Here is a 57,413-nt window from a genome sequence, read left to right as displayed (position 1 = left end):
TGTACCAGGACCACCCCGAGATCGAACTCAAGTACCTCCCCGTGGACCAGCGGGGCCGGGTCGAGGACACGATCGCGGTCGGCAGCCGGGACCAGGCGGTGCAGAAGGTCAAGGACCTCGGCACGCTGGCCAGCGCCTGCAAGAAGAAGGACGAGCAGCAGAAGGCCGAACGGCGGCAGCGCGAGAGCCAGAAGCCCGAGGCGCCGCAGCCGGACGGGCGGAAGCCCGAGAACGGCAAGCCCACCGGAGCCGCGACCGGCGGCACGTCGGTCACCCTCCAGTCCGTGCCGACCCCCGGCCCCACCCTCAGCGAGGAAGAGCAGAAAGTGGCTCAGCAGTGCAACGGCTCCCAGCAGTGAGGCTGTAGGGGGCCCGCGACATGTCAGCCATCTCACCCATGCCGAACACCACCGCCACCACCACCGTCAGCACGGCGGGCCAGCCGAGCCGGCGCAACACCGAGTTGCTGCTGCTCGCCTTCGCCGTCATCCTCCCCTGCTTCGCGTACGCCAACGTGGGCCTGGCCCTGGACGGCGAGATGCCCTCCGGCATGCTCGGCTACGGCATGGGCCTCGGCCTGCTGGCCGGCGTCGGCCACCTGGTGATGCGCAAGTTCGCCAAGTACGCCGACCCGCTGCTGCTGCCGCTGGCCACGGTCCTCAACGGACTGGGCCTGGTGATCATCTGGCGGCTGGACCAGTCGAAGCGCCTCCAGGCCAGCAAGGCGTTCGCCCCGGCGGCCACCAACCAGCTGCTCTTCTCGGCGCTGGGCATCGCCCTCTTCGTCGCGGTGCTGATCTTCCTCAAGGACCACCGGATCCTCCAGCGCTACACGTACATCTCGATGGCCGTGGCGCTGGTCCTGCTGATCTCGCCGATGTTCTTCCCGTCGGTCTACGGCGCCCGCATCTGGATCAAGATCCCGGGACTGGGCACCATCCAGCCCGGTGAGTTCGCCAAGATCGTGCTGGCGGTGTTCTTCGCCGGCTACCTCATGGTGAAACGGGACGCGCTGGCCCTGGCCAGCCGCCGCTTCATGGGGATGTACCTGCCGCGCGGCCGCGACCTCGGACCGATCCTGGCCGTCTGGGCGTTCAGCATCCTGATCCTGGTCTTCGAGACCGACCTGGGCACCTCGCTGCTGTTCTTCGGCATGTTCGTCGTGATGCTCTACGTCGCGACCGAGCGCACCAGCTGGATCGTCTTCGGCCTGCTGATGTCGGCGGCCGGCGCGGTGGGCGTGGCCTCCTTCGAGCACCACGTCCAGGCCCGCGTGGACGCCTGGCTGGACCCGTTCGCCGGCTGGGGCAAGTCCCAGGCCAGCGAGCAGATCGCCAAGGCGCTGATGACCTTCGGCTCGGGCGGCGTCGCGGGCACCGGCTGGGGCCAGGGCAACTCCGACCTCATCGGCTTCGCCGCCAACTCCGACTTCATCCTCGCCACCGTCGGCGAGGAGCTGGGCCTGGCCGGCGTGATGGCCATCCTGCTCATCTACGGGCTGATCGTGGAGCGCGGCGTCCGCACGGCGCTGGCCGCCCGCGACCCGTTCGGCAAGCTGCTCGCCATCGGCCTGTCCGGCGCCTTCGCCATCCAGGTCTTCGTGGTGGCCGGCGGTGTCATGGGCCTCATCCCGCTGACCGGTATGACCATGCCGTTCATAGCGCAGGGCGGTTCGTCCGTCATCGCCAACTGGGCGCTGGTGGCGATCCTGTTGAAGATCAGCGACGCGGCACGCCGTCCCGCGCCCGCCCCCGTCACCAACCCCGACGCCGAGATGACGCAGGTGGTCCGACCGTGAACAAGCCCGTGCGCCGGATCGCGATCTTCTGCGGAATCCTCATCCTCGCGCTGATGGCCCGCGACAACTGGCTGCAGTTCGTCCGCGCCGACGAGCTGAAGAACAACAAGCACAACATGCGGGTGCAGATCGCCCGTTACAGCCAGCCGCGCGGCAACATCATCGTCGACGGCAAGGCGGTCACGGACTCCAAAGAAGTCAACGGCATCAACTACAAGTACAAGCGCACCTACACCAACGGCCCGATGTGGGCCCCGGTGACGGGCCTGAGCTCGCAGGTCTACTCGCCCACCATGCTGGAGGGCGTCGAGGACAAGATCCTCACGGGCGACGACGACCGGCTGTTCTTCAACCGGACGATCGACATGATCACCGGCAAGGGCAAGAAGGGCGGTGACGTGATCACCACCCTCAACGCCAAGGCCCAGGAGGCCGCGTTCAAGGGCCTGGGCGACAAGAAGGGCGCCGTCGCCGCCCTCGACCCGCGCACCGGCAAGATCCTCGCGCTGGCCTCCACCCCGTCGTACGACCCGTCCACCATCGCCGGCGCCAACGACGGCGACGCGTGGAAGAAGCTCAACGACGACAAGAACAAGCCGATGCTCAACCGGGCGCTGCGCGAGACGTACCCGCCCGGCTCGACCTTCAAGGTCGTCACCGCCGCCGCGGCGATGGAGCACGGGCTCTACGGCAACGTCGACGAGAAGACCAACTCGCCGAAGAAGTGGACGCTTCCGGACACCCAGGGCGTCCCGCTGCCCAACGAGACGCCGATGCCGTGCGACAACGTCTCGATGCGGGCGGCCCTCCAGTGGTCGTGCAACAGCGTCTTCGGCAAGATCAGCGCCGATCTCGGCAACCAGAAGATGATCGAGACGGCCAACAAGTTCGGCTTCAACAGCGACGACCTGACCGTCCCGGTGGGGGTCACCAAGAGCGTCTACCCCAAGGACAACCGCCCGCAGAACGCCATGGCCGGCATCGGCCAGGCGTCCAACCGCGCCACCCCGCTCCAGATGGCCATGGTCGCCGCCGCCGTCGCCAACAACGGCAAGCTCATGGAGCCGTACATGGTGGACAAGCTGCGCGCGCCCAACCTCAACGTGATCGAGACGCACCAGCCGAAGGAGATGAGCCGTCCGCTCACTCCGGAGCACGCGCAGTCGCTGCAGAGCGCGATGGAGACGGTCGTCGAGGAGGGCACCGGAACCGCGGCCAAGATCAGCGGCGTCAAGGTGGGCGGGAAGACCGGTACCGCGCAGCACGGCGTGGACAACAGCGGGAACCCCTACGCGTGGTTCATCTCCTACGCGAAGTCGGGCGACGGCTCCCCGGTGGCCGTGGCCGTGGTCATCGAGGGCTCCGACACCATGCGCGACGACATCGCCGGCGGCAAGCTCGCCGCCCCGATCGCCAAGAACGTCATGGAGGCGGTGCTGAAGACGCAGAAGTGATCCGGCGGCGCGTACCAGTCGGATATCGGGTGACGGTCGCGCCCGGATGCGGTACGGCCCGCCGGGTACGGTAAGCGCGAACAGCACACCGCCGGACCCACGTCGGTGCGGTCAGGAAAACGGAAGGGCTGGAGCTATGGAAGAGCCGCGTCGCCTCGGCGGCCGGTACGAGCTGGGCTCGGTGCTCGGCCGCGGTGGCATGGCCGAGGTCTACCTCGCCCACGACACCCGGCTCGGCCGCACCGTCGCCGTGAAGACGCTGCGGGTGGACCTCGCCCGCGACCCGTCCTTCCAGGCCCGGTTCCGCCGTGAGGCCCAGTCGGCCGCCTCGCTCAACCACCCGTCCATCGTCGCCGTGTACGACACCGGCGAGGACTACGTGGACGGCGTCTCGATCCCGTACATCGTCATGGAGTACGTGGACGGCTCGACCCTGCGCGAGCTGCTGCACTCCGGCCGCAAGCTGCTGCCCGAGCGCTCCCTGGAGATGACGATCGGCGTGCTCCAGGCCCTGGAGTACTCGCACCGGGCCGGCATCGTCCACCGCGACATCAAGCCGGCGAACGTGATGCTGACCCGCACCGGCCAGGTGAAGGTCATGGACTTCGGCATCGCCCGCGCGATGGGCGACGCCGGCATGACCATGACCCAGACCGCGGCGGTGATCGGCACCGCGCAGTACCTCTCCCCCGAGCAGGCCAAGGGCGAGCAGGTCGACGCGCGCTCCGACCTGTACTCGACGGGCTGTCTGCTCTACGAACTGCTCACCGTCCGGCCGCCGTTCATCGGCGACTCCCCGGTGGCGGTCGCCTACCAGCACGTGCGGGAGGAGCCGAACCCGCCGAGCGCCTTCGACCCCGAGATCACGCCGGAGATGGACGCCATCGTCCTCAAGGCGCTGGTCAAGGACCCGGACTACCGCTACCAGACCGCCGACGAGATGCGCGCCGACATCGAGGCCGCGCTGGAGGGCCGCCCGGTGGCCGCCGCGGCCGCCTACAGCGCGATGGGCTCGGTCGGCTACGGCGGCGAGGACCAGCCGACGGCGATGCTGCGGCCGCACGGCCAGCAGCACGACCCCAACGCGCCGGGCCAGACCTCCATGCTGCCGCCGGTGCGCGACGGCGGGGGCTACGGCGGTTACGACGGCTACGGCGACGGCGGCGACTCCGGCGGGCACGGCGGCGGCCGCAAGAAGAGCGGCCTGTCGACCGTCCTGCTGGTGATCGCGGGCATCCTGGTGCTCGTCGGCGCGATCTTCATCGGCAAGTCGATCTTCACCGGCGGCGGGGGCGGCGGCGAGGTCACCGTGCCGAGCCTGCGGGGCACGACGCTCACCGAGGCCCAGAAGCAGGGCGAGAACGTCGAGCTCAAGGTCGTCGACAGCGGCAGGACCATGAACTGCGACGAGGACCCGGGCAAGGTCTGCGACCAGGACCCGAAGGCGGGGGCCAAGCTCAAGCGCCACGGCGAGATCAAGGTGACCCTCTCCAAGGGCCCGGCCAAGATCGACGTGCCGAACGTGATGACCCTGACCTACGACGAGGCCAAGAAGACCCTGGAGGACGCCGGCTTCACGGTCCGCCGCCACGACAAGGAGACCGACACGTCCGACCCCAACACGGTCATCGGCCAGAGCCCGAAGGTCGGCTCGAAGGCCAACAAGGGCGACGAGATCACCCTGACCGTGGCGGTGGCGCCGCAGACGAAGGCCGTGCCGCTGGTCGTGGGCCAGAAGTTCGAGGACGCGAAGAAGCAGCTCGAGGACACCGGTTTCACCGTGAAGCGCGAGGACGTCGACTCGGACGAGGAGGCGGGCAAGGTCGTCGCCCAGAGCCCCGAGGGCAACAGCAGCGCCGCGCCCAGGTCGCAGGTCGTCCTCAAGGTCTCCAAGGGCCCGCAGGAGGTCGCGGTGCCCGATGTGAAGGGCATGTCGATCAAGGACGCCCGGAAGGCCCTGACGGACGCCGGGTTCAAGGTCGGCAACATCGCCGGTCCGAAGGACGACAAGGCGACCGTGGTCATGACCAACCCGCTGGGCGGCAGCAAGGCCAAGAAGAACACCACCGTGGACCTGATCACCCAGGGCGGCGGGATCATCGGCGGCACCGACGGCGGCAACGGCAACCCCGGCAACAACAACAACGGCGGGAACACCGGCGGCGACGACAGCGGCTGGTTCGGCGGCACCGGCCTCATCGGCGGTCACCACTGAGGCGCCCGGGGGAGCCGCGGGCTCAGTCCCGCAGCTCCTTCGGCGGCGTCCGCCGCGCGTCCACCTTCTCAGTGCGCACCAGCTCGGCCCAGACGACGAAGCGGTAGTCCGAGGTGTAGACGGGCGTGCAGGTCGTCAGCGTCAGATAGCGGCCGGGCTTCGTCTTCCCGGACTCCCGCGGGACGGGGTCGAGCACCTTCACGTTGAACCGCGAGGTCTGCCGCAGCTCCTTGAAGACCTTGTAGACGTACCAGGTGTCGCGCGTCTCGAAGACGACCGCGTCCCCGTCCTTGATCTTGTGGATGTTGTGGAACCTGGCGCCGTGGCCGTCCCGGTGGGCGGCCAGGGTGACGTTGCCCTGCTTGTCCCAGGGCATCGCGGACTTCACGGGCCTGCGGTAGTAGCCCGCGACGCCCTCGTTGAGGACGTCCCCGCCGGTGCCGGGCTTCACCAGCACCTCGCCGCCGCCGAGCATCGCGGGGACGTGCAGGAAACCGATGCCGTCCTTGGTGTCCAGCGCGCCGGGGCCCGACGGGCCCCTGGCCCAGCTCTCGCGGACGTGGTCCGCCTGTTTCCGGGCCTCGCGGTCGGCCATCACGTTGGTCCACCACAGCGAGTAGACGACGAACAGGGCCAGCAGCACACCGGCCGTGATCAGCAGTTCGCCCACCACGCCGACGGCGGTGGCTATCCGCCCCCGGACCCGGCCCGCCGGCCGTGACGCGCTCTCGGTCTGCTCGTCGGTCACTGTCACAGCCGCCCGTACCCCGTTCCGCCGTCGTCGCCCATCCGGTCCGTCACTCGACGAGCGCGTCGGGCTTCCCCTCGCCGCGCGGGCGCTCGTCCACCATCTTGCCCCACACGATCATCCGGTACGTACTGGTGAACTCGGGGGTGCAGGTGGTCAGCGTGATGTAGCGGCCGGGCCGGGTGAAGCCCGAACCGCGCGGCACGGGGCGGATGACGTCGACGTTCGCGGGTGACGTCTGGTCAAGACGGCTCGTCATCTCATAGGTGTAGAAGGTGCTCCGCGTCTCCACCACGATCTTGTCACCGGGGCGCAGCCGGTTGACGTAGCGGAACGGTTCGCCATGGGTGTTGCGGTGGCCCGCGAGCGCGAAGTTGCCCCGCTTGTCCCAGGGCATCGCGGACTTGAGCGGGCCGCTGCCGTAGTGCCCGACCATGCCCCGGTCGAGGACCTGGTGCTTGCCCGTGCCCTCGGCGATGGGCGTGCGCACGTCGAGCGCGGGGATGTAGAGGATCGCGAAGCCCTCGCCCGGCGAGAAGGCGCCGGCGTCCCGGTCCGCGCCGCGGTTCTCCTCCCAGCTGTGCCGCAGGCTCCTCGCCGCCCCGCCCGCCTGCCGCTGGGCGATGACATTGGTCCACCACAGCTGGTAGGCGACGAAGAGCAGCATCAGCACGCCGATGGTGATGAACACCTCGCCCAGCAGCCGGCTGACGGCCACCCCCACTCCGGCGCGCGCCGCCCGGCGGGCGGCCTTCCGCCGGGCCGCCCGGCCGCCGGTGGCGCCCCGCGCCGGGGCGGGCACGACGGGCCGTTCGGGCGGGAGCGGCCGCGCGGCCGGCTCCTCGGGGGGCAGCGGCTGGTGGACGACGCGGGGGTGGGTCTCCTGGTACGGCCGGTACGGCTCGTACGCCCGGGGTTGCTGCGCCGTCGTCCGGGGATCCCCCTCGGGGCGCAGCCCGTTCACTCCCCGGCCTTGCCCACCACCGGGGCGAGCCCGGCCGACCGTTCCACCGCCCCGGTGTCGCCGCAGGAGACCAGCCAGTTGGCGAGCATCCGGTGGCCCCACTCGGTGAGCACCGACTCGGGGTGGAACTGCACGCCCTCGACCGGCAGATCGCGGTGGCGCAGGCCCATGGCGATGCGGCCGCGGCCGTCCGGGCGGTTGGTCCAGGCGGTCATCTCCAGCTCGTCCGGCCAGCCTTCGGGCTCGACGGCGAGCGAGTGGTAGCGGGTGGCGGTGAACGGCGAGGGCAGGCCGTGGAAGACGCCGCCGCCCTCGTGCGCCACGAGCGAGGTCTTGCCGTGCAGCAGTTCGGGGGCCCGGCCGACGACGCCGCCGTAGGCGACCGCCATCGACTGCATGCCCAGGCAGACGCCGAACACCGGGACGCCGGTGGCCGCGCAGTGCTTCACCATCTCGACGCAGACCCCGGCCTCCTCGGGGGTGCCGGGGCCGGGCGAGAGCAGCACGCCGTCGAAACCGTCCTGGGCGTGCGCCGGTTCGACCTCGTCGTTGCGGCGCACCTCGCACTCGGCGCCCAGCTGGTAGAGGTACTGGACGAGGTTGAAGACGAAGCTGTCGTAGTTGTCCACGACGAGGATGCGCGCGCTCACCGCGTCACCGCCATTCCGTTGCCGGCGTCGGCAGGCTGTCGTCCACGGTCACGTCGTTGAACGGCAGCAGCGGTTCGGCCCAGGGAAAGACGTACTGGAAGAGCACGTAGACGACGCCCAGCACGAGGGCCAGCGAGATCAGCGACTTCACCCATGCGTTGCCCGGCAGATGACGCCAGATCCAGACGTACATGCTGTCCCTACTTGCCGACGGGGATGGTCCTTGCGGCACCAGAGTAAGGGGCCCGCGCCGCCTCCGGGGGCCGGTCAGGCCATGGGGCGCGCGTAGTGCAGGTCGACCGCGCCCGTGTAGCCGGGGAGCGTGACCGAGCCGCGGTCCTCGACCTTCCATCCCAGGCCGTACGCCTGGACGTACTGGAGGTAGTTCCGGATGGCGGGCGCGGTGTCGAGGGCCTTGCGCAGGGCGCCGCGGTCGCCGACGGCGGTCACCTTGTACGGGGGCGAGTAGACGCGGCCCTGGAGGATGAGGGTGTTGCCCACGCAGCGGACGGCGCTGGTGGAGATCAGCCGCTGGTCCATCACCTCGATGCCCCGGGCGCCGCCCCGCCACAGGGCGTTGACCACGGCCTGGAGGTCCTGCTGGTGGATGACGAGGTCGTTGGGCTGGGGCGGGGGGACGCCGGGGATCTTGGCGGTGGCGTTGGGCGGGGCGTCGGTGAGGGTCACGGTCAGGCCCGTGCCGTCGAGCGGCCGCGTGCCGGCGGCGTCGCCCAGCGCGGCCAGCTTCCGGGCCTCGGCGGTGTCGCTCCCGCCGTCCCGCCCGGCCAGGGCGTCGACGCGGGAGCGCAGGGCGGCGGTGCCGCGCTCCAGGTCGCCGTTGCCCTTGCTGCGCTCCCGGATGAGGTCGGAGAGGCGGAGCATCGAGGCGTCGGTGCGGATGTTGGTGCCCTTGGCCGTGTTGAAGCTCGTCCAGAAGATGAGGCCGGCGAGGGCGAAGACGGCGGCCGTCAGCAGCCGGGCCGGGCGCAGGCGCCGGGGACGGCGGGCGGGGCCTGCGCCGCTGGTGGAGTCGGCGGAATTGCTCAACGTACCCTTGTCCTCTCCGACGCCGCGGAAGCACTACGCTAACGGACGCCCGCGGGGAAGGAAGCGCTCCCCGGCGCGGCCGACCAGCCCTTGTTCCCCAGCGCGGTTACGCAGCGCATCGACAGGAGAGTCCCTCGTGCCGAAGTCACGGATCCGCAAGAAAGACGACTTCACGCCGCCGCCGACGGCGAAGCAGCAGAGCATCAGGCTGAACACCGGGCGGCGCTGGGTGGCCCCGCTGATGCTGGCGCTGTTCCTCATCGGGCTGGCCTGGATCGTGATCTTCTATGTGACGGGCAGCGACATGCCCATCGAGTCGCTGCACAACTGGAACATCGTCGTCGGCTTCGGCTTCATCGCCGCGGGGTTCGTCGTCTCCACGCAGTGGAAGTAGCCGGCCGGGCCCTCGTCCCCCGGGTTATCCACACCCTCGTCCACAGTGGGGAAAACTCAGAAGATCTGTGGATAACTTCCTCGGCGTTGACGCCGGTGTGACTGGCCGCGCACCGCGGGAACTCTCCGTCACACCGGCGCTCCCCTTTGTTTGCGCTGGTCAGAGCGGGTGTGCTGGGCGAGCGTCCGGATGGGCGCGGGGTCGCACACATGATCCCGGCGCCGCTGTGGACAACTGTCCGCCCACCGGTGTGGGTGAGCGGACCGGGCGGCCGTCCCTCAGCCGAGCTGGGACGTCCGGACGATCACCGTCACCACGATCGCCAGCAGCGCGGCGCCGCAGGTGAGCCCCTGCACCAGCGCGCGCTTCCCGCGCGGGGCGTGCACCATCCCGAACGCCACCAGCGATCCGACCACCAGGCCGCCGATGTGCGCCTCCTTGGCGATGTCGGACCAGGTGAAGGTGAAGATCAGGTTGAGCACGAGGAGCGCGATCACCGGGCGCATGTCGTACTTCAGCCGCCGCATCAGCACGGCGGTGGCCCCCAGCAGCCCGAAGATCGCGCCGGAGGCGCCCAGCGACCCGGCGTACGGCGAGACCAGCAGATAGCTCAGCGCGCTGCCGCCGAGCCCGGACAGCAGGTAGAGCGCCAGATAGCGGGCCCGGCCGAAGGCCGCCTCCAGCGGCGGTCCCAGCCACCACAGCGAGAGCATGTTGAACGCCAGGTGCACCGGCGACTCGTGGAGGAACAGCGAGGTCAGCAGCCGGTACCACTGGCCGTCGGCGACGCCCTCGCCGTCGTGGAACGGCGAACGCCCCAGCATGCACAGGGTGTCGACGAGCTCCTTGTCGGTGGCCATCACCGCGATCCATATCGCGACGTTGATCCCCAGCAGGACCTTGGTCACCAGGAAGGGGTCCGTGGGGTGCGCGGCGCCGCCCGCGACCGTGCGCGGCGCGGTGTCCCGCCGCCCGGCCCCCTCGGCCCGGCCGGACGACGGGCCGCCGCCGGCGCACTCGGGGCAGTGGAAGCCGACCGAGGCGTTGACCATGCAGTCGGGGCAGATGGGCCGCTCGCAGCGGGTGCAGCGGATCCCCGTCTCGCGGTCCGGGTGCCGGTAACAGCAGACGGCCTGGTCGTTCATGCTCTCCCCTCGCCCTGGACGGACCGGGCGCCGCGGTCCGCCCGCGACGCCCGCCCGTCATACGGACGGGCGCCGCACGGGGTTCCCGGCACGCCCGCCGTTCCCCTATCGGGTCTCGATCACGACGGTCTCGATGACGACGTCCTCGACCGGGCGGTCGTTGCGGGTCGGGGTGCTCGCGATGGCGTCCACGACCTTCCTGCCCGCCTCGGTCGTGACCTCGCCGAAGATGGTGTGCTTGCCCGTCAGCCAGGTGGTCGGGGCGACGGTGATGAAGAACTGCGAACCGTTGGTGCCCGGCCCGGCGTTGGCCATGGCCAGCAGATAGGGCTTGGTGAAGGCCAGGTCCGGGTGGAACTCGTCCTTGAACTGGTAGCCCGGGCCGCCCGTGCCGTTGCCCAGCGGGTCACCGCCCTGGATCATGAACCCCTCGATGACGCGGTGGAACACCGTGCCGTCGTACAGCTTGTCCGTGGTCCGCTCGCCCGTCCCGGGGTTGACCCACTCGCGCTCGCCCCTCGCGAGTTCGACGAAGTTCTTGACCGTCTTCGGGGCGTGGTGCGGCAGGAGCCGGACCTCGATGTCCCCCTGGCTGGTCTTGAGGGTGGCGTAGAGCTGCTCGGCCACGGTCTACCTTCCCTAGGGCTGCGCTGACAGCACCCGATCCTCGCACGGACGGCGGCCGCACGAGTAATGCCCAAAGCCCCGCGCGCGGCGCCGAAAGGTGGCATTGTCGAGGCCGGGCCCCGTGACCCGGATGCCCGCTCGCACATGCCGGACCACCCCTGGGCAGGCATGATTTTCCCCTGGGTGGAAAGGCGGAAGACCATTACGCCACCGAGGAGGAGGTTCTCGTGACCCGCAAGGACAGCGTGCGCGCCGCGACCGGCACCGCCAAGGACAGCGTGCGCCACGCGGCGGAAGTGGTGGCGCCCTACGCCGGCACGGCCAAGGACGCCGCCGTGCACTACGCGCACGAAGCCCGCGTCCGGCTTGCTCCCAAGGTGGCCGAGGCCGCGCAGCAGGCCCGCTCCCAGTACGACGCCCGCGTGCACCCCCGCATCGAGCACGCCCGCGAGGTCCTGCCGCCCAAGGTCGGGCAGGCGGCGGCCCGCGCCCGGGCCGCCGCGGAGCCGGTGCGCGACGAGGCGCTCTCCCGGGGGACCGCGGCCCTGACGGTGCTGCGCGGCCAGGTGCCGGCACAGGAGGTCGAGAAGCTCGCCCGCAGGCGGTCCGCCCGCTGCCGGGCGGGCCGGCTGGCCAAGCGGCTGGCGGTGATCGGCCTGCTGGCCGGCGGGGCCGTCGCCGCGTGGAAGTGGTGGGACCGCCAGGCCAACCCCGACTGGCTGGTGGAGCCCCCCGCCCCCACCGAGGTCGCCGACCGCCCCCCGCTCTCCTCGGTGGACGGCAGCTCCGACGTCACGCCGCTCGACCCCGAGGTCCGGGCCAAGCAGGCCGAGACGGAGCAGTCCGGCGGCCGCGCGGAGGACGACGAGAACCGCTCCTGAGCGTCCGGAAACCGGCGTCGGCGGACGACGCGGAACGCGCCCCGGCCGGTGGCAACCGGACCGGGGCGCCGGCACGCCGCGGCGGTCACGGTCCGGCCATCGCGTCCGGGACGCAGACAGCGCCCGAGAACCCCGTGTAGCGTCCCGCCCGACCTTGTTTCCGACGCCGGGGGCGGGAATGTCCGACCTGACAGGGAAAACAGCGCTCGTTACCGGAGGAAGCCGCGGCATCGGGGCCGCCACCGCGGAACGGCTGGCCCGGGACGGCGCCGACGTCGCGTTGACCTACGCCCGCTCGGCCGGCAAGGCACAGGCCGTCGCGCGGAACGTCGAGGCGGCCGGGCGCCGCGCGCTGGCGGTCCACGCCGACGCCGCCGACCCGGCCGCGACCGCCGGGGCCGTGGAGCGGACGGTGGCGGAGCTCGGCCGGCTCGACATCCTCGTCAACAACGCGGGCATCCTCCTCGGCGGCCCGCTGGCGGACCTCGCCCTCCAGGACGTCGACCGGATCATCGCGGTGAACCAGCGGGCGGCCCTGCTGGGCGCCCAGGCGGCCGGCCCGCACCTGGGGAAGGGCGGACGGATCATCAACGTCGGCAGCATCGCCGCCCACTGGTTCCCGGGCCCGATGAGCGTGCTCTACGGGATGACCAAGTCGGCCCTGTCCGGCCTGACCAAGGGCCTGGCCCGGGAGTTCGGCCCCCGGGGCACCACGGTCAACCTGGTCGAACCCGGCCCGGTCGAGACCGACATGATGGACGTGGTCGGCCCGGACCACCTCCCGCCGCTGCCCACGCTGGCCCTCGGCCGCTACGGCACCCCGGGCGAGGTCGCCGCCCTGATCGCCTTCCTCGCCGGGGAGGAGGCCGCCTTCATCACCGGCGCCACGATCACCATCGACGGCGGCCTCACCCTCTGAGGGACGACGCCTCCCGGCGGCAGCGTGCAAAAACACCCCCTCCGGCCGCGTTCTCGCAGGTCGAAGGGGGTGGAAAGAAGTGGAGCCTAGGAGAGTCGAACTCCTGACATCTGCCATGCAAAGACAGCGCTCTACCAACTGAGCTAAGGCCCCGTCGCAGACCAGAGTACCCGGTGTCGGAGGTGTATCCGACCAGGTATCGCCGCGACCCACCACTCTCCGTAGGATGCACCGCAAGATTCGCGGCAGCGAAGCGAAGGGGAGAGCGAGATGGACGCAGCACAGCAGGAAGCCACCGCCCGCGCACGAGAGCTGCAGCGGAGCTGGTACGGGGAGCCGCTGGGGGCTCTCTTCCGCCGGCTGATCGACGATCTCGGTCTCAACCAGGCCCGTCTGGCATCGGTGTTGGGCCTCTCGGCGCCCATGCTCTCGCAGCTGATGAGCGGTCAGCGGGCGAAGATCGGCAACCCGGCGGTGGTGCAGCGCGTCCAGGCCCTCCAGGAGCTCTCCCACCAGGTCGCCGACGGCAGCGTGAGCGCCGCCGAGGCCGCCGAGCGGATGGAGGAGGTCAAGCGCAGTTCCGGCGGCTCGGTCCTCAACTCGACGCAGACCGCGGCCAGCAGCGGCGCGCCGACCGTCAAGCGCGTGGTGCGCGAGATCCAGTCGCTGCTGCGCTCGGTGGCCGCCGCCGGCGACATCATCGAGGCGGCGGGGACCCTCGCCCCCACCCATCCCGAACTGGCCGAGTTCCTGCGGGTCTACGGCGCCGGCCGGACCGCCGAGGCGGTCGCCCACTACGAGGCCCACCAGAGCTGACGCCCGCCATGGGTGAGGTGCTCGCCGGGCGTTACGAGCTGGTGGACCCCATCGGGCGCGGTGGGGTGGGGGAGGTCTGGCGGGTCTGGGACCGCGAGCGGCGGTGCTACGCCGCGGCGAAGCTGCTCAAGCAGAGCCACGCCCACAGCCTGCTGCTGCGCTTCGTGCGCGAGCAGGCGCTGCGCATCGACCACCCGCACGTGCTGGCGCCGGTGAGCTGGGCCGCCATCGACGACCGGGTGCTGTTCACCATGGAGGTGGTGCGCGGCGGCTCGGTGGCCCATCTCATCGGCGACTACGGTCCGTTGCCCGCCCGCTTCGCCTGCGACCTGCTCGACCAGCTCCTCGCGGCCCTCACGGCGGTGCACGCCGAGGGGGTGGTGCACCGGGACATCAAACCCGCCAATCTCCTTCTGGAGGCGACCGGAACGGGACGGCCGCATCTGCGCCTCTCCGATTTCGGCTGCGCGATGCGCAAGGGCGAGCCGCGGCTGACGGAAACCAACTACGTGATGGGTACGCCCGGTTACTTCGCACCCGAGCAAATGGCGGGCGAGGAACCGGACTTTCCCGCGGACCTCTTCGCCGTCGGGCTGGTGGCGCTCTATGTGCTGACGGGCCGGAAACCGGACGCCGAGGCGCTGGTGGGGCTCTTCCTGGAGCAGGGCCGGCCGCGGCCGCCGCGGGAGGTCCCCGCGCCGCTCTGGGACGTCCTGGCCGGCCTGCTGGCCCCCGATCCGGTGGACCGCTTCCGTACGGCCGCGGAGGCGCGCGAGGCGCTGGCCTCCGCGGCGGCGCTGCTGCCGGTGCCGGACGAGGAGGAGCGGATCGAGGTCTTCGACCAGATCGGGCCGCTGCCACCGGGGTTCGGGCCGCGCGGCCCCGAGAAGGCCCCTCCGCGGCCCGTTGCGCCGCCGCTGCCGGCCACCCCGCCGATGCCGGTGCCGTCGGCCGCGGAACCGGCCGTGGCGTCCGCCGGGACGCCTGCCGGAACACCCGTCCTGAAGCCCCGCGGCGGCCGTCCGGCGCCGCCGTCCCGGCGGACGGTCGCGGTGGTCCTGCTGGTGGCCCTGGTGTGCCTGGTGGCGGGGGCCTGCGCGCTCGCCGTCGCGTGAGCCCGCGCATTCACTTCTGCAATCATTTTATTCGCAGTAGCGAATAACCGGCGAGGGTCTCACCCTCCAGCGAAACGGGGCCCCGGCCGTCATGGCCGGGGCCCCGCTCGGAACTCTCAGGACTCTCGCAGTCTCACACGCCCGAACCTGCGGGCACGGAGTCGGTCGCCTCCGTCCACAGATCCTGCTCGGCGCGATCCGCCTGGATCTGGCGGTACACGAGGAGCCCGCCGATGGCGGCCAGTGCGACCAGGAGCAGCTTCTTCACCGCGCGACCTCGTCTTTCCTTGACGTAAGGGGACTCTGGTGGCCGATGATACACACCGGCCGATACCGATCGGTGACCTGCGTCCGCCCTTTCCCCGCGGCTTGACGCTGCGTGACGTACGTCATGACGCGCACCCGTATCACCGGACGGGTGCCGGTAAAAACCGATCGGCCCGGCCGGAGAATTCTCTCCGTCCGGGCCGATCGGGCCGGTGGGGCTAACAGGACTTGAACCTGTGGCCTCTTCCTTATCAGGGAAGCGCTCTAACCGTCTGAGCTATAGCCCCGCGCTGCACCGAAAGATTAGCGCACTTGGGGCCCAGTCCCAAAATCGGCTTCCCCGGCCCGGCTACTCGTCCTCGGCGAGCGTCAGCTCGACGCCGCCCACGAAGGAGGCGGAGAGGTTGTAGACGAAGGCGGCCAGGGTCGCCAGGGCGGTCGCGAGGACCACCTCGATCACCGCGATGACCGTGGTGAACATCAGGACCCGCGGGAGCGAGAGGAACGACTGGAGGTCGAACCCGCCGCCCTCGCCGGACGTCGCGTCACTGATGGTGCCGCCGACGGTGGAGAAGACGCCCATGGCGTCCAGAACCAGCCACAGCACCGTGATCGCCACGATCGTGCACACGGCCAGCGCCAGCGAGAGCAGGAAGCTGACCTTCATCACCGACCAGGGGTCGGCCTTGGCCACCCGCAGGCGCGCGGAGCGGGTGCGCGGTGCCGCGGCCGCCGCCGGTGCCGCATCGGCGGCCTTGGCGCTCCTGGTGCTCTTGGCACCGTCGGCGCCGGGGGCGGGCCTGGGCACCCGCCCCTTCGTCCCCCCCGCCGCCGCACGCTCCGCCGGCGGCTCGTAGGCCTTCGGCGGGTGGTACGGCTTCGGGCCCCGGGTGTCCGTCATGGTGTCCCCCCTGTTCGCGGTCGTGGCGGCAGCGCCACTGGGGGAGTCTGCCCCGTCCGCGGCGGGGCCACGGGCACCGTCCCCCTTCGCCGCGGCGCCCTTCGAAGCAGTGTCCTTCGAAGGACCGGCCCCGCGCCGTCCGGCGTCCGCACCGCTCGCCGCGGTGCCCGTGGCTCGACTCACGACCTACTCCTCGGTGTCCTCGACCGGGGGCTCCGTGCCCTCGGCCACCTCGGGCCCCCCGCCCACGGCTCCGGCCGACGCGCCGTCGGCGACGTCGTCGACCTCTTCGGCCTCACGGCCGGCCTCGGCGTTCCTCGCGATGCCCACGACGGCGTCGCGCTTGCCCAAATTGATCAGTTGGACGCCCATGGTGTCACGGCCGGTTTCCCTGACCTCGGCGACCCGGGTGCGGATGACCCCGCCGGAGAGGGTGATCGCGAGAATCTCGTCGCCCTCCTCGACCACCAGGGCGCCGACCAGCGAACCGCGGTCCTCCACGATCTTGGCGGCCTTGATGCCGAGACCGCCGCGGCCCTGGACGCGGTACTCGTCCACGGCCGTGCGCTTGGCGTAGCCGCCGTCGGTCGCGGTGAAGACGAACGTGCCCGGACGGACGACGTTCATCGACAGCAGCTCGTCACCCTCGCGGAAGCTCATGCCCTTGACGCCGGAGGTGGCCCGGCCCATCGGACGCAGCGACTCGTCGGTGGCGGTGAAGCGGATCGACTGCGCCTTCTTGCTGATGAGCAGCAGGTCGTCGTCGGCCGAGACCAGCTCGGCGCCGATCAGCTCGTCCTCGCGGCCGTCCTCCATCTCGCGGAGGTTGATCGCGATGACGCCGCCGGAGCGCGGGGAGTCGTAGTCCTTGAGCGGCGTCTTCTTCACCAGGCCCGACTTGGTGGCGAGCACCAGGTAGGGCGCCGCCTCGTAGTCGCGGATCGCGAGGATCTGCGCGATCTTCTCGTCCGGCTGGAAGGCCAGCAGGTTGGCCACGTGCTGACCGCGCGCGTCCCGCCCGGCGTCCGGGAGTTCGTACGCCTTGGCCCGGTACACCCGGCCCTTGTTGGTGAAGAAGAGCAGCCAGTGGTGCGTGGTGGAGACGAAGAAGTGGTCGACGATGTCGTCCTGCTTGAGCTTCGTGCCGCGCACGCCCTTGCCGCCGCGCTTCTGCGAGCGGTAGTCCTCGGTCTTGGTGCGCTTGACGTAGCCGCCGTTGGTGATGGTGACGACGATGTCCTCCTCGGCGATCAGGTCCTCGATGGACATGTCGCCCTCGAAGGGCACCAGCTTCGAGCGCCGGTCGTCGCCGAACTTCTCGACGATCGCGGTGAGTTCCTCGCTGATGATCCCGCGCTGCCGCTCGGGCGAGGCCAGGATCGCGTTGTACTCGTCGATCTTCGCCTGGAGTTCGTCGTGCTCCGCGACGATCTTCTGCCGCTCCAGGGCCGCCAGCCGGCGGAGCTGCATCTCCAGGATCGCGTTGGCCTGGATCTCGTCGATCGCCAGCAGCTCCATCAGGCCGCCGCGCGCGGTCTCGACGGTGTCACTGCGCCGGATCAGCGCGATGACCTCGTCGATGGCGTCCAGGGCCTTGAGCAGACCGCGCAGGATGTGGGCGCGCTCCTCGGCCTTGCGCAGCCGGAAGCGGGTGCGCCGGACGATGACCTCGATCTGGTGGGTGACCCAGTTGCGGATGAAGGCGTCCAGCGACAGGGTGCGCGGCACGCCGTCCACCAGCGCGAGCATGTTCGCGCCGAAGTTGGTCTGCAGATCGGTGTGCTTGTAGAGGTTGTTGAGGACGACCTTGGCGACCGCGTCCCGCTTGAGGACGATCACCAGGCGCTGGCCGGTCCGGGAGGACGTCTCGTCGCGGACGTCGGCGATGCCGCCGATCCTGCCGTCCTTCACCAGGTCGGCGATCTTCTGCGCGAGGTTGTCCGGGTTGACCTGGTAGGGCAGCTCGGTGACCACCAGGCACTGGCGGCCCTGGATCTCCTCGACCTCGACCACCGCGCGCATGGTGATCGAACCGCGGCCGGTGCGGTACGCCTCCTCGATGCCCTTGCGGCCCACGACGAGCGCGCCGGTCGGGAAGTCGGGGCCCTTGATGCGCTCGACCAGCGCGTCGAGCAGCTCCTCCGGGGTGGCACCGGGGTTGGCCAGGTACCACTGGGCGCCCTCGGCCACCTCGCGCAGGTTGTGCGGCGGGATGTTGGTCGCCATGCCGACCGCGATGCCGGCGGAACCGTTCACCAGGAGGTTGGGGATGCGCGACGGCAGGACCGTCGGCTCCTGGTTGCGGCCGTCGTAGTTGTCCTGGAAGTCGACGGTCTCCTCGTCGATGTCCCGGACCATCTCCATCGACAGCGGCGCCATCTTGCACTCGGTGTACCGCATGGCGGCCGCCGGGTCGTTGCCCGGGGAGCCGAAGTTGCCGTTGGAGTCCACCAGCGGCATCCGCATCGCCCAGGGCTGGGCGAGGCGGACGAGCGCGTCGTAGATCGAGGCGTCGCCGTGCGGGTGGTACGTACCCATGACGTCACCGACGACGCGGGCGCACTTGTAGAAGCCCTTCTCGGGCCGGTAGCCGCCGTCGTACATCGCGTACAGGACGCGGCGGTGCACCGGCTTGAGGCCGTCCCGCACGTCGGGCAGCGCACGCGAGACGATGACGCTCATCGCGTAGTCGAGGTAGGAGCGCTGCATCTCCGTCTCGAGCCCGACGGGCTCGACGCGCAGGCCCACACCCTCGATGGTGGCGGGCTGGCCCTCGGGCGTGACGGGCGTGGGCGTGGGAACGTCGGAAGTGGTCTCGTCGGCCATTGTCGTTCAAAGTCCTTTCGAGCCGCGGCTGGTGTGCAGGCCGACTCAGATGTCGAGGAAGCGGACGTCCTTGGCGTTGCGCTGGATGAAGGAGCGCCGCGCCTCGACGTCCTCGCCCATGAGCACCGAGAACAGGTCGTCCGCCTGGGCCGCGTCGTCCAGCGAGACCTGGCCGAGCACCCGGTGGTCGACGTCCATGGTGGTGACGCGCAGTTCCTCGGCGTTCATCTCGCCGAGACCCTTGAAGCGCTGGACCGAGTCGTCCTTGATGCGCTTGCCGTTCTCCCGGCCGAGCTGGATCAGGGCGTCGCGCTCGCGGTCCGAGTACGCGTACTCGAAGTCGTCCTTGCCCCACTTGATCTTGTAGAGCGGGGGGCGCGAGAGGTAGACGTGGCCGGCCTCGACCAGCGGGCGCATGAAGCGGAAGAGGAAGGTCAGCAGCAGGGTGTTGATGTGCTGGCCGTCGACGTCGGCGTCCGCCATCAGAATGATCTTGTGATAGCGGAGCTTCGAGATGTCGAAGTCCTCGTGCACACCCGTGCCGAACGCGGAGATCAGCGCCTGGATCTCCTGGTTCTGCAGGATCTTGTCGACCCGCGCCTTCTCGACGTTGAGGATCTTGCCGCGGATCGGGAGGATCGCCTGGTACTCCGGGTTCCGGCCGGACTTGGCCGAGCCGCCGGCGGAGTCGCCCTCGACGATGAAGATCTCGCACTTGGCCGGGTCGTTGGACTGGCAGTCCGACAGCTTGCCCGGCAGCGACGCCGTCTCCAGCAGGCCCTTGCGGCGGGTCAGGTCGCGCGCCTTGCGCGCCGCGACGCGCGCCGTGGCCGCCTGGATCGACTTGCGGATGATGTCCGCGGCCTCGTTGGGGTTGCGGTCCAGCCAGTCCGTGAGGTGCTCGTAGACCGCCTTCTGCACAAAGGTCTTGGCCTCGGTGTTGCCCAGCTTGGTCTTCGTCTGGCCCTCGAACTGCGGCTCGCTCAGCTTGACCGAGATGATCGCGGTCAGGCCCTCGCGGATGTCGTCGCCCGTGAGGTTGTCGTCCTTCTCGCGGAGCAGCTTCTTGTCGCGCGCGTACTTGTTGATCAGCGAGGTCAGCGCGGCGCGGAAGCCCTCCTCGTGGGTACCGCCCTCATGGGTGTGGATGATGTTGGCGAAGCTGTAGACACCCTCGCTGTACTGGGTGTTCCACTGCATCGCCACCTCGACCGAGAGCATCCGCTCCTTGTCCTCGGCGTCGAAGGCGATGACGGTCGGGTGGACCAGGTCGCCCTTGCGCGAGTTGAGGTAGCGGACGAAGTCCGAGATGCCGCCCTCGTAGTGGTAGCGGACGGAGAGCGGCTTGCCCTCCTCGTCCACGTGGTCCGGGCGCTCGTCGGTCAGGGCGATGGTCAGCCCCTTGTTGAGGAACGCCATCTCCTGGAAGCGCCGCGAGAGCGTCTCGAAGGAGTACTCGGTGGTCTCGAAGATGTCGCCGTCGGCCCAGAAGGTGACGGAGGTGCCGGTCTCGTCCGTCGCCTCGTTCTTCTGCAGCGGGGCGGTGGGGACGCCGAGCTTGTAGTCCTGCGTCCAGCGGAAGCCGTCCGTCTTGACCTCGACGGCGACGCGCGTCGACAGCGCGTTGACGACGGAGACGCCGACGCCGTGCAGACCGCCGGAGACCGCGTAGCCACCGCCGCCGAACTTGCCGCCCGCGTGCAGGACGGTCAGCACGACCTCCACGGCCGGCTTGCCCTCGGAGGGCACGATGCCGACGGGGATGCCACGGCCGTTGTCGACCACGCGGACGCCGCCGTCGGGCAGGATCGTCACGTCGATGGTGTCGGCGTGGCCGGCCAGGGCCTCGTCGACCGAGTTGTCGACGACCTCCTGCACCAGGTGGTGCAGGCCCCGCTCACCGGTGGAGCCGATGTACATGCCCGGCCGCTTGCGGACCGCGTCCAAGCCCTCCAGCACGGTGATCGCGCTGGCGTCGTACGACGTCTCACCGCCGGGAGCGGAAGGGGTGGTGTTCTCGTTGGGGTTGCCGGAATCGGCCACGAAGCGCCCTTTCTGGCACAGCACAGCCCTTCTCCTACCCGTGGCGGCGGTTCGCCCTCGGTCGGGGACCGGATGGCAGGCGGGAGCGACTGCGTCGTTCGACTTGTTTCCGCGATCGGCATTCCGCGAATCGGCGGGATTACCACCAGTCTACCGGTAGCGCCGACATGAATGGGGGTTTGGCGGTGTCTGAGTCCGCATGTGCCGCCCTGAACCGGCATCAGCCGACTCCCTATATGTGGCCCCGGGCTCCAAGAGGCTCACAGCGGCACTCAGCGCTTTGGGATGTCAACCGCCCGCTACCGTGAGCACCGCCTCGGCAACCACCCCCGGCCCGCGGGCACCAACAGCCCCCGGCTCAGCCGTAGGTGTCGCCCGGCCCCGTGCTCCCCGGGGCCCGCAGCGCCCCGTACCGCCGGCCCGGGCCGCCCGGCCCCAGCACCTTGATCATCCGGACGGTGCCCCGGCCGAGGTCGTCGTTGAGCCGGGCCACCAGCTGGGGGGCCAGCAGCCGCAGCTGGGTCGCCCACGTCGTCGAGTCGCACTGCACGGTCAGGACCCGCTCGTCCTCGTCGTAGCGCTGCGGCTCGCAGTGCAGCGCCACGTCCTGGCCGACGATCTGCGGCCAGCGGCCCATCACCCCGCCGACCGCCGCGGGCGTCTCCCAGCCGCGCTCAGTGATCAGCCGGCTGATGGCCGCCCCCAGCGGCAGTGGGTCGCGGCCGTCGGCCCGCGCGCCGGAGCGCAGGCCGCCGCGCCGCGCCTGCTTCTTCTGCTGCACCGCGTTGCCCCGCGCCCGCGCCTGCTCCTTGGCGGCGCGCAACGCCACCCGCGCCAGGTCGACCCCGGTGGGCTCCGGCGTCCGCCCGGTCATGCCCGCTCCACCGTCCCCCCGGAGACCGCGAACCGGGCGCCCGTCAGCGCACCGGGGACGTCGTCGTCCACCGCGGCCGTCACCAGCACCTGCTCACCGGTCGCCACCAGCTCCGCCAGCCGCTCCCGGCGGCGGGCGTCCAGCTCGGCGAAGACGTCGTCGAGCACCAGCACCGGCTCGTTGCCCTCGGCCCGCAGCAGCTCGTAGGAGGCCAGGCGCAGCGCCAGGGCGTACGACCAGGACTCGCCGTGGCTCGCGTACCCCTTCGCGGGCAGCTCGCCCAGGCGCAGCACCAGGTCGTCGCGGTGCGGGCCGGCCAGCGTCACCCCGCGCTCCAGCTCCTGCTTGCGGGCGTCGCCGAGGGCGGCGAGCAGCACCTCGTAGAGCTCCTCGCGGGTGCGGACGGTGTCGGCGCCGGCCGGGCCGCGGTAGTCGAAGGCCACCGGGCCGCCGCCGGGCGCCAGTTGCTCGTACGCCCGGTCGGCCAGCGGCCGCAGGGCGGCGATCAGGTCGAGCCGGTGGGCCAGCAGTTCGGCGCCGGCCCGGGCCAGGTGCTGGTCCCAGATGTCGAGCGTCGACATGTCCATCGAGCGCCCGCCGTGCCGGCGGGCCAGGGCGGCGGACTTCAGCAGGGTGTTGCGCTGCTTGAGGACGCGCTCGTAGTCGGAGCGCACGCCCGCCATCCGCGGGGAACGGGCGGTGACGAGCTCGTCGAGGAACCGGCGGCGCTCACCGGGGTCGCCCTTGACGAGGGCCAGGTCCTCGGGGGCGAACAGGACGGTGCGCACGATGCCCAGCACGTCACGGGGTCTGACCTGCGAGGACCGGTTGATCCTGGCCCGGTTGGCCTTGCCCGGGTTGAGCTCCAGCTCGATCAGCTGCTGCCGGTCGTCCTGGACGACGGCGGCCCGTATGACGGCCCGGTCCGCGCCGAGCCGCACCAGGGGGGCGTCGGAGGAGACCCGGTGGCTGCCGAGCGTCGCCAGATAGCCGACCGCCTCGACGAGGTTGGTCTTGCCCTGGCCGTTGGGGCCCACGAAGGCCGTGACGCCCGGGTCGAGCGGGACCTCGACCCGGGCGTACGAGCGGAAGTCGGCGAGCGAGAGATGCGAAACGTGCATGGGTGCGCGCCGAGCCTCCTGTCGGCCGTGGGCGTGGGTTACTTGCTCTCGACCGCGTGGCCGCCGAACTGGTTGCGCAGCGCGGCGATCATCTTCATCTGCGGCGAGTCGTCCTGGCGGGACGCGAAGCGGGCGAAGAGCGAGGCGGTGATCGCGGGCAGCGGCACCGCGTGGTCGATGGCGGCCTCGACCGTCCACCGGCCCTCGCCGGAGTCGGCGGCGTAGCCGCGCAGCTTGTCGAGGTGCTCGTCCTCGTCCAGGGCGTTGACGGCCAGGTCGAGCAGCCAGGAACGGATGACCGTGCCCTCCTGCCAGGAGCGGAAGACCTCGCGCACGTCGGTGACGGCGTCGGCCTTCTCCAGCAGCTCCCAGCCCTCGGCGTACGCCTGCATCATGGCGTACTCGATGCCGTTGTGGACCATCTTCGCGAAGTGGCCCGCGCCGACCTTGCCGGCGTGCACGGCGCCGAAGTCGCCCTCGGGCTTGAGGGCGTCGAAGATCGGCTGGACGCGCGCGACGTTGGCCGCGTCGCCGCCGTACATCAGGGCGTAGCCGTTCTCCAGGCCCCAGACGCCGCCGGAGACGCCGCAGTCCACGAAGCCGATGCCCTTGGCCGCCAGCTCCTCGGCGTGCTTCTGGTCGTCGGTCCAGCGGGAGTTGCCGCCGTCCACGACGATGTCGCCGGGCGACAGCAGCTCGGCGAGCTCGTCGATGGTCGACTGGGTCGCGGCGCCGGCCGGGACCATGACCCACACGACGCGCGGACCGGTGAGGGAATCCACAAGCTCCTTGAGGCTGTGGACGTCTCCGAGGTCCGGGTTGCGGTCGTATCCGATGACGGTGTGGCCTGCGCGGCGGATGCGCTCACGCATGTTGCCGCCCATCTTGCCGAGACCGACGAGACCGAGCTCCATCAGTGATCCTCTATGCCGTAGTCGTTGCGGTTTACCCGGAACCGAGCCTACGCCCGGGCCTCCGCGCACACCTGTCGGGAGAGCCCGCTCAAACGGTGGGGCGGACCGGTGGGGCGGCTGCCCGCCCCACCGGGGTCCATGGCCCGCGGGCCCGGGTCAGCCGGACAGGCGCACCGGCATGATCAGGTACTTGTACGCCTCGTCCGCCTCCGCGTCGATCGCCGGCTTGCCGCTGAGCAGCGCGGGCTTGGTGGAGGTGGTGAAGGAGAGCTGGGCGACCGGGGAGTCGATCGCGGAGAGGCCCTCCAGCAGGAAGCCGGGGTTGAAGGCGATGGAGATGTCGTCGCCGTCCAGCCGGGCGTCGACCCTTTCCACAGCCTGTGCGTCGTCGCTGGAGCCGGCCTCCAGGATCAGCACACCCTGCTCGAAGCTCAGCCGCACCGGGGTGTTGCGCTCGGCCACCAGGGCCACGCGCTTGACGGCCTCGACGAACGGCGCGGTCTCGATCACCGCGACCGAGTTGAACTCGGTGGGGAAGAGCGTGCGGTACTTCGGCAGGTCGCCCTCGAGCAGCCGGGTGGTCGTGCGGCGCCCGGCGCCCTCGAAGCCGATCAGGCCCTCGCCCTTGCCGGAGCCGGAGAGCGCCAGCGAGACCGACTCGCCGCCGCTGAGGGACTTGGCCGTGTCCAGCAGCGTCTTGGCCGGGACCAGGGCGACGGCCTGGACGTCGGGGGTCTCCGGCTTCCACATGAACTCGCGGACCGCGAAGCGGTAGCGGTCGGTGGAGGCCAGGGTGACGGTGTCGCCCTCGATCTCGATGCGCACACCGGTGAGCACCGGGAGGGTGTCGTCGCGGCCGGCGGCGATGGCGACCTGCGCGGCGGCGGCGGCGAAGACCTCGGCCGGGACGGTGCCCGTGGCGGTCGGCATCTGGGGCAGGGCCGGGTACTCCTCCACAGGCAGGGTGTGGAGGGTGAAGCGCGAGGAGCCGCAGACCACGGTGACCCGCACGCCGTCGGTGGAGATCTCCACAGGCCTGTTGGGAAGTGCGCGGCAGATGTCGGCGAGCAGCCGGCCGGAGACGAGGACGGTGCCGTCCTCCTCCACGTCCGCCTCCACCGAGACGCGGGCCGAGACCTCGTAGTCGAAGCCGGAGAGGCTGAGCGAGCCGTCCTCCGCCTTCAGCAGCAGACCTGCGAGGACCGGCACCGGAGGACGGGCCGGGAGGCTGCGGGCCGCCCAGGCCACTGCCTCCGCGAGTACATCGCGCTCCACCCGGATCTTCACCGGAACCGCCTCCTGCTTGTTGCTGGCTGGCCCTGCTGGGCTGTCTTCGTCGGCTACGTCGGCTACGAAGCCGGAGAACAGTCTGACGTACGCCGCTGACAGCCGGTGCTGCCCGCGGTCAAGTCGTGCGTCGCGTCGCGGGACGGCCCGGGCCGAGGTTGTGCACAGGACCCACTTCGAAGCGAGTTCCCCGGTTGATCTCTGTGGTCGTAGTAGTAGGCCCTGTGGAAACCGTGGATAACGACCTTTGCGCAGGTCAGCGCGGGATTTTTGTCCACCGGCCCTGTGGGCGCGGGCCGTGGAAAAGCAGGGGTCGCTGTGGAGAACGGAAAGTTCTGCACAGGCGGTGCACAGGGGGGCGGCACTTCTCCCCAGCGCCGTCCCCAGCTTTACCCACGTTCCCCACAGCCCAACCCGGCACCTCGGTGTGATGCCTTTCACTCGGCGCGGTGAGCCCGGGCGTTTCGTTGCCGAACAGTGGACATCCGTGTGGAAAGGCTGTGCACAACACCGATCTTCCTGTGGGCGGCCGGTGGACAGTCGTCGGCCGCTCCCTCGGGACCCCTGTCGTCCACAGGTTGTGGAAATCGGTTCCTCACACTTCCCCAGGCTGCTGACCTCCCCTGATGGGCTATCAACAGGGCCTGCTGTGGACATCATCTGGATAACTCCCCGGTCCCCAGGGTGTGGACGGGCCTCCGCTGTGGATTCTGTGGAGAACGGGGTGACGAGGACCCCTATTCGAACAAGGCGTCCCGGAGGTGACGCCCCGCGGAACGGCGAAGGGCGCCCCGGGAACCGTCCCGGAGCGCCCTCGGACGCGTCCGCCGCGCTCTCCGCGCGGTCCTGTCAGCCGTTCTTGATGCGGTTGGTCAGCTCCGTCACCTGGTTGTAGATGGACCGCCGTTCGGCCATCAGCGCGCGGATCTTGCGGTCGGCGTGCATGACCGTCGTGTGGTCGCGGCCGCCGAACTGCGCGCCGATCTTCGGCAGCGAGAGGTCGGTGAGCTCCCGGCACAGGTACATCGCGATCTGACGGGCCGTGACCAGCACCCGGCTGCGCGAGGCGCCGCACAGGTCCTCGACGGTGTGCCCGAAGTAGTCCGCCGTGGCCGCCATGATGGCCGGCGCCGTGATCTCCGGGGACGCGTCCTCCCCGCCCGGGATCAGGTCCTTGAGGACGATCTCGGTCAGCCCCAGGTCCACCGGCTGGCGGTTGAGGCTGGCGAAGGCCGTCACCCGGATGAGCGCGCCCTCCAGCTCGCGGATGTTCCGCGAGATGCGCGAGGCGATGAACTCCAGGACCTCCGGCGGGGCGTTGAGCTGCTCCTGGACGGCCTTCTTGCGGAGGATCGCGATCCGGGTCTCCAGCTCGGGCGGCTGGACGTCCGTGATCAGGCCCCACTCGAAGCGGTTGCGCAGCCGGTCCTCCAGGGTCACCAGCTGCTTGGGCGGCCGGTCCGAGGAGAGCACGATCTGCTTGTTGGCGTTGTGCAGCGTGTTGAAGGTGTGGAAGAACTCCTCCTGGGTCGACTCCTTGCTCGCGAGGAACTGGATGTCGTCGACCAGCAGGATGTCCATGTCGCGGTAGCGCTTGCGGAACGCGTCCGCCTTGCCGTCGCGGATGGAGTTGATGAACTCGTTGGTGAACTCCTCGGAGCTCACGTAGCGCACCCGCGTCCCGGGGTACAGGCTCCGCGCGTAGTGCCCGATCGCGTGCAGCAGGTGGGTCTTGCCGAGCCCCGACTCCCCGTAGATGAACAGGGGGTTGTACGCCTTGGCCGGCGCCTCGGCCACCGCCACCGCGGCCGCGTGCGCGAACCGGTTGGACGCGCCGATGACGAAGGTGTCGAAGAGGTACTTCGGGTTCAGCCGGGCGGTCGGCTCCGCCGGCCCCGACCCGGAGGAGGACTTGCCGCCCACCGGACCGCCCACCGGACCCCCGCCCGGGCCGCCGCCGGTGCCGGGCACGCCGCGCCCGTCCTGGCCGCCGCGGGCGTCGGGGAGCTCGCGCTGCTGCTCGTAGGGCCGCTCCGGGGCGGACGGGCGGTAGCCGCCGTTGTCCCGCTGCGGCGGCTCGTAGCCGCCCGGGGAGTGCTGGGGCGAGGCGTACGGGTCGCGCTCGGCCTCGCCGAAGCCGAGCCGGGGCTGCTGCCAGCCGTAGTCCCCGCGGTCCGCGGGCGGCGGGGCCGCGTGGCGCGGCCAGGCGCCCGGGTCCGTGCGGGGCTGCTGGTAGTCGGGGTAGGCGGGACGTACCGACGGCAGGTCGTCGCCGGCCGGCGGACGGCCGTAGCCGCCGCGGTCGTCGTAGCCGTCGTACGCCTCGCGGGCCGGTCCCCCGTGGGGGCGCTCGTCGGGCGCGGGCCGCTCGGGCGCGGCGGGCTCGCCGGCGGAGTTGTCCACCGTGATCGCGATCCGGATGGGCCGGCCGCACTCGCGGCTGAGCGCCTCGCTGACGACCGGGGCCAGCCGGCCCTCCAGCACGCCCTTGGCGAACTCGTTCGGAACGGCGAGCAGGGCCGTGTCGGCGACCAGGGCGAGCGGCTGGCACCGCTTGATCCAGTGCTCGTCCTTGCTCTCGACTCTGCCCTCGCCCAGGAGCTGCTCCAGCACGCGCGGCCAGACTGCGGCAAGATCGGCAGGCAGGTCAGCCACAGGGCACGCTCTCTCGGTCAGCGGGGGCGCCCTTTGAGTCCCACGAATGTGTGGTTCTCGGGACGGGCGGGAAGTATTCGGAGTTCAGCCACGGTAGTCAGGGCGCGGCGGGTGGTTCAAGTCGTTGTCCACAGGGTGTGTACAAATGTGTCATGCGGCGGGCGTGGCGTCGCACGCGGGCACGGTTGGCGGCTCCGGGGCCCGCGGGAGGCTACGGTGTATCCCTGGTGCGCTGCCGGTTTGACCGGATGGCGTAATGCCGCGTACCGTGACCAGGTCGAGTTGTCGATGGCTGCTGCCGCCTGCCTCCGATGGGCAAAGGTAACGCTCCCCAGCAGTGGAGCGGGACCGTGAAGCGGTGCCTTGCGTACTTGAGAGCTTCTCGTGGGCGCACGGTGACAGCCAGGCGATGTCCCGCCATCACACGATTCATGGAGTCCCCGAGTGAGCAAGCGCACCTTCCAGCCGAACAACCGCCGTCGTGCGAAGACCCACGGCTTCCGCCTGCGCATGCGCACCCGTGCCGGCCGCGCGATTCTCGCGTCCCGCCGCAGCAAGGGTCGCGCCCGCCTGTCGGCCTGATCAGCCAGACGTCAAGGTCCATGACGTGCTGCCTTCCGAGTCTCGGCTGAGGCGGCGCGAGGACTTCGCGACCGCGGTGCGCCGAGGACGCAGGGCCGGACGCCCGCTCCTCGTCGTCCACCTCCGCAGCGGTGAAACGGACCCGCACCCACCTGGGGAAACAGTCTCCCCGGTGCGTGCGGGTTTCGTCGTGAGCAAGGCCGTGGGCGGTGCCGTGGTCCGCAACCGCGTCAAGCGGAGGCTGCGCCATCTCATGCGTGACCGGCTGGATCTCCTGCCCGCCGGTAGCCTGGTGGTGGTGCGAGCCCTGCCGGGCGCGGGCGAGGCGGACCACGGTCAGCTGGCCCGCGATCTCGATACCGCGCTGCAGCGGCTGTTGGGAGGGGCGCCGCGAAGCTGCAATCCCCCGGGTACCGGATCTCCGGTCTCCCGGCAACCCGGCCATGACCCGGGAGGGAGTGCACGGTGAAGTACCCGCTGCTGTGGTTGATCAAGCTGTACCAGTGGACCGTCAGCCCGCTGCTGGGCCCGGTCTGCAAGTACTACCCCTCGTGCTCGCACTATGGCTACACGGCCATCCAGGTGCACGGCGCGATCAAAGGAACGGCGCTGACGGCCTGGCGCATCCTGCGCTGTAATCCGTGGTCGCTCGGTGGCGTCGACCACGTACCTCCCCGGAAGCGTCCGGTCTGGCACCAGCGGCTGAGGAGCCGACTGGGCGGACACCCCGTCGTGGGGTCCGCCGCACAGCCCGAGACTCAGCCCAACGCCCAAGGAGCCTGATTCGTGGACACGATCCTCGGTCCTCTCTATTACGCAGTTTCCTGGATCATCGTCCAGTTCCACTCGTTCTACAGCCTCATGTTCGACAAGAACAGCGGCTGGGCGTGGGGCCTGTCCATCGTCTCGCTGGTGGTGCTGATCCGCATCTGCCTGATCCCGCTCTTCGTGAAGCAGATCAAGGCGACGCGGAACATGCAGGCGCTCCAGCCGAAGATGAAGGCGATCCAGGAGCGCTACAAGAGCGACCGGCAGCGCCAGTCCGAAGAGATGATGAAGCTCTACAAGGAGACGGGCACCAACCCGCTCTCGAGCTGTCTCCCGATCCTGGCCCAGTCGCCCTTCTTCATCTCGCTGTACCAGGTCCTGAACCACATCGCGCAGGGCAAGACGGTCGGCGTCATCGACCAGTCGCTGCTGGACAGCGCGCGCAAGGCGCACATCTTCGGTGCCCCGCTGTCCGCGAAGTTCATGGACAACGCGAGCAAGGTCGAGCACCTCGGGGCCACGCTGACGGACGTCCGGGTCGTCACGGTCATCATGATCGTCCTGATGTCGCTGTCGCAGTTCTACACGCAGCGCCAGCTGATGACGAAGAACGTCGACCTCTCGGTGAAGACGCCGTTCATGCAGCAGCAGAAGATGCTGATGTACGTCTTCCCGATCATGTTCGCCGTCTTCGGCATCAACTTCCCGGTCGGTGTCCTCGTCTACTGGCTGACCACCAACGTGTGGACGATGGGGCAGCAGATGTACGTCATCCGCCGCAACCCCACCCCGGGCAGCCTCGCCTACACCCAGCGCCAGGAGCGCCTGAAGGCCAAGGGCAAGCTGAAGGAGGACCCGGCCGAGATCGCGGCGAAGGAGGCCGTCGAGGCCGCGCGCGCCGCCCGCCAGCAGCCGAAGCGCCAGCCGAAGTCGAAGCGCCAGGCCGCCGGCCAGGCGGGCAAGACCCCGGCCGGCCGCACCCGGGCCTCGTCCGGCAACGGTGCCAAGGAGTCCGAGGACGGCAAGCCGCAGCAGGGCGGCGGTTCGTCCCGCGGCGCCAAGTCCGGTCAGCGCAAGGGCGGCCCCCAGCGGCCCAAGCACCCCTCGTCCAAGAAGTAATGAAGGAGTCCACCGTGACGGACACCCAGCACCAGACCAGTGCGGCCGCCGCCGAGGGCACCGACACGCTGTCCCGCCTGGAGCAGGAGGGCGAGATCGCGGCCGACTACCTCGAGGGTCTGCTCGACATCGCCGACCTGGACGGCGACATCGACATGGACGTCGAGGCGGACCGGGCGTCGGTGTCGATCATCAGCGACTCGACCAGCCGCGATCTGCAGAAGCTGGTGGGCCGTGACGGTGAGGTGCTGGAGGCGCTCCAGGAGCTGACCCGGCTCGCGGTCAACCGGGAGACCGGTGACCGCAGCCGTCTCATGCTCGACATCGCGGGCTTCCGGGCGCGCAAGCGCGAGGAGCTCGCCAAGCTGGGCGCGCAGGCCGTGGCGGACGCCAGGAGCAGCGGCAAGCCGGTCAAGCTGGCCCCGATGACGCCCTTCGAGCGCAAGGTCGTCCACGACGCGGTGGCCTCGGCGGGTCTGCGCAGCGAGTCCGAGGGCGAGGAGCCGCAGCGTCGCGTCGTCGTCCTGCCGGCGTGACCCAACCCCACTTTCCGGTAGGTACGGCCCCGTCTGTTCGCAGGCGGGGCCGTACCTTGTCAGCCTGACGGTGCGGACCCCGCGGGACGGGGGACCGCACTGTCGTCGATCTCGTCGCTACAACGTGGTACGGAAGGACGGTTCACCGTGGAAGAGGCAGCGGAGCTCCCCCCGGCGCCCCCGGAGGCACGGGCGGTTTTCGGCGACCGCTTTCCGGACGCCGTTCGCTATGCCGAGCTGCTGGCCGACGCGGGCGTCCGGCGCGGTCTCATCGGGCCCCGCGAGGTTCCCCGGCTGTGGGAACGGCACCTGCTGAACTGCGCGGTGCTCTCCGAGGCCGTGCCCGAGGGCGTCTCGGTGTGCGACGTGGGCTCGGGGGCCGGACTGCCGGGCATCCCGCTGGCCCTGGTCCGTTCCGACCTCCAGATCACGCTCCTGGAGCCGCTGCTGCGGCGCACCACGTTCCTCTCCGAGGTCGTCGAGCTCCTCGGGCTGGACCATGTCACGGTCGTGCGCGGCCGGGCCGAGGAGGTGCTGGGCAAGCTCCAGCCGGTGCACGTGGTGACGGCGCGCGCGGTGGCCCCCCTGGACCGGCTCGCCGGCTGGGGCGTGCCGCTGCTGCGGCCGTACGGCGAGATGCTGGCCCTCAAGGGGGACACGGCCGAGGAGGAGCTCAAGGGCGCCCGGGCGGCGCTGAGCAAGCTGGGGGTGGAGCGGACGTCGGTGCTCCAGGTCGGCCAGGGGATCGTGGACCCGCCGTCGACCCTGGTGCGGGTCGAGGTCGGCGAGAGCCCCGGAGGCGTGCGCTTCGCGGCCAAGCGGGCCAAGGCCGCCCGCGTGAGCCGTTCCCGCCGCCGGCGCTGACGGGTGGAGCCGGGCGGGTCCTCCGGACCTGCCCCATGCTCCATACAAGCTGACTGACGTTTACATCACGGAGTGTCGCGGCGGGTGAGCGGTGCGTCACGTGCATCGTGTTTCACGTGAAACATCGCTCCTTGCTGCAGGGAATCATCGGCCGCGGCCGGGCGGCCGCGGCGCGTGATCGACGGACGGTCGACGTCGTGGAGCCGTCACGGCTATCCACAGGCACGGTGGATTCATCCACAGGGGAGCGGGCCTCACTGGTTCGCACCCCGGGAAACATGGCAGGCTCTCCACATCGCGAGCCTGATGTCGAGGAGAGTGAATCCTTGCGGTCCGACGCCAATATCGCGGGGCCGATGGCCGATCCGGTCCCCGGTCCCCGCCCCGCCGACTCCGAACCGGTCCCCGCCCCCGCGGGTGCCGCGGGGTCCGTTTCACGTGAAACCGCGCCGCACCCCGGGGCGGGACGGGAAACGCCGCCCCAGATGCCCCGGCCGGAGCAGACCCGGGTGATGGTGGTCGCCAACCAGAAGGGCGGGGTCGGCAAGACCACGACCACGGTCAACCTGGCGGCCTCGCTGGCGCTGCACGGCAACCGGGTGCTGGTGGTGGACCTCGACCCGCAGGGCAACGCCTCGACGGCGCTGGGCATCGACCACCACGCCGAGGTGCCGTCGATCTACGACGTTCTGGTGGACCAGCGGAAGCTGTCCGAAGTGGTGCAGCCCGTCCGGGACGTCGAGGGTCTCTTCTGCGCCCCCGCCACCATCGACCTGGCCGGTGCCGAGATCGAGCTCGTCTCCCTGGTGGCCCGCGAGAGCCGGCTGGACCGGGCCATCAAGGCCTATGAACAGCCGCTGGACTACATCCTGATCGACTGTCCTCCCTCGCTGGGCCTGCTGACGGTCAATGCCCTGGTCGCGGGCGCCGAGGTGCTGATCCCCATTCAGTGCGAGTACTACGCGCTGGAGGGCCTGGGACAGCTGCTGCGGAACGTCGAGCTCGTCCGGGGGCATCTCAACCCCAAGCTCCATGTGTCGACGATCCTGCTGACCATGTACGACGGCCGGACGCGGCTCGCCTCCCAGGTGGCCGACGAGGTGCGCAGCCACTTCGGCCAGGAGGTGCTGCGGACCAGCATTCCGCGCTCGGTCCGCATCTCCGAGGCGCCCAGCTACGGCCAGACGGTGCTCACATACGACCCGGGCTCCAGCGGTGCGCTGTCGTACATGGAGGCGGCCCGGGAGATCGCGCTCCGGGGAGTCGGCGTGCAGTACGACGGCGACAGGGCCCATATGGTGGGCCGTCAGCAACAGCATGACCAGCACAGCATGTCGGAGGGGCTGCAGTGAGTGAGCGACGTAGAGGACTGGGCCGGGGGCTCGGTGCACTGATCCCGGCGGCGCCCAAGGGAGCGGAGATCGGTACGCCCGCGATGGGGCCCGGTGCGACGTCCCCCACCGCGATGCCCTTGCTGACCGCGGACCGGATGGCGGCGACACGGATCGCGGAGAAGGAGGCGGCTGCCGCGGCGGCCGATGCCGCGGTGCCCGAGGTGCCGGCCGCGCAGCAGCCCGAGGCCGTGGAGACGGTGGCGGGAGCGCACTTCGCGGAGCTCCCCCTGGACTCCATCACGCCCAACCCGCGGCAGCCCCGTGAGGTGTTCGACGAGGACGCCCTGGCCGAGCTGGTCACCTCCATTCGCGAAGTGGGGCTCCTCCAGCCCGTCGTCGTCCGGCAGCTGGGCCCCGAGCGCTACGAGCTCATCATGGGCGAGCGGCGCTGGCGGGCCTGCCGTGAGGCCGGACTGGAGAAGATCCCCGCCATCGTCCGGGCCACGGAGGACGAGAAGCTCCTCCTGGATGCGCTGCTGGAGAACCTCCACCGGGCGCAGCTCAACCCCCTGGAGGAGGCGGCGGCCTACGACCAGTTGCTCAAGGACTTCGCCTGCACGCACGACGAGCTCGCGGACCGCATCGGCCGCTCGCGTTCGCAGGTCTCCAACACCCTCCGGCTGCTGAAGCTTTCGCCGGAGGTGCAGCTGCGGCTCGCCTCCGGAGTGCTCTCCGCCGGCCATGGCAGGGCGCTGCTCTCGATCGACGACGCACAGGAGCAGGAGAAGCTCGCCCGCCGCATCGTGGCGGAGGGGCTCTCCGTGCGCTCGGTGGAGGAGATCGTCCAGCTGATGGGCTCGCGGACGAAGAAGTCCACGAAGGCCAGGGGGCTCCGGGCCGGGGCCAGGGTCTCCCCCGCGCTGAGCGATCTGGCGTCGCGGCTCTCGGACCGCTTCGACACCCGGGTGAAGGTGGACCTCGGGCAGAAGAAGGGAAAGATCGTCGTCGAGTTCGCCTCGATCGACGACCTGGAGCGGATCCTGGGCACCCTCGCTCCCGGTGAAGGCGGGGTGCTGGACCAGAAGCTCTCGGAGGACGCGTCCGACGAGACCGCGTCCGGTGACGGCACCGGGGAGTAATTCCCTTCCGGTCTTTCGGGGCGGCTTGTGTTCCACGTGAAACACAGGCCGCCCCTTTGCCTTTGTCGACTGTCGGCCCAATCGCCCTGTGGCTACGATGCGTTGAGGTATGGCACAACCGCGTCGGACACGCTGTCGCAGTTCACGGAGGGGCGAGGCCATGCGAACGGTGAGCCGGAACGGCTGGGTGGCGACGGGGCTGGGCCTGGGGGCACTTGCCGGATTCGTCGGCGGCCTGCTCAGGGAGCGCAGTGTGCTGGGCGTCTCCCAGGGCGTGGCACGCGCAGGAAGTGAGGAACTGGCTCGATGGGGCGTCGGCTCGTACCGCTCACTCTGGACAATCTCCCGGACCTCCCGAAGCGCTGTCGCGCCTGTGTCTTCTGGGAGCTGGACCCCGTCAGCGGTGAGGCCGCGCTGAGAGCGGGACGTCCGGAGCTGGAGAAGGAGGCCTGGATCTCGGCGGTGCTGCTGGAGTGGGGCTCGTGCGGCCGGGTCGTCTATGTGGACGACGAGCCGGTCGGCTTCGTGCTCTACGCCCCTCCGGCCTATGTGCCCCGCTCCACGGCCTTCCCCACCAGCCCGGTGGCGGCGGACGCGGTGCAGCTGACCACCGCCTGGCTGATGCCGCGCTTCCAGGGGCAGGGGCTCGGCCGGGTGATGGTGCAGACGGTGGCCAAGGATGTGCTCCGACGGGGGTTCAAGGCCATCGAGGCCTTCGGTGACGCCCGTTGGAAGGAGCCGGCGTGCGTCCTGCCGGCGGATCATCTGCTGGCGGTCGGATTCAAGACCGTGCGGCAGCATCCGCGGTATCCGCGGCTGCGGTTGGAGCTGCGTTCGGCGCTCTCCTGGAAGGAGGACGTCGAGCTGGCGTTGGACCGGCTGCTCGGCGCGGTCCAGAAGGAGCCCGCCCTGCGGCCGTTGTGAGCGGGCCCGGCGTGAGCGTGCTGTCCGGCCATGCTGTTCGGGTGTGAAGGAGGGGCTGTCCCCGACGGGGACAGCCCCTCCTTCACACCCGCCGTTTCACGTGAAACGGCGCTCGCCTTCTCACTGGCCGATGAACTCGTCCAGGTCGCGCTCCAGCGCCGCCTTCGGCTTGGCACCGACGATCGTCTTGACGACCTCGCCGCCCCGGTAGACGTTGAGGGTCGGGATCGACATGACGCCGTACTTGGCGGCGGTGGTGGGGTTCTCGTCGATGTTGAGCTTGACGACCTCGAGCTTGTCGCCGTGCTCGGCGGCGATGGCCTCGAGCGAGGGGGCGATCTGGCGGCACGGACCGCACCACTCGGCCCAGAACTCCAGCAGGACGGGCTTGTCGCTCTTCAGGACGTCCTCGTCGAAGGACGCGTCGGTCACGGCCTTGAGAGCCATTGTGCGGTCTCCTTGGTTCTTTGTGCGGAGGGGGGTGATCAGGCGGTCTGCTCGGGCTCGCGGACGTTCACACCGTCGCCGAGGGCGGCCAGGAACCGCTCCGCGTCCAGGGCGGCGGAGCAGCCGGTGCCCGCGGCGGTGATCGCCTGACGGTAGGTGTGGTCCACGACGTCACCGGCGGCGAAGACGCCCGTGAGGTTGGTGCGGGTGGTGGGGGACTCGACCTTGAGGTAGCCCTCGTCGTCCAGGTCCAGCTGGCCCTTGAAGAGCTCGGTACGGGGGTCGTGGCCGATGGCGATGAAGAGGCCCTCGACCGCCAGCTCGGAGGTCTCGCCCGTCTTGACGTCGCGCAGGGTCAGCCCGGTGAGCTTGCTCTCGCCGTGGATCTCGGCGACCTCGCTGTTCCACACGAAGGAGATCTTCGGGTCGGCGAAGGCGCGGTCCTGCATGGCCTTGCTCGCGCGCAGGGCGTCGCGGCGGTGGACGACGGTGACGGTCCTGGCGAAGCGGGAGAGGAAGGTGGCCTCCTCCATCGCGGTGTCGCCGCCGCCGACCACGACGATGTCCTTGTCCTTGAAGAAGAACCCGTCGCAGGTGGCGCACCAGGAGACCCCGCGGCCGGAGAGCTCGTCCTCGCGGGGCAGGCCCAGCTTGCGGTGCTGCGAGCCGGTGGCGACGATGACGGCCTTGGCACGGTGGACGGTGCCGGCGGAGTCGGTGACCGTCTTGATGTCCTCGCTGAGGTCGACAGCGGTGATGTCGTCCGGGATCAGCTCGGCGCCGAACCGCTCGGCCTGGGCCCGCATGTTGTCCATGAGGTCGGGGCCCATGATGCCCTCGCGGAAGCCCGGGAAGTTCTCCACGTCGGTGGTGTTCATCAGGGCGCCACCGGCAGTCACCGAGCCCTCGAAGACCAGCGGCTTGAGGGAGGCGCGGGCGGTGTAGAGCGCCGCCGTGTAGCCCGCGGGCCCGGAGCCGATGATGATCACGTTGCGGACGTCGCTCACTGGTTTCTTCCTCGTCTCTGCCGACTTGCTGCCTGCTGTGCTGGGTCTCACCCCACCCAACGGATCCTACGGGGCGAGCATTCCCCCCAGGGCATCGCAGCGGCCGGGGAGACCGCTCAGGAACGGGCGATCGTCTGGTTCACCAGGACCTTTCCCGGAATGCCGGGCGATGAGGCGACACAGTCCGCCGCGACGACATAGACGTCAACGAGTGTGTCGTCGCCGGCGTGCGCGAAGACGACCAGATAGGTGTCCGTCCCGGTGAACCGCTCATGACGTGTGACGAGAGCCGTTTCGGGGCGGCCGATGGCCTGTTGCACACAGCTGGGCGCGGTGGTGCCCGAGTCCTGGAAGGGTACCGTCTCCCGGCTGTCCTGGGCTCGCATCCCCCCGCCGTCACTGCCCTTGAGGTCCTTGAGGGCGTCGTGGACCCGGGTCTTGATCTCGGTCACGGCGATCGCCGAGGAGGTGCGCTGTCCGGCCGTGGCCGGGGTGCCGTCCCCTCCACCGTCGCCGCCCTGGAGGAGGACGGTGCCGACACCGAGGGCCGCGGCGGCGCAGGCTCCGCCGATCAGCATCCCGGCCCAGCGGCGCCTCCGGGGCGAGGCCCCTCGGCCCGGGCCGGTGGCTGCGCGGGGACGGCCCGCGGGGCGGCCGGCCGTCACTGTTTCACGTGAAACGCGGTCCGTCGTTTCACGTGAAACACGCTCGTCCGACCGCGGTGCCGTTTCACGTGAAACACCGGGGCGTCCGGTGCCCGGGGAGGTCGCGTCGAGCAGTGCTTCGGCCGCGAGGGCCGCGTCGATCCTCCCGGCGACGTCCGCCGGCATCCGCACCGGGCCCGGCAGGGTGCCCAGCAGTCCCCTGATCTCGTCGAGGGAGACGCGTACGTCCTCACAGATCACGCAGTCCGCGAGGTGCTCCCGCAGATCCGCGGTGCGCGCGGGGGACAGGATCCCCTCGGTGAGCGCGGAGATTTCCGCGACCTCCGGATGCCCCTCCGTGCCGGTCGTCGAGGTCACGCTCGTCCACCTCCGCCCTTCACTGGATCCACGTCACTCTGTCCCGCCGGTGGTGGGACGGTCGTGCCCTGCGACCGGTTCCTTTCCCGCTCGCCGGAAGGGCTACCCCTGCCGTCCGGACGCAGATGGGTGAGGAGCGGCAGCAGCCTGGCCCGGGCTCTGGCGCAACGGCTCTTCACCGTCCCGACGGGGATGTTCAGCACGGCGGCCGCCTCCGCGACGGGATAGCCCTGCATGTCGACCAGGACGAGGACGGCCCTTTGGTCGGGCGGCAGCGTGGCCAGCGCGCCGAGCAACTCGCGGTGCAGATCCCCGCGTTCCGCCGGCTCGGCCGCGGACTCGTGCGGCTCCAGCAGGTGTTCCAGCTTCTCCGTCTCCACGAGGGGCGAGGTTCGTCGGGCGGCGGCCTTGCGGGCACGGTCCAGGCAGGCGTTCACGGTGATGCGGTGCAGCCAGGTGGTGACGGCGGACTGGCCGCGGAAGGTGTGGGCGGCGCGGTAGGCGGAGACGAGGGCGTCCTGGACGGCGTCCGCGGCCTCTTCCCGGTCGCCGAGGGTGCGCAGGGCCACGGCCCAGAGCCGGTCCCTGTGCCGCCGCACGATCTCGCCGAAGGCGTCGGGATCGCCGGCGACGTGCCGGGCGAGCAGCTCGCTGTCACTGCCGCCGGGCGGTGTGCCCCGCTGTCGTGCTTCTTCTCCGATTGCACTCACCCCGCCCCGAGAGCGCCGTACGCCGCGCGCGGCCCGCTGTTGAGAACAACTTAGAGAGGAGAGGGATCCACTGGGTAGGGGCAGCGGGTCCTCGGGTCAGTGGCCGAGGAACTGGACGTTGCTGATGGCCTGCTTGTGGCCGCTCCCACTGAAGTCCTTGGGACCGCTGTAGGGCAGAGCGGTGATCCACATCAGCACATAGCGCGTCTTGACCGTGCTCTTCACGGAGAACTTCGCCAGCGTGCCGTTCTCGGTGGTCCCGGCGAGCTTCTTCATCTTGTTCACCGGGGTGGACGTGTCCAGACCGTCCGCCGCATAGAGCGTGATCCTGGTTCCGCCGGCGTCACGCATCCGGATCTTGGCCTCGGAGAGCTGCTGCTCCTTGCCGAGGTCGTAGACGATGCCCACACCCTCCTTGTAGGAGTTGGGAGCCAGCTGGTCGGTGAAGGAGCGTGTGCGCCAGGCGGGGCCGTTGTCCTCGCCGTAGGTGAACTGCACCTTGTCGGGGTTCTGAGGACTGCCGTCGGGGGCGTATTCGTGGCTGTCCTTGATGGACAGTTTGTGGTTGGCGGGCTTGTTCGGGGAGCCGCCGTCCGACGACTGCGAGTGGTGGGTGTCGTCGTCCTTGTCCCCCTTCTTCAGCAGCGTGTCCGCGAGCTGCCAGCTGCCCAGGCCCAGCGCGGCGATGAGCAGCGAGGAGACGATCCACTTGATGGCCGTGCCCGTGCGGCTCTGCAGCGGGGGCGGCGGAGCGGCGGCGGCCGGGTGTGCCACGGGCGGTCCGTACCCTCCGGCCTGGGGCCGGTGGTAGGACGGACCCGCGGTGAAGGGCGTCTCCGGCGGCCGGATGCGCGGCATCGCCGCGACCGCCTTGGCGAGCTCCTCCGGGGTCGTGCAGGGCTCCTCCTGCCCCTTGGAGGTGAGCGCCCGCATCGCCAGCTGGGAGAGCCCGCGATGGACGCCCGCGCGCACCTGGTCGGGTGCGATCAGCCCGACGCCCTTGGGCAGCCCCGCCAGGCCGTGCGCGTTGCCCTCGTAGGGCCAGCGCTGGGTGAGCGCCGCGTACAGCAGGGCGCCGATGGCCTCGGTGTCGGTGCGCTGGGGGGAGTCGGAGGTGATGCCGCGCAGGGCGGCCATCACGGCGAGGCCGCGGATGCGGTACTGCCCACTGCCGGTGCGCAGCACGGACGCGGGCCCGAGCCGCAGGTGCGCCAGCCCCTCGCGGTGGGCCGACGCCATCGCCTGGGACACCTGGCTCACGAGCTGGTAGGCGTCGAAGGGCTCCATGGGGCCGGCCGCGAGGACCGCGGTCAGCTCCGTGGCGTCGGGCAGCCACTCGTGGACGACGTAGACGAGGTCGTTCTCCTCGACCGCGTCGAGGACCTGGACGAAGCGCGGGTCGCCGAGCAGCGCCGCGGAGCGCGCGGCGGCGAGCACCGAGCGGGCACGGGGGTGATCGGCGGGCAGCAGGTGGACGCCGACGGCCCGGCGCAGCTTCTCGTCGACGGCACGCCAGCTACTGAATCCGTCCAGACGGGTGACGCATTCCTCGAGGCGGTACCGTCCGGCGAGCTTGTGGCCGCTGTGCAACTCGGCAGGGCGCTCCGCGCGCCCGTCGTCCTCGCGCGCGCCGACGACGTCCTTCTGGGTCTTCCCGGCCTCCGTGCCGTCGGCCGTGGCCTTGCCCGCCTTGGCGGCGCTGCTGTTTGCCACGTCGACGGCAGCCGTGCTCCGTTCCGCCACCGTCGTTCCTGCCTCCCCGTCCGTTGCACCCTGTCCGCGGCCAAGACAATTGTGCCCACACTCCGTCGCCCTGCACGACACACGGCGGTGGGCGAAGGTTGTGCTCCGGTCAGCGTCCGAGGCGCCCCCGGACCATGCCGACCATGGCGGTCAGCTCCTCGACGCGCATGCGCTTGGCGGCCGCGTAGAAGATGGCGAGCAGGAGGGCTCCGCCGACGACCAGGGCGGCGAGCGATCCGGTCACGCCGCTGCCCAGGACCTGCCCGACGCCGTAGGCGGCGACGCCGCCGACGATCGTGGCCGGGATGCAGGCGCCCGCCAGGCGGGCGTACGTCCGCACCACGCGGGCGCCGTCGAGGTCGCCCCCGAGCCGGTTCCGCAGGCGCCGCCAGGCGACGCCGACGCCGACGGCGTAGGCGAGGCCGTAGGAGGCGCCCATGCCCGCCACGACCCAGCGGGCCGGGAGGACGAAGTAGCTGATCGCCGAGCACGAGGCGTTGACGGCGGCGATGATCACCGTGTTGTAGAAGGGGGTGCGGGTGTCCTCGTACGCGTAGAAGGCGCGCAGGATGACGTACTGCACGGAGAACGGGATCAGGCCCAGGCTGAACGCCATGAGGGTGTAACCGAAGGAACGGGCACCGTCGCCGGACGAGCCGAAGAGGAGGGTGCACATCGGGATGCCCAGCGCCAGGAAGCTGAAGGCGACGGGCACGATGGCGACGGCCGAGGTGCGCAGGCCCTGGGAGATGTCGTCCCGGACCGCGCTGACGTCTCCGTCGAGGGCCGAGCGAGAGAGCCGGGGAAGCATCGCGGCCATGATCGAGACGGTCAGGATGGCCTGCGGCATGTTCCAGATCAACTGGGCGTTGATGTAGGCCGTGATGCCGGTGCCGGGGTGGCCCTGGCGGGACGCCTCGTGGCCGGCCGCGGTGGCGAGCTGGGTGACGACGAGGTTGCCCGCCTGGTTGGCCAGGACGAACAACATCGTCCACTTGGCCAGCTTCGCGGCCTTGCCCAGGCCGTGGCCGCGCCAGTCGAAGCGGGGGCGGACCTTGAACCCGGTCGCCCGCAGGTAGGGCAGCATCGCCAGGGCCTGGACCACCAGTCCGAGCAGCGTGCCCACGCCGAGCAGGCGGATGCCCTCCGGCGGGATCGTGTGCACGTCCAGGTGGGAGGTGCCGGAGGTGCCGTAGACCCAGATGAAGAGTCCGAAGGTGGTGATGACGACGACGTTGTTGAGGACGGGGGTCCACATCATCGCGCCGAAGCGGCCGCGGGCGTTGAGGATCTGACCCATCACCACGTGGATGCCCGTGAAGAAGATCGTGGGCATGCAGTAGCGGACGAAGGTCACCGTGACGGAGTTGGCCGCGGCGTCGTCGGCGAAGTCGTTCGACATCAGGGGGACGAGGTACTCCGCCCCCAGCACGGTGAGCAGGACCAGGCCGCCGAGGATCACGCTGACGAGCGTCAGCAGTCGGTTCGCGTAGGCCTGGCCGCCGTCCGAGTCCTCCTTCATGGCACGGACCAGCTGCGGGACGAAGACGGAGTTGAGACCTCCGCCGATCGTCAGGAAGAAGACCATCGCGGGGAGCTGGTTGGCCACGGTGTAGGTGTCGCTGAGCACCGCGGTGCCGAGCGCGACCACGATGAGGGCGTTCTTCACGAAGCCCGTGAGCCGGGAGACCATCGTGCCCGCCGCCATCAGCGCGCTCGACTTCAGCAGCCCGGACGCCTTGCCGCCCTTGGCGGCGGGGGCCGCGGGGGCGGGCTCCTGCTCGTCCAGCGGCTCCGCCGCGAGCGGCTCGGAGAGCGGCACGGCGGGCTGCGTCGGCTGCGGGCTGTACTGCCCCGGCCCCGGAATCTGCTGCCCCGCCGGCCGCTGCGGCTCGTACGGCTGCTGCTGATCGCGGTAGAGATGCGCGAACGCGTCGCGCCGCGGAGGCTCGGGCGTGCCGCCGGGGACGCTGTCCATGACCTGCGTGGTGGCGTCGTCGAAGGAGTACGCGGAGGGCCACGGCTGCTGTTGCGGTTGCTGGGGCTGGACGGGGCCGGGCGGGGGCACGAGCGGGCCGCCCCCGTACGGCGCGCCCTGCGCCGGGGCCTGGCCGCCCGGGGTCTGACCGGGGTACGGCTCGGCGGCGTACGCGTCGCGCAGGTAGGGGTCCTGGGCGTACGGTTCCGGCCGCGGCGGCTCCTGGGCGCCGGGCGGGGCCGGCGGGTACTGGTCCCGCCGGTCTCCCCCGGCACCCTGGCCGCGGTCACCGTCGTACGGCGCGTTCATCGCTAACCCACCTCATCCGTCCGCGGCCGACCGGCCCCACGACACGTCAACGTTCCACTTTCTCACCCGGACCGGAGGGCCGACCGCTCCGCTTTCCGCTGTCCGCCGGGTCACCCGGCCGCTCGGGCTCGTCGCCGCCGGGCCCGTCGTCGTCCGAGGGGTCTGCTCCGCCGTCGCCGGAGCCGTCCGCGGAGGGCTCGCGGTTCCCCGAGCGCTTGCGCTTGAGGTAGATGCGGAGTCCCGCGAGGACGAGGAGGAAAACACCTCCGGCGATGACCAGCAGCACCATAAGGGTGACGGAGGTGACATGCACAGTGAACTCGACGGGATCACCGAACGGCTGGTTGTCGGCGGTGTAGAGCCGGGCCCGCAGCCTGACCGGGCCGTTCGCATAGGCCCGCGTCTCGAACTTGACCGACTGGCTGTGCCCGCCCTCGATCTTCACCGGCTGCTCGCTCTCCACCTTCAGCCGGTTCGGCTGGGTGGACTCCAGGCGCAGCGTCAGCCCGGTGACGCCCTGGAGCAGTCCGTTCTTCACGGTCACGGGGATGGTCGCGCTGCGACCGGAGAGCGTCGCGTCGGACTTCTCGACGAGCTTCACCTGCTGGGTGAGGCCGGTGAGGTTCGAGCTGACCTCCCCGCGGAAGTCGGAGGCGCCCGCCGCGTCGCCCCGCCAGGAGGTGGACATCTCGCGCATGATCGCGCTGCCGTAGGGGATGACCACGCGCTCGGGGGAGGTCAGGATCGCCTTGAACTTGTCCAGGGACGCCTGGGTCGCGCGGACGGCCGTGAAGGTCTCGGCGGACAGTTCCTGGGAGCGCAGGGAGTCCGGGTAGGCGCCGGTGCCGGGTACGTGGCGGCCGGCCGACGGGTCCGGTTTGGCCTTGGCCGCGTCCCCCAGGTCGAGCGGCTCCGTCCAGCGGCCGTCGGAGAGGGCGCCGAGCGCCGTCGCCATCGCCTGGGCCTGGCTGGTGGTCGGGACGCGCTGCGGGGCGACGACGATGCTCCGCTCGTTCTCCGGCGCCTGCTTGTTGACCATGAGGCTCTGGGCGAGGAACCGCTGGACCGCGAGCGAGGCGTCGCCCGCGCGCGTCAGGTCGCCCTCGAAGGCCGTCGAGAGGCGGGCGTCGGCCACGATCGCGGTGTTCCCGCCGCCGATCTGCCGGGCCGCCGTGGGGGCGTACGGGGAGCCGTCGGGCTCCCGGAGGCTGTCGCTGCGGGCGATGATGTTGTGGGCGCCGGCCGAGGTGGCGACGTCGACGACGGAGGAGTCGACCGCGCCGTCCACCGGCCAGGCGAAGTCGGTGCGCGGCTTGACCTGGAGGATCGTGTCCACCGTGGTCGCGGCGAGCTCCGTGGCCGACTGGAGGTGTCCCAGCGTGCCCGGGACGTTCTTGCCGCGGTGCGCGAGCGAGGCGAGGTCGGGGTCGGCGAAGGGGAGCGCGACGACCTGGTGGCCGGCCACGGCGCTCTGGAGCTGGCCGAGCCACTGCTTGGCGACGGCCTGGCCCTGGCCCGGGACGTCCTCGCCGTCCGGTCCGGGGATCTGGTAGCGCTTGGTCATGGCCTCGACGGTGGCCAGCAGGTCGGGGTCGATGACCCAGGTCACCGGCAGGTTCTTGCCGAGGGCGACGAGCTGCTGGAGGCGCCCGCCGGGCGCCAGCTCCGCGGCGAGGTCGTCGTCGGGGAAGACCGGCGTCTGCTGCTGGTCCGACTCGGTGCGGCCGGTGAGACGGGTGCTGGAGATCAGCGGCCACAGGAAGGTCAGCTTCGTCTTCTTGCCGTCGGTGCCGGAGGGCTGCCACGGCAGCAGGGTCCGCCGGATGCCGAGCACCCGCTCGTAGCCCTGGTCGGCGGTCTGGCCGGAGAAGGAGACGCCCAGCTGGTAGACGCCGTCCTTGTCGAGCTTGAGGTCCTTGGCCGGCAGCGTCAGGCTGAACTCGCGGCTGACGCCGGGCTGCAGCTTGCCGATCTTCTGGGTGTGGCCGCCGATCTCGGGGCCGTCCGTGCCGGGGGAGAAGGACGTCCGGTCGCCGATGTCGTCGATCTCGCTGCGCGTGGTGAGCAGCGGGCCCGTGCGCAGGCCCACGTGGCCGCCGGTGACCGTCGTCCTGCTCTTGTTGGTCACGGTGCCCGAGATCGTGATCTTGTCGTTCTGCGTCGGGGCGCCCGGCGTGAGGGTGTCGATGGAGACGCCGACCGTGCGGGAGCCCCCCGCGTCCGCGTGCGCGGCGGGGGCGGACGGCAGCTCGGCCATGCCGAGGAGGACCAGCAGGCCGGTGAGCACCGTCACGAGGTGCCGGAACCGCCGGACGGCAGGAGCGGGTGTCGTCCCCTGGAACTCTGCCGCTTCGGCCACGCGCTCGCCCGTCCCTCGTCGTCGTCAGTGGTCGTCGGTTGTGCGTCCACGAATGGTAACGAGGCGCGCTGTGCCTAAGTGCTGCGGACCGCCGCACATGATCACCGGCGGCGGGGCCGGCCAGGCCACGAGCGGTTTATGAAGCGCCTCACACAGCGGTCTCGATCGAGGACGTCTATCGGGCCCCGGCCACGTACCCTCTTCTGTTGTGCCGAATGCCAACAACAGCCATCCCACGCCGACGAACGAACTCAGCCACGTGCAGCGCCGTGCCGTGAGCGAGCTCCTGCGGGTGTCCCCCGTCGCCGACGACCTCGGCCGCCGTTTCAGGGACGCCGGGTTCACGCTCGCCCTGGTCGGCGGGTCGGTACGGGACGCGCTGCTCGGGCGCCTGGGCAACGACCTGGACTTCACGACGGACGCCCGGCCCGACGACGTCCTCAAGATCGTCCGGCCGTGGGCGGACGCGGTCTGGGAGGTCGGCATCGCCTTCGGCACCGTCGGCTGCCGCAAGGCCGGTTTCGATCTCGAAATCACGACTTATCGGTCGGAGGCCTACGACCGGACCTCGCGCAAGCCCGAGGTCTCCTACGGCGACTCCATCGAGGAGGACCTGGTCCGCCGTGACTTCACGGTCAACGCCATGGCCGTGGCCCTCCCGGAGAAGGAGTTCATCGACCCGCACAACGGGCTCGAGGACCTCGCCGCGCGGATCCTGCGCACTCCCGGCACCCCGGAGGAGTCCTTCTCCGACGATCCGCTGCGCATGATGCGGGCGGCGCGCTTCGCCGCCCAGCTCGACTTCGAGGTGGCTCCCGAGGTCGTCACCGCGATGACGGAGATGGCGGGTCGGCTGGAAATCGTCTCCGCCGAGCGGATCCGTGACGAGCTGAACAAGCTGATCCTCTCCGACCACCCCCGCAAGGGCCTGCGCCTCCTCGTCGACACCGGCCTGGCCGCGCTGGTCCTCCCGGAGCTGCCGGCCCTGCGGCTGGAGAGCGACGAGCACCACCGGCACAAGGACGTCTACGAGCACACCCTCACCGTCCTCGACCAGGCCATCGCGCTGGAGGCCCCGCGCGACCAGCCGGGGGGCGGGCCGGACCTGGTGCTGCGGCTGGCCGCGCTGCTGCACGACATCGGCAAGCCGAAGACCCGCCGGTTCGAGAAGGACGGCAGGGTCTCCTTCCACCACCACGAGGTGGTCGGCGCCAAGATGACCCGCTCCCGGATGACCAAGCTCAAGTACTCCAACGAGCAGGTGAAGGACGTCTCGAAGCTCGTCGAGCTGCACCTGCGCTTCCACGGCTACGGCACCGGCGAGTGGACGGACTCGGCCGTGCGGCGCTATGTGCGGGACGCGGGCCATCTGCTCGACCGGCTGCACAAGCTGACCCGCTCCGACTGCACGACCCGCAACAAGCGCAAGGCCAAGGCGCTCTCCGACGCCTACGACGGGCTGGAGCGGCGCATCGCCGCCCTCCAGGAGCAGGAGGAGCTGGACGCCATCCGGCCGGATCTCGACGGCAACGAGATCATGCAGGTCCTGGAGATCGGCCCCGGCCCCCAGGTCGGCCGGGCCTACCGGCACATGCTGGAGCTCCGGCTGGAGAAGGGCCCGATGGAGCGGGACGAGGCCGTGGCCGAGCTCAAGCGCTGGTGGGCGGACCAGCAGAGCTGAGCGGGCCCGCCCCGGTTTCACGTGAAACGTACGCCGTCCTCGGAGGTCGGCCTCTCCGCCGGCGCTGTTTCACGTGAAACCGGCCCTCCCGTCGTCAGCGCGACCGCCGTCACCGCGTAGAGCACCGCGACGGTGACGACGAGGCCGACCGACCGGCCGTCATGCGGCAGCATCAGTGCGGCCACGCCCGCCGCGCCCACGAAGGCGACGTTGAAGAGCACGTCGTAGAGCGAGAAGACCCGGCCACGGAAGGCGTCGTCCACGGTGGCCTGCACCACCGTGTCCGTGGAGATCTTGGCCCCCTGGGTGACCAGGCCCAGCACGAAGGCGGCGATCAGCATCGGAACCGGGGCGAAGGGCAGGCCCAGCGCCGGTTCGAGGACGGCAGCGGCGGCGGCGCAGACGACGATCCAGCCCACCCTGCCGAACCTGCCGGTGGCCCATGGGGTGATCACCGCCGCCGCGAAGAACCCGGCCCCCGAGACGCTGACGGCCAGGCCCAGCAGGGCCAGACCCGCCGCGTCGCTGTCGGTCCAGGCGTACCGGCAGAGCATCAGCAGGGTCACCGTCAGGGCGCCGTAGCAGAAGCGCATCAGGGTCATGGCGGCCAGTACCCGTCCGGCGGGCCGGCGGTGTGCCAGGTGCCGGAGGCCGGCCGTCAAGCCGCGCACCGTCGTGACGAGGGCCGTCCGCAGGGAGACCGTGGTGACGAGGGCGCCGGGGCCCAGCAGGTCGGCCGGGATGCGCAGCGCGGCCGCCCCGGCACAGAGATAGAGGACGGCGCCGACGAGGACGACGAGGGTGTCGGAGGCGGTCCCGCCCGGGGCGGCGAGCCGTACGGCGAAGGCCACACCCCCGCCCGCGGTGGCGGCGAGCGTGCCGGCGGTCGGGGAGAGCGCGTTGGCCGTCACCAGCCGCTCCTGATCGTCCACGACGTGCGGCAGCGAGGCCGAGAGCCCGGCGAGGACGAAGCGGTTGACGGCGGTGACGGACAGCGCGGAGACGTAGAACAACGCGTCGGGCGCCGTGGCGAGCACCAGCAGGGCGGTGCCGACGGCCAGGACGGCACGCAGCAGGTTGCCGTGCAGGAGTACCTGCCGGCGGCGCCAGCGGTCCAGGAGGACACCGGTGAGGGGGCCCAGCAGGGAGTACGGGAGCAGCAGGACGGCCATGGCCGAGGCGATGGCCGCGGGGGACGTCTGTTTCTCGGGGGAGAAGACGACGTGGGCGGCGAGTGCGACCTGGTAGACCCCGTCGGCACCCTGGGAGAGCAGACGCACGGTCAGCAGGCGGCGGAAATCGCGCAGGTGGAGCAGGACGCGAAGATCACGCACGACGGGCATGCGGTCAGCTTCACATACGGGACAGGCCCTCGGGGACAGGGAGCCCGACGACTCGTCCCGAGGGCCTGTGGCGGGGATGCCGGCGCGTGCCTAGCGCTCGACCTCGCCCCTGATGAACTTCTCGACGTTCTCGCGGGCCTCGTCGTCGAAGTACTGCACGGGGGGCGACTTCATGAAGTACGAGGAGGCGGAGAGGATCGGGCCGCCGATCCCCCGGTCCTTGGCGATCTTCGCGGCGCGCAGGGCGTCGATGATGACACCGGCGGAGTTCGGGGAGTCCCAGACCTCGAGCTTGTACTCCAGGTTCAGCGGGACGTCGCCGAAGGCGCGGCCCTCGAGGCGGACGTAGGCCCACTTGCGGTCGTCCAGCCAGGCCACGTAGTCCGAGGGGCCGATGTGGACGTTCTTCTCGCCCAGCTCGCGGTCGGGGATCTGGGAGGTGACGGCCTGCGTCTTGGAGATCTTCTTGGACTCCAGGCGCTCGCGCTCGAGCATGTTCTTGAAGTCCATGTTGCCGCCGACGTTCAGCTGCATCGTGCGGTCGAGGATGACGCCGCGGTCCTCGAAGAGCTTGGCCATCACACGGTGCGTGATGGTGGCGCCGACCTGCGACTTGATGTCGTCGCCGACGATCGGCACGCCGGCCTCGGTGAACTTGTCGGCCCACTCCTTGGTGCCGGCGATGAAGACCGGGAGGGCGTTGACGAAGGCGACCTTCGCGTCGATGGCGCACTGCGCGTAGAACTTGGCGGCGTCCTCGGAACCCACCGGGAGGTAGCAGACGAGGACGTCGACCTCGCGGTCCTTGAGGACCTGGACGACGTCGACCGGGGCCTCGGCGGACTCCTCGATGGTCTGGCGGTAGTACTTCCCGAGGCCGTCGAGGGTGTGGCCGCGCTGGACGGTGACACCGGTCGAGGGCACGTCGCAGATCTTGATCGTGTTGTTCTCGCTGGCGCCGATGGCGTCGGCGAGGTCGAGCCCGACCTTCTTGGCGTCCACGTCGAAAGCGGCCACGAAGTCGACGTCCCGCACGTGGTAGTCGCCGAACTGCACGTGCATCAGACCCGGCACGCGGCCGTTCGGGTCGGCGTCCTTGTAGTACTCGACGCCCTGCACCAGCGAGGCGGCGCAGTTGCCCACGCCGACGATGGCTACGCGAACCGAACCCATTCCGGTTGCTCCCTGTTCGTTCTCGACGAAGCCCTGCTGAGTGCAGGGCTCACTGGTCCGGACCGGCGCGTCTGTCACGCCCGGCCCGTTCGCTCTCGATCAGCTCGTTCAGCCAGCGGACCTCGCGCTCGACGGACTCCATGCCGTGCCGCTGGAGCTCGAGGGTGTAGTCGTCCAGCCGTTCCCGGGTGCGGGCCAGGGAGGCTCGCATCTTCTCCAGGCGCTCCTCCAGCCGGCTGCGACGGCCTTCCAGGACGCGCATCCGTACGTCCCGCGAGGTCTGCCCGAAGAACGCGAAGCGGGCGGCGAAGTGCTCGTCCTCCCACGCGTCCGGACCCGTGTGCGCGAGCAACTTCTCGAAGTGCTCTTTCCCCTCCGCCGTCAGGCGGTAGACGATCTTCGCCCGCCGTCCGGCCAGCGAGGCCGCCTTGGCGTCCTCGGGAGCGCTCCCGGGCTCCTCCACCAGCCAGCCGTTCGCCACGAGGGACTTCAGGCAGGGGTAGAGGCTGCCGTAGCTGAACGCCCTGAACACACCGAGTGAGGTGTTCAGGCGCTTCCGCAGCTCGTAGCCGTGCATCGGGGATTCGCGGAGCAGGCCGAGGACGGCGAACTCGAGGATGCCGGAGCGTCTGCTCATTCTTCGCCTCCTTGTCCCCCACAGCCTAGTCCTTTGCTCCCGCGTCTTTACTGGTCCCTTATTCCGAGCTGATGTACCGAGCTGATGTATCGACTCGATACATCCAGACGATAGAGCGCGGGTCCTGAGTCGACAAGGGGAGGAACGGTGAACGAGGTCACATCACCGGTTCGTGTGACACCGGCGGCCTGAATTGGAGTGAACATCCAGAGTAGTCGGGATTTGACCGTGCGTAGTCTGTGCGCCATGCAGACCACTGGGAACCGGGTGGCGCCGGGTGGCGTCCTCGTCCCGGATGCAGTGCGCCCGGCCGTTCAGGGGGCCGCTTCGCGCACCGGGGGGAACGCACACCTGCCGCTTCCAGGCGATAGCGCCTGCCCGAGGAAGTAGTCGTTCGATGAGCGAGCATCGTCGCAAGCCGCCGCGGTCGCAGGGCGGCGGACGAGCCGCGGCCCGGCGGGCGGCACAGCAGCCGGCCGGCCGCCGTGCCGCACCACGCAACAGCTCCGCAGTGCCCGGCCGGGACCGGGGCGAGACGCCCCCCTACGGCGGGCGGGCCGCGGCCCGGCGCGGGGGGACCGGCGGCCGCAGAAGGGCGCCGGCCGGAGGAGGGGGGCGGCGGGAGGCCGCCGCGGGAAGGAGGAGACTGGTCGACTATCCGCGGGCCGGCCGGGAGGGCTGGCGGCGCTGGGTTCCGTCCTGGCGGCTGGTCGTCGGGGCCGCCGCGTCGTTCGCCGGCCTGATCTTCGGGACGGTGGGCGTGGCCCTGGCCGTGGTGCAGGTGCCGAGCGCCCAGCTCGCCTCGAAGGTGCAGAAGAACGTCTACTACTGGTCCGACGGCAAGCAGATGGTCGTGGCCGGCGGGGGCAACCTCAACCGGCAGATCGTGCCGATCTCCCAGATCCCCCTCTCCATGCAGAACGCGGTCATCTCCGCCGAGAACGCCAGTTTCTACAAGGACTGGGGCGTCGACCCGATGGGCATCGCCCGGGCGATCGTGAAGATGGCGCAGGGCGGTGAGACGCAGAGCGGATCGACGATCACGCAGCAGTTCGTCAAGAACACCTACCTGAGCCAGGAGCAGACGCTCAAGCGCAAGATCACCGAGCTGCTGATCTCCGTCAAGGTCGGTGCGACCCAGGACAAGCACGACATCCTCGCCGGCTACCTCAACACCGCCTACTACGGGCGGGGGGCCTACGGCATCCAGGCGGCGGCGCGCGCCTACTACGACAAGGACTGCTCGGACCTGACGCCGAGCGAGAGCGCCTACCTGGCGGCCACGCTCAACGGGCCGAACCTCTACGACCCCTACGGCGGCCAGGGCCCGGCCGCGACGCCCGAGAAGAACACCAAGCGCGCCACGGACCGCTGGAAGTGGACGCTGGACCGCGAGGTCGAGGTCGGGCACCTGAGCGCGGCCGACCGCGACAAGTGGGTCGGACAGGGCTTCCCGCAGCCGCAGAAGCCGAAGCCCGCGACCAACCGCGCCGGGCAGATCGGCTACCTCACCGACCTCGCCGACAACTACATCACCGCCCACTCCACCATCAGCAAGGGCGAGCTGGACAAGGGCGGTTACCAGATCTACACGACGTTCGACCGGGACAAGGTCAACGCCCTAGCGAAGTCCGTCGAGGCCGTGCGCAGGGCGAACCTCAAGCCCGACAAGCGCGAGGTCGACAAGTTCGTGCAGTTCGGCGGCGCCTCGGTCGAGCCCGGTACGGGCAGGATCGTCGCCATCTACGGCGGCGAGAACGCCCTGACCCACTTCACCAACAACGCCGACTACACCGGCGTCCAGGTGGGCTCGACGTTCAAGCCCTTCGTCCTCGCCGCGGCGATGACGCACGGCAAGCGGAACCCGGCCCTCGGGCCCCAGCAGAGCGACAGCGAGCGCACGCTGGTCTCCCCCGAGAGCATCTACAACGGCGACGACAAGCTGACCCTGCGCATGTACAACGGGGCCGTCTGGCACGACCGGGACGGCAGCGAGTGGCACCAGAAGAACGACGGCGACGAGGACCGGGGCCTCATCAGCCTCCGCACCGCCATGCAGTTCTCGGTGAACACCCCCTACATCCAGCTCGGCATGGACGTCGGCACGGACCTCGTCCGGGAGGCGGCCCTGGCCGCCGGTCTGGACAAGGAACAGCTCGCCTCGATCACCCCGACGTTCTCGCTGGGCACCTCCGCGCCGAGCGCGATCCGGCTGGCCGGCGCGTACGCGACCTTCGCGGACAGCGGCCGCCAGATCGACCCGTACTCGGTCGCGAAGGTGGAGAAGAACGGCAAGCCGGCCTACGAGCACGAGCAGAAGTCCCAGCAGGCGTTCAGCCCCAACGTCGCCAACAACGTGACGGACGTGCTCAGGACCGTCGTGGAGGCGGGCACCGGCACGGCGGCGAAGCTCGGGGCCCGTCCGGTGGCGGGCAAGACGGGGACGACGGACGGCAACCGCTCGGCCTGGTTCGCGGGCTACACCCCGCAGCTGTCCACGGCGATCGGCATGTACCGCGTCGATCCCAACGCGAAGAACCAGGAGTTCCTGTCGATGCGCGGGGTCGGCGGCAAGCCGACGATCCACGGTGCGTCGTTCCCCGCGGAGATCTGGGCCGACTACATGGGGAAGGCGCTGAAGGGCACTCCGATCAAGCAGTTCGATCCGCCGCGGCCCATCGGGGAGAAGATCTTCGGTGACGGGGCGTCCCCCTCCCCCGCGCCGGCGCCCTCGGCCTCGCCGTCCGCGTCGCCCTCGGAGACCGCGGAGCCGTCCCCGTCGGCTCCGGCCTCCCCGTCGCCCAGGCCGAGCCGGACCTGCGGGCTGCTCGACGCCCGGTGCCACACGGGCGATCACGACGGCACCGACAGCGGCACCTCGGCCGGACCGGGGGCCACCAGCGGGGCCACCGGTGGTCCGGGCGGCCCGGAGAGCGACACCGGCGACGAACCGGCGCCCCCCGGACAGACCCGTCGCCAGGGCGGCGGCGGCCTCTTCGGCTAAAAGGGCCCGCTGAAGGGCCGGCCGAACGATCAGCCGAATGACCAGCCGAATGACCAGCCGAATGACCGGCTGAATCGCCGGCCGAACCGCCCGCCGGATCGCCTGCCGAACCGCCTCCGGCCGGGCCGGACGTCCACCTCGGGACCGTTCCTTCACTCGGGACGGTCCCGAGGTTTTCCACAAGCCCGGGGTTGTCCACAGGCTCCAGCGGGCCACGGGCGGGTGCGGCACGGGTACGGCAGGATGGGCGCATGAGGAGCGTGCGGGACGACCAGCTTGTACGGCCCACCGTCGAGGACGAGGTGGCCGCCGCCGGCAGTGAGCTCGTCGGCGGGCCGGCCGGCCGACGAGCGCTGCCCGGCGGGTGGCGGAACGCCGTCCGGATCGTCGCGCTGGTGATGATCGGGATGTTCGCGCTCGGCATGGCGCAGAAGGCGCCCTGCTACGACCACGGCTGGTTCTTCGGGGCCACCACCCAGTACACGCACGCCTGTTACTCGGACATCCCGCACCTGTTCGCGGGGCGCGGCTTCGACCAGGGGCTCATCCCGTACCTGGACAGGATCCCGCGCTCGGCCGGCGACATAGACTTCCTCGAATACCCGGTGCTCACCGGGCTGTTCATGGAGGTCGCCGCGCTGATCACCCCGGGCGGCGGCAGCATCCAGCACCGCGAGCAGCTCAACTGGTTCGCCAACGCCGGAATGCTGCTGGTCTGCGCCGTGGTGATCGCCGTGTGCGTGGCCCGCACGCACCGGCGCCGCCCGTGGGACGGGCTGCTGGTCGCCCTGGCCCCGGCCTTCGCCCTCACCGCCACGATCAACTGGGATCTGTTCGCGGTCGCGCTCACCGCGGCGGCGATGTACGCGTGGTCGCGCGGGAGGCCCGTCGCGACGGGCGTCCTCATCGGCCTCGCGGCCGCGGCGAAGCTCTATCCGGTGCTGCTGCTCTGGCCGTTGCTGCTGCTGTGCTGGCGGGCCGGCCGGACCCGGGCGTTCCTGCAGTCGCTGGGCGCGGCGGCGGGCGCCTGGCTGGTGGTGAACCTGCCGGTGATGTTCGTCTTCGACTCCTCGGGGCCCCACATCCGCGAGGGCTGGGCGAAGTTCTACACCTTCAGCCAGGAGCGGCCGGTCGACTACGGCTCGTTGTGGCTGCTCATCTCGCAGAAGACCGGCGATCCGCTGGCGGACGTCAACACCTACGCCACGGCCCTGATGGCCCTCGGTGCGCTGGCCCTCGGCGCCCTGTGCCTGTGCGCGCCGCGGCGGCCGCGCTTCGCCCAGCTCGCGTTCCTGGTGGTGGCCCTGTTCGTGCTCACCAACAAGGTCTATTCGCCGCAGTACGTGCTGTGGCTGGTCCCGCTCGCCGCGCTGGCCCGGCCCAAGTGGCGCGACTTCCTGGTCTGGCAGGCCTGCGAGGTGCTCTACTTCCTGGGCATCTGGTTCTACCTGGCGTACATCGGCGACGGGGACAAGCACCAGGGCCTGCCCCTGGAGGGCTACCAACTCGCCCTGGTGCTGCACCTGCTGGGCACCCTCTACCTCTGCGCCGTGGTCGTGCGCGACATCCTCGCGCCGGAGCGGGACGTCGTCCGGCGCGACGGGTCGGACGATCCCTCGGGCGGCCTCCTGGACGGGGCCCCGGACATACGGGTCCTGGGCCCCGCGCGCCGGCGGTACCGGCCCGTGGAGCGCGTGGAGGGACGTGTCCAGTGGGGCACCGGGAGCGGCGGCGCGTAGCCGCCGTCCCGGGCCCGGTTCACCACGGGGGGTGGATCAGTGGTCGACCAGCCGGTCGAACTGGGTGGTGGTGTGCCGGAGATGGGCCACCAGTTCGTCGCCGACCTGCGGCGCGGGGGCGTCGTCCGGCACGAAGAGGATCGAGCACTGCATGTGCGGGGGCTCGGCGAACCAGCGCTGCTTGCCGGCCCAGACGAAGGGCGACAGGTTGCGGTTGACGGTGGCCAGGCCCGCGCGGGCGGCGCCCTTGGCACGCGGCATCATGCCGTGCAGTGCCTTGGGCGCCTCCAGGCCCACGCCGTGCGAGGTGCCGCCGGCCACGACGACCAGGAAGCCGTCGCCGGGCACCTTCTGCTGGCGGTAGCCGAAGCGGTCGCCCTTGGAGACGGGCGTGACGTCCAGGACGGAGCCGCGGTAGCGGGTGGCGTCGTGGTCGCCGAGCCACAGCCGGGTGCCGATGCGGGCCCGGAAGCGGGTGTGGGGGTACTGCTGCTGGAGGCGGGCGAGTTCGTCCGCCTTGAGGTGGCTGACGAACATCGTGTGCAGCGGCAGGTGGGCGGCGCGCAGCCGCTCCATCCACGCGGCGACCTCGTCGACGCCGGTCGTGCCGTCGCCCCGGTCCAGCGGAAGGTGTATCGCGAAGCCCTCCAGGCGCACGTCCTCGATCGCGGCGTGCAGCTTGGGCAGGTCCTCCTCGTGGATGCCGTGCCGCTTCATACTGCTCATGACCTCGACGACGACGCGCGCGCCGACCAGGCCGCGCACACCCTCGACCGAGGAAACCGAGCGGATGGCCCGGTCCGGCAGCGGCACCGGCTCCTCGCCGAGCCGGAAGGGGGTGAGCACCAGCAGGTCGCCGCCGAAGAGATCCTTGGCCCGGGCCGCCTCGTAGGTCGTGCCGACGGCGAGGAGGTCGGAGCCGAAGCGGGTGACCTCCTCCGCCAGCCGTTCGTGGCCGAAGCCGTAGCCGTTGCCCTTGCAGACCGGGACGATGCCCGGGAACTGCTGGATGACGGACTGCTGGTGTGCCCGCCAGCGCTGGGTGTCGACGTAGAGCGTGAGCGCCATGGCCGGTCCCGGAACCTTTCCCTGAGTGTGGTCGGAGCTGTTCGGACAGCTGCGTCAGCGGCGCGACATGTAGATGTCGAGGGCCTTGTGGAGCAGCTTGTTGAGGGGGAAGTCCCACTCGCCGAGGTATTCGGCGGCCTGTCCGCCGGTGCCGACCTTGAACTGGATGAGGCCGAAGAGGTGGTCGCTCTCGTCCAGCGAGTCGCCGATGCCGCGCAGGTCGTAGACGCTCGCGCCGAGCGCGTAGGCGTCGCGCAGCATCCGCCACTGCATCGCGTTGGACGGCCGGACCTCGCGCTTGTGGTTGGCGGAGGCGCCGTAGGAGTACCAGACGTGCCCGCCGACGATCAGCATCGTCGCGGCGGCGACGGCCTCGCCCTCGTGGATGGCGAAGTACAGCCGCATGCGGTTGGGGTCCTCGGTGTTGAGGGCCGTCCACATGCGCTGGAAGTAACTCAGCGGCCGCGGGCGGAACTTGTCGCGCTCCGCGGTGATCTCGTAGAGGTGCTGCCAGGTGGGCAGATCCTCGTAGCCGCCCTGGACGACCTCGACGCCGGCCTTCTCGGCCTTCTTGATGTTGCGGCGCCACAGCTGGTTGAAGCCCTTGTGGACGTCCTCCAGCGAGCGGTTCTGCAGCGGCACCTGGAAGACGTAGCGCGGCTGGACGTCACCGAAGCCGGCACCGCCGTCCTCGCCCTGCTGCCAGCCCATGCGGCGCAGCTTGTCGGCGACCTCGAAGGCGCGCGGCTCGATGAAGGTGGGCTCGACGTCGCGCAGGCGCTTGGCGTCCGGGTCGGCGATGCCCTTCTTGATCGCGTCGGCGCCCCAGCGGCGGATGACGACCGGCGGGCCCATCTTCACGGAGAAGGCGCCCTGCTTCTTCAGGTGGTCCAGCATGGGCTGGAGCCAGTCCTCCAGGTTCGGGGCGTACCAGTTGATCACCGGGCCCTCGGGGAGGTAGGCCAGATAGCGCTTGATCTTGGGCAGCTGCCGGTAGAGCACGAGGCCCGCGCCGACCATCTGGCCGGTCTTGTCGAACCAGCCCAGGTTCTCCGAGCGCCACTCGGCCTTGACGTCCGCCCACGCCGGAACCTGCATGTGACTGGCAGCGGGCAGGCTCTGGATATATGCCAGATGCTGCTGTCGGCTGATGGTCCTCAGGGTCAGGCTCATGCGGGGCGCTCCTCGGCAGGTGTGTCCCCAGGGTCGGGGCTCCGGCTCTCGCGCCGAAGCCTACTGCGACCGGGGAGCGCCCCGTTTGGGCGTACGGTCCGTTATCCGATCAGACCCCCGAAGAGTCCGCCGTGGGCCATGCCGAGGAAGAAGCCGACGGCCGAGGCGCCGAGGAAGATGATCAGCAGGAACCGCTCGCCCGTGGTGGCCGAGATGAACTGGCCCCACGCCCCGGTGAGGATGCCCGCCAGCCCGCTCCACGAGCTCAGCAGGTGCAGGTCCTTGAACGCCGAGGAGACGAAGGCCAGCAGACCCAGCACGACCGTCACCCCGACCAGGGTGTTCTGCAGGGGGTGGGGCTTTCCGTCGCTGTTCAGCACCGCGTTGAGCAGGGAGCGGGGGTTGCGCGGTGAGGGGGACTGCCGGACTGCCTGTGTCATGGGGCTACCTCCTGAAGGCAGGCGGCGCGGGTGGCGCCGGTCACACCGATGCGTCCAGGGTGAGGGGCTCGGCCGTCGGATTTCAACCGGACCCCGGGGAGCGGGTACTCTGGACGGTCTGCATCGGTATCCGCCCGGACCGGGCATGGTCCCGGGGCCGCCCCGGGGCTTCCCGCCGATGGTCCGCGCTGCTTGTCAGTGTCGGCCGATACCGTTGTTTACGCATCACGACCCTCCTGCCACGGATCGACCGTGGCCGCTGAGTCCAAAGGAGGTGGGTTCCACATGCGTCACTACGAGGTGATGGTCATCCTCGACCCCGATCTGGAGGAGCGCGCTGTCTCCCCCCTGATCGAGAACTTCCTCTCCGTCGTCCGCGAGGGCAACGGGAAGGTCGAGAAGGTCGACACCTGGGGCCGTCGTCGTCTCGCTTACGAGATCAAGAAGAAGCCCGAGGGCATCTACTCGGTCATCGACCTGCAGGCCACGCCTGAGGTCGTCAAGGAGCTCGACCGCCAGATGAACCTGAACGAGTCGGTCCTCCGGACCAAGGTCCTCCGCCCCGAGACCCACTGAACCCCAGCGGTTCAGAGGTAATCGGGCTGTATCTCCACGAGTAGCAAGCAGCCAGCAGCACACCCGCCGAGAGGTTC

General features: G+C 70.5%; 49 protein-coding genes, 2 tRNA genes and 2 pseudogenes (1 of these 53 running past the window's edge). 22 read left to right on the top strand and 31 right to left on the bottom strand.

Annotation, left to right across the window (positions count from 1 at the left end; translation table 11 throughout):
- From AC230_RS27695 to pknB, 4 genes are all read left to right on the top strand, one after another.
- On the top strand, positions 1-359 hold the final stretch of the coding sequence (locus AC230_RS27695; RefSeq protein WP_049719512.1) for a Stp1/IreP family PP2C-type Ser/Thr phosphatase. Its footprint begins 1,174 nt before the window's first position; the window shows 359 of its 1,533 coding nt (coding positions 1,175-1,533); the start codon falls outside the window, past its left edge; it ends in the stop codon at positions 357-359.
- Between the two features lie 38 nt (positions 360-397).
- On the top strand, positions 398-1,798 hold the full coding sequence (locus AC230_RS27690; RefSeq protein ID WP_198535628.1) for an FtsW/RodA/SpoVE family cell cycle protein: 1,401 nt from the start codon (positions 398-400) through the stop codon (positions 1,796-1,798).
- A complete protein-coding gene (locus AC230_RS27685; protein WP_049719094.1) occupies positions 1,795-3,252 on the top strand; it encodes a peptidoglycan D,D-transpeptidase FtsI family protein in 1,458 nt (485 codons plus the stop codon). Before AC230_RS27690 ends, AC230_RS27685 begins: the two co-directional genes overlap by 4 nt.
- 136 nt (positions 3,253-3,388) lie before the next feature.
- Complete coding sequence (gene pknB / locus AC230_RS27680) at positions 3,389-5,467, top strand: Stk1 family PASTA domain-containing Ser/Thr kinase (RefSeq protein ID WP_049719093.1); 2,079 nt, start codon at positions 3,389-3,391, stop codon at positions 5,465-5,467.
- Between the two features lie 22 nt (positions 5,468-5,489).
- On the opposite strand, the gene AC230_RS27675 is transcribed toward pknB, so the two are convergent.
- The 5 genes and pseudogenes from AC230_RS27675 to AC230_RS27655 all read right to left on the bottom strand — a co-directional run bounded on the left by AC230_RS27675 (position 5,490) and on the right by AC230_RS27655 (position 8,876).
- Positions 5,490-6,221 (bottom strand): class E sortase, encoded by a 732-nt coding sequence (locus tag AC230_RS27675; protein WP_049719092.1) that lies wholly within the window; start codon positions 6,219-6,221, stop codon positions 5,490-5,492.
- Between the two features lie 43 nt (positions 6,222-6,264).
- Positions 6,265-6,933, bottom strand: a pseudogene (locus AC230_RS31615) (class E sortase); the annotation flags it as partial.
- A gap of 242 nt (positions 6,934-7,175) precedes the next feature.
- Complete coding sequence (locus tag AC230_RS27665) at positions 7,176-7,829, bottom strand: aminodeoxychorismate/anthranilate synthase component II (protein WP_049719091.1); 654 nt, start codon at positions 7,827-7,829, stop codon at positions 7,176-7,178.
- 4 nt (positions 7,830-7,833) lie between these two features.
- Entirely contained in the window at positions 7,834-8,022 is a 189-nt protein-coding gene (locus tag AC230_RS27660) for a hypothetical protein (protein ID WP_049719090.1), read from the bottom strand.
- 74 nt (positions 8,023-8,096) lie between these two features.
- Positions 8,097-8,876 carry a DUF881 domain-containing protein gene (locus AC230_RS27655; RefSeq protein WP_049719089.1) on the bottom strand — a complete coding sequence of 260 codons (780 nt, stop codon included), beginning with the start codon at positions 8,874-8,876 and terminating at the stop codon, positions 8,097-8,099.
- A 136-nt stretch (positions 8,877-9,012) separates the two neighbouring features.
- Here AC230_RS27655 and crgA point away from each other — a divergent pair, with 136 nt between their 5' ends.
- Positions 9,013-9,270 carry a cell division protein CrgA gene (gene crgA, locus AC230_RS27650; protein ID WP_049719088.1) on the top strand — a complete coding sequence of 86 codons (258 nt, stop codon included), beginning with the start codon at positions 9,013-9,015 and terminating at the stop codon, positions 9,268-9,270.
- Positions 9,271-9,548: 278 nt separating this feature from the next.
- On the opposite strand, the gene AC230_RS27645 is transcribed toward crgA, so the two are convergent.
- Together AC230_RS27645 and AC230_RS27640 are read right to left on the bottom strand one after the other, a co-directional pair.
- Positions 9,549-10,415 (bottom strand): rhomboid family intramembrane serine protease, encoded by an 867-nt coding sequence (locus AC230_RS27645; protein WP_049719087.1) that lies wholly within the window; start codon positions 10,413-10,415, stop codon positions 9,549-9,551.
- 105 nt (positions 10,416-10,520) lie between these two features.
- Positions 10,521-11,042 carry a peptidylprolyl isomerase gene (locus AC230_RS27640; RefSeq protein ID WP_049719086.1) on the bottom strand — a complete coding sequence of 174 codons (522 nt, stop codon included), beginning with the start codon at positions 11,040-11,042 and terminating at the stop codon, positions 10,521-10,523.
- A 227-nt stretch (positions 11,043-11,269) separates the two neighbouring features.
- Here AC230_RS27640 and AC230_RS27635 point away from each other — a divergent pair, with 227 nt between their 5' ends.
- Both AC230_RS27635 and AC230_RS27630 read left to right on the top strand, forming a co-directional pair.
- Positions 11,270-11,923 (top strand): DUF5324 family protein, encoded by a 654-nt coding sequence (locus AC230_RS27635; RefSeq protein ID WP_049719085.1) that lies wholly within the window; start codon positions 11,270-11,272, stop codon positions 11,921-11,923.
- 178 nt (positions 11,924-12,101) lie between these two features.
- On the top strand, positions 12,102-12,842 hold the full coding sequence (locus AC230_RS27630; RefSeq protein WP_049719084.1) for an SDR family oxidoreductase: 741 nt from the start codon (positions 12,102-12,104) through the stop codon (positions 12,840-12,842).
- 80 nt (positions 12,843-12,922) lie between these two features.
- Here AC230_RS27630 and AC230_RS27625 read toward each other — a convergent pair.
- A tRNA-Ala gene (locus AC230_RS27625) sits at positions 12,923-12,995 on the bottom strand.
- Positions 12,996-13,112: 117 nt separating this feature from the next.
- Between AC230_RS27625 and AC230_RS27620 the strand changes: the two genes are divergently transcribed.
- Both AC230_RS27620 and AC230_RS27615 read left to right on the top strand, forming a co-directional pair.
- Complete coding sequence (locus tag AC230_RS27620; RefSeq protein WP_049719083.1) at positions 13,113-13,658, top strand: helix-turn-helix domain-containing protein; 546 nt, start codon at positions 13,113-13,115, stop codon at positions 13,656-13,658.
- Positions 13,659-13,666: 8 nt separating this feature from the next.
- The gene (locus AC230_RS27615) at positions 13,667-14,773 is read left to right on the top strand and encodes a serine/threonine-protein kinase (protein WP_049719082.1); all 1,107 of its coding nucleotides are present in this window, start codon (positions 13,667-13,669) and stop codon (positions 14,771-14,773) included.
- Between the two features lie 133 nt (positions 14,774-14,906).
- On the opposite strand, the gene AC230_RS31610 is transcribed toward AC230_RS27615, so the two are convergent.
- From AC230_RS31610 to dnaA, 10 genes are all read right to left on the bottom strand, one after another.
- Complete coding sequence (locus AC230_RS31610) at positions 14,907-15,041, bottom strand: DLW-39 family protein (protein ID WP_003958712.1); 135 nt, start codon at positions 15,039-15,041, stop codon at positions 14,907-14,909.
- A gap of 212 nt (positions 15,042-15,253) precedes the next feature.
- Positions 15,254-15,327: transfer RNA gene (locus AC230_RS27610), tRNA-Ile, on the bottom strand.
- A gap of 62 nt (positions 15,328-15,389) precedes the next feature.
- Positions 15,390-15,941, bottom strand: a complete 552-nt coding sequence (locus tag AC230_RS27605; protein WP_049719081.1) for a DUF3566 domain-containing protein — start codon at positions 15,939-15,941, stop codon at positions 15,390-15,392.
- A 186-nt stretch (positions 15,942-16,127) separates the two neighbouring features.
- The gene (gyrA, locus tag AC230_RS27600; RefSeq protein WP_049719080.1) at positions 16,128-18,767 is read right to left on the bottom strand and encodes a DNA gyrase subunit A; all 2,640 of its coding nucleotides are present in this window, start codon (positions 18,765-18,767) and stop codon (positions 16,128-16,130) included.
- Positions 18,768-18,812: 45 nt separating this feature from the next.
- On the bottom strand, positions 18,813-20,834 hold the full coding sequence (gene gyrB, locus AC230_RS27595) for a DNA topoisomerase (ATP-hydrolyzing) subunit B (RefSeq protein ID WP_049719079.1): 2,022 nt from the start codon (positions 20,832-20,834) through the stop codon (positions 18,813-18,815).
- 334 nt (positions 20,835-21,168) lie between these two features.
- Positions 21,169-21,684, bottom strand: a complete 516-nt coding sequence (locus tag AC230_RS27590) for a DciA family protein (RefSeq protein ID WP_049719078.1) — start codon at positions 21,682-21,684, stop codon at positions 21,169-21,171.
- The gene (gene recF / locus AC230_RS27585) at positions 21,681-22,805 is read right to left on the bottom strand and encodes a DNA replication/repair protein RecF (protein WP_049719077.1); all 1,125 of its coding nucleotides are present in this window, start codon (positions 22,803-22,805) and stop codon (positions 21,681-21,683) included. Before recF ends, AC230_RS27590 begins: the two co-directional genes overlap by 4 nt.
- A 38-nt stretch (positions 22,806-22,843) precedes the next feature.
- Positions 22,844-23,719 carry a phosphogluconate dehydrogenase (NAD(+)-dependent, decarboxylating) gene (gene gnd / locus AC230_RS27580; RefSeq protein WP_049719076.1) on the bottom strand — a complete coding sequence of 292 codons (876 nt, stop codon included), beginning with the start codon at positions 23,717-23,719 and terminating at the stop codon, positions 22,844-22,846.
- A 156-nt stretch (positions 23,720-23,875) separates the two neighbouring features.
- Entirely contained in the window at positions 23,876-25,006 is a 1,131-nt protein-coding gene (gene dnaN, locus AC230_RS27575; protein WP_049719075.1) for a DNA polymerase III subunit beta, read from the bottom strand.
- Between the two features lie 849 nt (positions 25,007-25,855).
- Positions 25,856-27,661 (bottom strand): chromosomal replication initiator protein DnaA, encoded by a 1,806-nt coding sequence (dnaA, locus tag AC230_RS27570; protein ID WP_049719074.1) that lies wholly within the window; start codon positions 27,659-27,661, stop codon positions 25,856-25,858.
- A 444-nt stretch (positions 27,662-28,105) separates the two neighbouring features.
- Here dnaA and rpmH point away from each other — a divergent pair, with 444 nt between their 5' ends.
- The 9 genes and pseudogenes from rpmH to AC230_RS27530 all read left to right on the top strand — a co-directional run bounded on the left by rpmH (position 28,106) and on the right by AC230_RS27530 (position 34,927).
- Positions 28,106-28,243: a 50S ribosomal protein L34 gene (gene rpmH, locus AC230_RS27565; protein ID WP_003956500.1), complete on the top strand. Its 138-nt coding sequence runs from the start codon at positions 28,106-28,108 to the stop codon at positions 28,241-28,243.
- A gap of 25 nt (positions 28,244-28,268) precedes the next feature.
- A pseudogene (gene rnpA, locus AC230_RS31605) lies at positions 28,269-28,637 on the top strand (ribonuclease P protein component); the annotation flags it as partial.
- 71 nt (positions 28,638-28,708) lie between these two features.
- On the top strand, positions 28,709-29,026 hold the full coding sequence (yidD, locus tag AC230_RS27560) for a membrane protein insertion efficiency factor YidD (protein WP_049719073.1): 318 nt from the start codon (positions 28,709-28,711) through the stop codon (positions 29,024-29,026).
- 3 nt (positions 29,027-29,029) lie between these two features.
- On the top strand, positions 29,030-30,130 hold the full coding sequence (gene yidC, locus AC230_RS27555; RefSeq protein ID WP_049719072.1) for a membrane protein insertase YidC: 1,101 nt from the start codon (positions 29,030-29,032) through the stop codon (positions 30,128-30,130).
- Between the two features lie 14 nt (positions 30,131-30,144).
- A complete protein-coding gene (locus AC230_RS27550) occupies positions 30,145-30,666 on the top strand; it encodes a Jag family protein (protein ID WP_241833388.1) in 522 nt (173 codons plus the stop codon).
- A 147-nt stretch (positions 30,667-30,813) separates the two neighbouring features.
- Positions 30,814-31,530 carry a 16S rRNA (guanine(527)-N(7))-methyltransferase RsmG gene (rsmG, locus tag AC230_RS27545; protein ID WP_049719070.1) on the top strand — a complete coding sequence of 239 codons (717 nt, stop codon included), beginning with the start codon at positions 30,814-30,816 and terminating at the stop codon, positions 31,528-31,530.
- 278 nt (positions 31,531-31,808) lie between these two features.
- Positions 31,809-32,882, top strand: coding sequence for a ParA family protein (locus tag AC230_RS27540; RefSeq protein WP_078871622.1), 1,074 nt, complete (start codon positions 31,809-31,811; stop codon positions 32,880-32,882).
- Positions 32,879-34,003, top strand: a complete 1,125-nt coding sequence (locus AC230_RS27535; protein ID WP_049719069.1) for a ParB/RepB/Spo0J family partition protein — start codon at positions 32,879-32,881, stop codon at positions 34,001-34,003. Before AC230_RS27540 ends, AC230_RS27535 begins: the two co-directional genes overlap by 4 nt.
- A gap of 306 nt (positions 34,004-34,309) precedes the next feature.
- Positions 34,310-34,927, top strand: coding sequence for a GNAT family N-acetyltransferase (locus tag AC230_RS27530; RefSeq protein ID WP_049719068.1), 618 nt, complete (start codon positions 34,310-34,312; stop codon positions 34,925-34,927).
- A 120-nt stretch (positions 34,928-35,047) separates the two neighbouring features.
- Here the strand turns inward: AC230_RS27530 and trxA are convergent, their stop codons facing one another.
- The 7 genes from trxA to AC230_RS27495 all read right to left on the bottom strand — a co-directional run bounded on the left by trxA (position 35,048) and on the right by AC230_RS27495 (position 44,502).
- A complete protein-coding gene (gene trxA, locus AC230_RS27525; protein WP_049719067.1) occupies positions 35,048-35,374 on the bottom strand; it encodes a thioredoxin in 327 nt (108 codons plus the stop codon).
- Between the two features lie 38 nt (positions 35,375-35,412).
- Positions 35,413-36,381 carry a thioredoxin-disulfide reductase gene (gene trxB, locus AC230_RS27520; RefSeq protein WP_049719066.1) on the bottom strand — a complete coding sequence of 323 codons (969 nt, stop codon included), beginning with the start codon at positions 36,379-36,381 and terminating at the stop codon, positions 35,413-35,415.
- A 116-nt stretch (positions 36,382-36,497) separates the two neighbouring features.
- Positions 36,498-37,403: a zf-HC2 domain-containing protein gene (locus AC230_RS27515; protein ID WP_049719065.1), complete on the bottom strand. Its 906-nt coding sequence runs from the start codon at positions 37,401-37,403 to the stop codon at positions 36,498-36,500.
- Positions 37,400-38,113, bottom strand: coding sequence for an RNA polymerase sigma factor SigM (gene sigM, locus AC230_RS27510; RefSeq protein WP_198535627.1), 714 nt, complete (start codon positions 38,111-38,113; stop codon positions 37,400-37,402). Before sigM ends, AC230_RS27515 begins: the two co-directional genes overlap by 4 nt.
- 96 nt (positions 38,114-38,209) lie before the next feature.
- The gene (locus tag AC230_RS27505; protein ID WP_049719064.1) at positions 38,210-39,856 is read right to left on the bottom strand and encodes a protein kinase family protein; all 1,647 of its coding nucleotides are present in this window, start codon (positions 39,854-39,856) and stop codon (positions 38,210-38,212) included.
- 109 nt (positions 39,857-39,965) lie between these two features.
- The gene (murJ, locus tag AC230_RS27500; RefSeq protein WP_049719063.1) at positions 39,966-42,143 is read right to left on the bottom strand and encodes a murein biosynthesis integral membrane protein MurJ; all 2,178 of its coding nucleotides are present in this window, start codon (positions 42,141-42,143) and stop codon (positions 39,966-39,968) included.
- 46 nt (positions 42,144-42,189) lie between these two features.
- Positions 42,190-44,502: a DUF6049 family protein gene (locus AC230_RS27495; protein ID WP_078871621.1), complete on the bottom strand. Its 2,313-nt coding sequence runs from the start codon at positions 44,500-44,502 to the stop codon at positions 42,190-42,192.
- A 208-nt stretch (positions 44,503-44,710) separates the two neighbouring features.
- Between AC230_RS27495 and AC230_RS27490 the strand changes: the two genes are divergently transcribed.
- Positions 44,711-46,183, top strand: a complete 1,473-nt coding sequence (locus AC230_RS27490) for a CCA tRNA nucleotidyltransferase (protein WP_049719061.1) — start codon at positions 44,711-44,713, stop codon at positions 46,181-46,183.
- Positions 46,184-46,200: 17 nt separating this feature from the next.
- On the opposite strand, the gene AC230_RS27485 is transcribed toward AC230_RS27490, so the two are convergent.
- The 3 genes from AC230_RS27485 to AC230_RS27475 form a co-directional block, all read right to left on the bottom strand.
- On the bottom strand, positions 46,201-47,526 hold the full coding sequence (locus AC230_RS27485) for an MFS transporter (protein ID WP_049719060.1): 1,326 nt from the start codon (positions 47,524-47,526) through the stop codon (positions 46,201-46,203).
- Between the two features lie 90 nt (positions 47,527-47,616).
- The gene (locus AC230_RS27480; protein WP_049719059.1) at positions 47,617-48,699 is read right to left on the bottom strand and encodes an inositol-3-phosphate synthase; all 1,083 of its coding nucleotides are present in this window, start codon (positions 48,697-48,699) and stop codon (positions 47,617-47,619) included.
- Positions 48,700-48,748: 49 nt separating this feature from the next.
- Positions 48,749-49,336 (bottom strand): PadR family transcriptional regulator, encoded by a 588-nt coding sequence (locus tag AC230_RS27475; RefSeq protein WP_049719058.1) that lies wholly within the window; start codon positions 49,334-49,336, stop codon positions 48,749-48,751.
- 397 nt (positions 49,337-49,733) lie between these two features.
- Between AC230_RS27475 and AC230_RS27470 the strand changes: the two genes are divergently transcribed.
- Together AC230_RS27470 and AC230_RS27465 are read left to right on the top strand one after the other, a co-directional pair.
- Entirely contained in the window at positions 49,734-52,340 is a 2,607-nt protein-coding gene (locus AC230_RS27470; RefSeq protein ID WP_049719057.1) for a transglycosylase domain-containing protein, read from the top strand.
- 251 nt (positions 52,341-52,591) lie between these two features.
- On the top strand, positions 52,592-54,079 hold the full coding sequence (locus AC230_RS27465; RefSeq protein WP_049719056.1) for a glycosyltransferase family 87 protein: 1,488 nt from the start codon (positions 52,592-52,594) through the stop codon (positions 54,077-54,079).
- Between the two features lie 36 nt (positions 54,080-54,115).
- Here AC230_RS27465 and AC230_RS27460 read toward each other — a convergent pair whose 3' ends face one another.
- The 3 genes from AC230_RS27460 to AC230_RS27450 form a co-directional block, all read right to left on the bottom strand.
- The gene (locus AC230_RS27460) at positions 54,116-55,147 is read right to left on the bottom strand and encodes an alanine racemase (RefSeq protein ID WP_049719055.1); all 1,032 of its coding nucleotides are present in this window, start codon (positions 55,145-55,147) and stop codon (positions 54,116-54,118) included.
- A 54-nt stretch (positions 55,148-55,201) separates the two neighbouring features.
- Positions 55,202-56,320, bottom strand: coding sequence for a lipid II:glycine glycyltransferase FemX (locus AC230_RS27455; RefSeq protein ID WP_049719054.1), 1,119 nt, complete (start codon positions 56,318-56,320; stop codon positions 55,202-55,204).
- 101 nt (positions 56,321-56,421) lie between these two features.
- Positions 56,422-56,760: a hypothetical protein gene (locus AC230_RS27450; RefSeq protein ID WP_049719053.1), complete on the bottom strand. Its 339-nt coding sequence runs from the start codon at positions 56,758-56,760 to the stop codon at positions 56,422-56,424.
- 285 nt (positions 56,761-57,045) lie between these two features.
- Here AC230_RS27450 and rpsF point away from each other — a divergent pair, with 285 nt between their 5' ends.
- Entirely contained in the window at positions 57,046-57,336 is a 291-nt protein-coding gene (gene rpsF / locus AC230_RS27445; RefSeq protein WP_049719052.1) for a 30S ribosomal protein S6, read from the top strand.
- The last annotated feature ends 77 nt before the right edge of the window (positions 57,337-57,413 follow it).

Origin of the sequence: Streptomyces caatingaensis (assembly GCF_001187435.1) — a bacterium.
Classification (GTDB): Bacteria; Actinomycetota; Actinomycetes; order Streptomycetales; family Streptomycetaceae; genus Streptomyces; species Streptomyces caatingaensis.
The sequence above is the reverse complement of the archived record's forward strand: the minus strand, read 5'-3'. Positions and strand labels throughout refer to the sequence as shown.

Excerpts from the sequence above, each read along its gene's own strand:
- AC230_RS27475 (WP_049719058.1), bottom strand. The coding sequence starts at position 49,336 with ATGAGCAGACGCTCCGGCATCCTCGAGTTCGCCGTCCTCGGCCTGCTC.
- AC230_RS27620 (WP_049719083.1), top strand. The coding sequence starts at position 13,113 with ATGGACGCAGCACAGCAGGAAGCCACCGCCCGCGCACGAGAGCTGCAG.
- recF (WP_049719077.1), bottom strand. The coding sequence starts at position 22,805 with ATGCACGTTTCGCATCTCTCGCTCGCCGACTTCCGCTCGTACGCCCGG.
- AC230_RS27470 (WP_049719057.1), top strand. The coding sequence starts at position 49,734 with ATGAGCGAGCATCGTCGCAAGCCGCCGCGGTCGCAGGGCGGCGGACGA.
- AC230_RS27450 (WP_049719053.1), bottom strand. The coding sequence starts at position 56,760 with ATGACACAGGCAGTCCGGCAGTCCCCCTCACCGCGCAACCCCCGCTCC.
- gyrA (WP_049719080.1), bottom strand. The coding sequence starts at position 18,767 with ATGGCCGACGAGACCACTTCCGACGTTCCCACGCCCACGCCCGTCACG.
- AC230_RS27605 (WP_049719081.1), bottom strand. The coding sequence starts at position 15,941 with ATGACGGACACCCGGGGCCCGAAGCCGTACCACCCGCCGAAGGCCTAC.
- AC230_RS27530 (WP_049719068.1), top strand. The coding sequence starts at position 34,310 with ATGGGGCGTCGGCTCGTACCGCTCACTCTGGACAATCTCCCGGACCTC.
- AC230_RS27630 (WP_049719084.1), top strand. The coding sequence starts at position 12,102 with ATGTCCGACCTGACAGGGAAAACAGCGCTCGTTACCGGAGGAAGCCGC.
- AC230_RS27645 (WP_049719087.1), bottom strand. The coding sequence starts at position 10,415 with ATGAACGACCAGGCCGTCTGCTGTTACCGGCACCCGGACCGCGAGACG.
- AC230_RS27460 (WP_049719055.1), bottom strand. The coding sequence starts at position 55,147 with ATGGCGCTCACGCTCTACGTCGACACCCAGCGCTGGCGGGCACACCAG.
- trxA (WP_049719067.1), bottom strand. The coding sequence starts at position 35,374 with ATGGCTCTCAAGGCCGTGACCGACGCGTCCTTCGACGAGGACGTCCTG.
- AC230_RS27465 (WP_049719056.1), top strand. The coding sequence starts at position 52,592 with ATGAGGAGCGTGCGGGACGACCAGCTTGTACGGCCCACCGTCGAGGAC.
- rpsF (WP_049719052.1), top strand. The coding sequence starts at position 57,046 with ATGCGTCACTACGAGGTGATGGTCATCCTCGACCCCGATCTGGAGGAG.
- AC230_RS27590 (WP_049719078.1), bottom strand. The coding sequence starts at position 21,684 with ATGACCGGGCGGACGCCGGAGCCCACCGGGGTCGACCTGGCGCGGGTG.
- AC230_RS27615 (WP_049719082.1), top strand. The coding sequence starts at position 13,667 with ATGGGTGAGGTGCTCGCCGGGCGTTACGAGCTGGTGGACCCCATCGGG.
- AC230_RS27660 (WP_049719090.1), bottom strand. The coding sequence starts at position 8,022 with ATGTACGTCTGGATCTGGCGTCATCTGCCGGGCAACGCATGGGTGAAG.
- gnd (WP_049719076.1), bottom strand. The coding sequence starts at position 23,719 with ATGGAGCTCGGTCTCGTCGGTCTCGGCAAGATGGGCGGCAACATGCGT.
- murJ (WP_049719063.1), bottom strand. The coding sequence starts at position 42,143 with ATGAACGCGCCGTACGACGGTGACCGCGGCCAGGGTGCCGGGGGAGAC.
- pknB (WP_049719093.1), top strand. The coding sequence starts at position 3,389 with ATGGAAGAGCCGCGTCGCCTCGGCGGCCGGTACGAGCTGGGCTCGGTG.
- AC230_RS27540 (WP_078871622.1), top strand. The coding sequence starts at position 31,809 with ATGGCAGGCTCTCCACATCGCGAGCCTGATGTCGAGGAGAGTGAATCC.
- AC230_RS27485 (WP_049719060.1), bottom strand. The coding sequence starts at position 47,526 with ATGCCCGTCGTGCGTGATCTTCGCGTCCTGCTCCACCTGCGCGATTTC.
- AC230_RS27480 (WP_049719059.1), bottom strand. The coding sequence starts at position 48,699 with ATGGGTTCGGTTCGCGTAGCCATCGTCGGCGTGGGCAACTGCGCCGCC.
- AC230_RS27690 (WP_198535628.1), top strand. The coding sequence starts at position 398 with ATGCCGAACACCACCGCCACCACCACCGTCAGCACGGCGGGCCAGCCG.
- AC230_RS27455 (WP_049719054.1), bottom strand. The coding sequence starts at position 56,320 with ATGAGCCTGACCCTGAGGACCATCAGCCGACAGCAGCATCTGGCATAT.